The sequence below is a fragment of the Bosea sp. NBC_00550 genome (assembly GCF_026020075.1).
Lineage (GTDB): Bacteria > Pseudomonadota > Alphaproteobacteria > Rhizobiales > Beijerinckiaceae > Allobosea.
In genome coordinates, this window is sequence record NZ_CP102772.1 from 2648171 (window position 1) to 2704630 (window position 56460).

Consider the following 56460-nt stretch of genomic DNA (forward strand, 5'->3'; position numbering starts at 1 on the left):
CGCCTTTGCCATCTCGCCCTCGCGAATGAGGCGGCCGAGCGGAAGTTGCGAGGTGATCGCCTCGGCGTAGCCAGCCGGCATCGGACCATCGGCTCCGCCAAGCGCAAGGCCGGGCTCGACCATGTTAACGCGGATGCCATGGGGGGAGAGTTCGAGCGCGATGCCCTTCATCATCCATTCGAGCGCGCGCTTGGAGGCGCAATAGGCCAGCCCGTTGGTGCGCAGGATGTGAGCTGCGGCTGAGCCGATGAAGACGAAGCAGCCCTCCCGCCTCTCGCTGATCATGGCCTCGCCGAAATAGCGGGCAAGAAAGAAATTGGCGCGAACGTTTACATCGAAGACGCGGTCGAATACCTCCGGCTTGGTGTCGAACAATCCGCCGAAAGGATAGATGCCGGCATTGGCGACGACGATTTCAGGGGTTCCCATGCGCACACCGACGTCGTCGCGGAATTGCTGAATCTGCCCCATGTCGGTCAAATCACAATCGAACAATTCCGCAAGAGGAGTGTCTGCGCTCCCCGCTTCGGTCATGCGCAGATCGGTGAGCGCCAGCCTTGCTCCCAGCGCAGCAAAGTGGCGTGCGAGCTCTCGGCCATAGATGCCGGCCGCCCCCGTCACCACAACCAGCTTGTTGCGGAATTCGCCGGTGGTCATGTGGGAGCTCCAATATTGCGTATGCCAAAGATCCGATCCACGACGAACAGCGTCGCGAGCGCGAGCAACATCTGCACGGTGCTGACTGCAGCGATGGAGGGATCGAACTGGTTTTCGGTGTAGCTGAGTAGAATGACCGGGAGAGTGCTCGTCTCCGGACTCCCGAAGAAGAACGAAATCGGCAGATTGTCGAGCGAGATCAGGAAGGCAAACAGCGCGCCTGCGAAAATGCCGGGGCTCACCAGAGGTAGCGTGACATATCTGAAGGTCTGCCAACGCGAGGCGCCGAGTATCATCGCGGCTTCCTCAACATCGGCCGGCTGTGAGCGATAAACACCGATCACGGTGCGCACGATATAAGGCACGGCGACGACGCTGTGGGCAATCAGCAGGGCCAACAGCGAAAGCCCGAAGCCGAGCGTGGACAGGTAGAACAGAAGCGCAAATCCAAGCACGATCAGCGGCATGGAAATTGGCGCGACGAGAAATGTCGCGATGGCATCGGCCGCTTTCGAGCGGCTTCTTGCCAGCGCCAGGGCCGCCGGCACGCCGATCGCGGTCGCAAACAGAGTCGAGAGCACTGCGACCTTAATGCTGACAATCAACGAATTCAGAAAGGGCTCGTATTCGACCACGCGGCGAAACCAGCGCAGGGAGTAAGACTGAATTGGAAAGCCGATATAGCTTTGGGCCGAAAACGACATCCACACGACAATCGCGATGGGCGCGATCAGAAAAACGAAGAATACCAGCATGAAGGCGCGCAGCGCCCAGGCGGGCATATCTTCAGACAGGCGATGGACGAATTTTCTCATGGCTTCGTTCCGCGTCGCCGAAGAAGGCGCGCCTGAATGACGAGGCAGATCACTGCAGACATGAGCAGGACGTTGCTCATCGCCCCAGCGAGGACGAAATCACGCGTCGAATTGATTTGCTGATAGATGAGCAGCGGAAAGGTCTGCAGGCTGCCGCCACCGAGCAACAGCAGTGTAACGAAACTGCCGTTGGCCAACATGAACACGAGGATGAAGCCGGTGCCGATTCCATCCAGCGTGAGGGGAGCGGTAATCCGGAAGAACGTCGATGCACGCCCAGCACCGAGCAGGCGCGCCGATTCTTCAAGCCGGCGGTCGACACCTTGCAGCGACGAGGTAATGGCGAGAACCATGAACGGAACCAGCACCTGAACCGTCGCCAATAGCGCGATTACGGGGCCATTGAGCAGATTGAGGGGGCGCTCGATCAGGCCGAATTCCATCATGAACGCATTGGCAAAGCCCTGCCGCGCCAGCAGGACGCGCCAGCCGAAGGTTCGCATGATGATGGAGGTGAGCAGCGGCGCCACGAGGAAGAAGATGCACAGGCCATAGAGCCGCCCGGCGTGCCGCACCATGAAATAGGCGACGGGATAGCCGACCAGCAGGCAGGCGAGCGTCACGGCGAAGCTAAAGCCGAGAGTGACGCCAAGAACTTCAAGATAATAGGGATCAAAAAACAGACGCTTGTACGGCGCGAACGACCATCCCCCGTCGGCACCCACGCTGCGGATCATGTTGTCCGCGAGCGGGAACAGGAAGAAGGCCAGCATGAAGAATACGGCCGGTAGAGACCAGACGAGCGAGATAGTCGGCCCGCTCGACGAACGGCCGGTCATGGTTTTCCAGAAGCGTCGGGCTTTGCCCGACGCCAGAGTCATCGTCATAGAGCCGTCACCCTTCCTGGCGTGTCCTACGCGCGGATTTCGCGATTCCAGCGATCCAGCCATTCACGTTGCGCGATTCCCGTCTTCTCGAACGGAGGCCAGCGGGTTTCCTGCCAGGGCGTGATGCGCGAGCCCAGCGGCTCGGGATAGTCCACCTTCGAATTGCTGACGCCAAAATTCATACGCTTGGCAACCTCGGCCTGGGGGCCCGGCGAGAGCAGCGAATTGATGTATTCCCACGCCGCATCAGAGCCGTTTTTCACCTTCTGGGCGATCGACGGCTGCATGACCCCGCCCTCGGTCGGATTGACGTATCGAATCCATTTGGCGCCAGCATCGAAATGTGCCCAGGCCCGGCCATCGACGTAGACGGCCACATCAGCCTCGCCGGATTCGAGCTGAGTCAACGGATCGGATATGCCAGTCCAGAAGACGCTATTGGCCTTCATCTGCTTAATTGCCTCGAAGGCCGGCGTGACATTGTCGACGCTTCCTCCAAGCGCGTCTGCCAGGGACCAGATGAGAATCTGTGGCGTGCCCGTGTAGGCGGCACTGGGAAGCGAAGCACGCCAGCGGCCCTTGATGGTCCCCTCGACGAACTCCTTAAAGCTCTTGGGCGGCTGCTTCACGCGCTCGTGGTAGGCAAGGCCCCACGCCCCGTAAGTGAAAAGGACGCCGTTCCCTTCGACCACATCAAGGAAACGGGCCGGTACGTCAGCGAGGTTGGGGACCTTGTCCTTTGCCATCGGCTCGACGAGGCCGGTCTTCCCGGCGATCAGGGCGAGATCGACAGTGTTCATCAACACGTCGATCGGCGGCTTAGCTCGATTGGCCTCAATTTGAGCCATCCATTGCTGCGGGCCGCCGATGAGGACGTTCGCGCGGACCCCGGTCCGCTTGGTGAAGTCGGGAACCATGACGTCGCGGATGGTCTGCTCCCAGATTCCCCCGAAGGCGGTCACCGTGATCGCTTGCGACTGCGCATGAGCGCCGCCAATGCGCAGCCCGCCGGTGGCGAGGCCCACGGCTCCCGCGCCGAGTCCCCGGATCAATTTGCGACGGTTGAGGTCAAGCATCTCTCTTCTCCCTGTTGCTTTGTCGTTGTTTGGCGTCTGCGGCGGCTTGATTGCCGTCGCGCCGCAAAGGCGCATGGGCCGCCGCAAGCCTCCCGGTAACTTCGGCGGCGGCGGATTTGAGCGCGCCGATGATCTCGTCACGGTCGGCTAGGAAACGCACCGTCACAGCTCCGACAGTAAGCGCCCCGGCGATCGCGCCAGAAGGGCTGAACACGGGAGCTGAAATTCCGGTCGCTCCTGCTGCCCATTGATCAATGTTGAGCGCGATACCCTCGGCGCGAACCGTTTCAAGGTCAGCAAGAAACGTGGATTTATCGACATCCCTATGTAACTGAAGATAGTGGCTAACGGCGCCCGCCGGCGAATGTGCGAGCAGTACACGGCCACTTGCGGTGCGATGTGCAACGCGAAGCTGGCCAAGATCGGCATCGTAGCGGATCTCGCGCGGCGAGACGACCTTGGTCAGCATCCGAACGCGGTTGTCGCTCGTCAATGCGGATAAATGCGAGGTTTCCTGCAAGCAGCGCGTCAACTCGCCCATCACCGGCAATGCGAGCCGCACCATAAGTGCGAGCGGCCCGCCAATCCAGCCAAGATCATGCTGCCGCAAGGCCGGGTTGACGAGATATCGATCATAGGCGTCGCGCATTACGTAGGCACGATCAACCAGCGTCCTCAGCAGCATCAACGTGCTGCTCTTCGGCGCATCGAGCAATCTCGCGATCTCGCCCAACGACAAGCCAGCATCAGCCGTCGATAGGACCTCGAGACAGTCCAGGACGCGAACGGCCGATTTCACTTGCGAGTTCACATCCATCAACTCTATTCTACCTGCTGAACGATACTCAACGAACGGTCGAGCCGTCAACCGGCTGTATAATCGAACGGAACCGTGGAGGTGGCACGACCTGCCGTGGCCGGCGTGGTGCGCCGCCAGAAACGATCGGAGGGCGGGAGATGATCATGGCGCACGAGATGATCGAAACGCTGTGCGGAGCAGTGAGCGCCACTGCGATGATGGAGCATCTTGAGGTATTTGCTCGCCGTGTGAAATTATCGGGAACGCCTGAGGAGCTCGAAAGCTTTCGGTACCTGCAGTCGCGACTTGATACCTATGGGCTAAAAACCCATCTGATCCTTCACGATGCCTATATCAGCCTGCCGGGTGATGCTTATATTGAAGTCGATGGAAGTAGGCTTCAATGCATTACGCAATCATTCTCACGCCCCTCGCCGGCGGGCGGCGTGCATGCGCCAATCGTCTATGCAGGCGCTGGGCTACCGAAAGATTTTGCGGCTCTCGATGCGCGCGGCAAGATCGTTCTCCTCGAACATATCGCCAATCCTGGAGCGGCCCTCCGGTCTTCGAGAGCAGGCGCGGTTGGGCAGATCCATATCAGCCCACATGAACACCTCCACGAGATGTGCATTTCCTCGGTCTGGGGCAGCCCGAGCGACGAAACGATGGACCGATTGCCCAGCACGGTCGTGGTCAGCGTCAGGAAAGTTGATGGCGACGCGCTCAAGCGACGCATCGAGGCCGGCGAAACAATCGAAGCAACACTGCACGCGGAAGTAGATACCGGCTGGCGGAAAACGCCGCTATTGACGGGAGATCTGATCCGAAAAAATGCAGGGCCGGACGAGCCTTTCGTCATGTTTTCGGGCCATCATGACACTTGGCATCTTGGGGTCATGGATAACGGCACCGCGAACGCGACCATGCTTGAGATTGCCCGCCTTTTCGCGGCAAATCGCTCGCACCTTCGGCGTAGCCTCAGGCTGTGCTTTTGGTCCGGCCATTCTCACGGCCGCTATTCAGGCTCAACTTGGTACGCTGACAATTACTGGAAAGAGCTGGCGACGCGCTGCGTCGCGCATGTGAACATCGATTCGACGGGCGCATTCGGCAACACGGTGTTGACGGATGCTCTATCGTCCTCGGAACTCTTCGGGCTGGCGTCGGAAGCGATCAAGCAGCAGGGAGACCAGACGCTCGACCGCCACCGCATGAGCAGAGCGGGTGATCAATCGTTCTGGGGAATCGGGGTTCCCTCAATGTTCATGGGGATGGGCGAGCAGCCGCTCGGTACGGCTAATGTGATGGGCGCCGTACTCGGTGGCATAAATCGCAAGGCTGCCGGCTTTGGTTGGTGGTGGCACACACCTGACGATACGCTCGACAAGATCGATAAGGACCTGTTGGTCCGCGACGCACGCATTTATGTTCACGCATTGTGGCGCCTCTTGACTGATCGTATTTTGCCGCTCGACTACGCGGCTCATGCCGCGGCGCTGGCCGAGGAAATCGGAGAGATAGAAAAAGGCCTTGCCGGAGCGCTGAACCTGACGGAGCTGGCATGCTCGCTTGCGGCTATGCGGGAGGCTGCAGGAGCGCTCCGAGACCAAGCCGCAAGCAACATTTCCGATGCTGAAGCAGACCGGATCAATTCAGCAATTGTAGCGACGTCACGAGCAATGGTTCCGATGGACTATACAAGCGGTGATCGGTTTGAGCCTGACCCGGCGCTCACGCAGACGCCCTACCCTATCCTCGATCCGCTCCGTCGTCTTGCCGCCGCGGCAAGCGATTCGGGCGAAACTAGGTTCTTCGCGGTTTCGGCAAAACGCGGCCTGAACCGCCTCGTTCACGCGCTCAACCAGGCTACAACTGCGCTCCGGCGCTAGAGTTTTGGGAAGAAGCTCTGCCTAAAATCGCGCGCCAAGATTAAACGAAACATGAACGTAATGCAGCGTGCAAATGCTTAGTTGGAAGGCGAAGCGGCCCGAAACCTTCGGCACCGTATGCTCGGTATTCCACTCCGGCTGCTCACTCGATCCGCGCTGGATCCAGCGCCGCTCGAGGCATGAGCGGCTGATCATCCATACCGATTGGCCGCGCGCCGCGCGAGGGGAGCATGCCCAGGCGATCGTCAAGGCGGTCGGCCTGCCTCAGGCCCATCTCGTTCTCTATCCGCAGGAGATCAGCGGCGGCCAGCAGCGCTGTGTCGGGCTTGCGCGCATCCTCGTCGCAACTCATCATCTTCGACGAGCCGGCCTCTGGTCTCGACGTGTCCGTCCAACGGACTGTGCCGGCGCTGGTTCGCGATCTCAGGCGAGTTCGACCTCATCTATCTCTTCATCAGCCACGACCTCGCCGTTGTGCGGTCGATCTGCGACCTCGTCGTCGTGATGTATCTCGGCCGCATCGTCGAGATCGGCAGGACGGCTGACGTCCTCCACGGCCCGCGCCACCCTTATCCGCGTTCGCTTCTGGCGGCAGCGCCGCGCATCGGCGGACCGCGTGTGACAAAGAACTTCATCCTCCAGGGCGAGCCGGCCAATCCCCCCAATGTCCCCTTCGGCTGCCGCTTCCGCACCCGCTGTACCCTCACAATTCAGGTCTGTGCCGAGACCGAGACCCAGGTTGAGTTCGAACATCATCACGGCGTCGCCTGTCTCTGTTGGCGCGAGCAAACTGCGTGAGCACGCCATCTGAGGTAAGACCTGACAAAAGTGGGCCTGCCGGACAGGGGCCGTCCTGGGTGACGGCACTGGTCACGATGGTCGCTGTGCAGATGGCAACCGCCTTCCTCTCGCGCATTCCGCCCACACTGGCGCCGGCGCTTGCCGCCGAGCGTGGTTGGTCGGACGCGGTGGTCGGTTACCTCGCCAGCATGAATACGCTCGGGTCGATCTTGTTTCTTGCACTCGGCGCACCGTTCCTGCGCCGGCTTGGCTCCGTAAGATCACTGCAGTCAGGTCTAATCCTCGGGGTCGTTGGGTTGACGCTGCTGCTGCCGCCCTTCTCCGCAATGGCTGCAATGGCTTCTCTCCTAATCGGGGTTGGCTACGGCCCATCCTCCCCGGCCGGAAACGATGTTCTTCACAGAACGGCCTCTCCGCAGCGACGAGCTATGATCTTCTCGATCAAGCAGGCAGGGGTGCCCTTGGGCGGCATCATCGCTGGGCTAGTCTTACCCCCGATCGTCGCCAGCTTCGGCTGGCGGGTTTCGCTGCTTGTGTCCGGACTATTCGTTTTGGCGATTATCTTGGCCGTGCAGCCGATGCGTGCAGGTCTAGATGCCAGCCGGAATCGTGACCAGGCCTTGACGATGCGCGCACTCTTCGCGCCCGCCAACATCCTCTCGTCACTATCGGCCGTCACAGCGTCGCCCTCGCTCTTCCGCCTCGCAGCAGCGGGCGCGTGCCTCGCGATCGGCCAAGGGATCTGGTTTGCCTATCTGATGACCTTTGCGGTTTCCGTCCTCGGCTACGATCTCAAAGCCGCCGGCGCTGCCTTCGCGATCATGCAAGCCACGAGTGTCCTGGGCCGGATTCTTCTCGGCTGGGTCGCCGACCGATACGGCTCACCGCGGCGGCTTCTGGGCCTGATCGGTCTCGCGTCCGGGCTGACGTCGCTCGCCCTGGCCTTCGTCGGGCCAAGCTGGGCATTTCCTACTTTCTGTGCGTTAGCCGCGGTCGCCGGCATCAGCATATCCAGTTGGAACGGTGTTCAGCTCTCGGAGGTGGCCCGTGCCTGCCCATCCCATCTGGTGCGGGAGGCATCCGCAGGAGCTACCCTGATCATCTTTCTCGGTTATGTCGTCGCGCCGGCAGCGTTTGCCCTGCTGTTGTCGCTGACAGGGCGTTTCGACATTGGATTTCTGGTCTGCGCCTGCTCGGGGGTCCTGTGCTTCGCGATCATGCAAGGCCCAAAGCACAAATCGGGTTAAGAGCCGCTGATGCCCGTCGAGGCGATCCGGTTCTTTCGCGTCGCCCCGCCTCCCGCGCGCAAAAGCGGATCCCTGATCTGCCCCTGGCGCGAAAAGACTCAGACTTGATACGGCCTATATGAGATGTGCGCGGGTGGGGTGGCGTGCCTTGAGCGCCGGATCTTTCGTCAGGCCCTGAGGTGGTCCAGAAGCTCCTTCTTCAGCGCGCCTCGCGGCTGGATGAACAGGCTGCGATAGATGGTTTCGTGCGACACCTGATTGTGCGGCTACGCGGGCCGATGCGCGCTTGAGCCAGCCGGCAACCTGCTCGGGCGACCACTTCCGCCGCAGCTTGACGCGGAATTTTCCCAGCGGGCCAGGAAGGCTTCTTCGGTCTCGGATAGGGACGGCCTGCCTCGCAATTCGCGGAGCACGGCTCCGCCCACAGCGAGCGTGCCCGTCACGGGAATGGGCGATTTGAGTTTGGGCGGTTACCGGCTGTCCAAACAAATCCGCTCCACCAGCGCTCTTGTCAGACCGGAGCCCGGTAATCTCGAAACTTACTAAACGGTTAGGACGCCGATGAGGCCGGCGACTCTGTCGGCGGCCGTGGTTCGCGGCGCAGCTATAGGAGCATTCTCACGCCTTGAATCTGGCGAGGTTCGTTTTGGGGTGGTACCCGGGTATCCGCTTGTGTGAAGAGTTTCGGATGCCGGCCCCTGCGGGCGGGTTCGGACGTGGCTGAGGGCCGGCGGTGCTGTCACGTTAACTGGCGGCGGGCTTCATGAGGCGCATTTGGCTGCGTGACAGGCTCCGCCTTTGACAGACATTCCCGTGACAATGCCCACCAGATCAATGCGCTTTCAGCAATGCGTCTTCGGCACGCTGAAGAAATGCATGAACAGGCCCCTCCGGATGGCGGGTTAGCAGGGATTCCGGCCGGAACAGCAGGCCGCCGACCGGCAGCGTTCCATGTTCGAGCGCCAGCACTTCGTCCGCATCGTCCCGCGCGATTGCATGCAAAGCAGCAGGAACCTGGCTCGAAAGGACAACGCAGCGGTGGTAGCAGCCGACGACAAGAGACTCGGCGCGGTTCGGTAACAGCCATGAAGGGCCAACCGAAGGCCGCGCCAAAACCCGCTCGCCATGGCGAGGCGTGTTCGCCGGCTCGGCCTTCGCACCGAACAGTTGTGCAAGAGCCACCATACCATGCCCCAGCGCCAGCACCGGGCGCCCTGCCGCGAGAAGGTTGGCGAGGACCTCGCGCGCGGTGACGAGCGCCGCATCCGACAGGTCCGGGGAGACGATATAGGCTCGATCGCTCTCCGGCCGCCGCAGGCCTGCTGCCAGGGGCTGCAGGGCGACGTCGGCCCCCGCAGATCTCAGGAGGGCTTCCAAGATCTGCGCGAATGGCGCACCACCCAGGATCGTGACCGGGATCCTGGCGACTACATCCGCGCGAGCGGCGCTTCGCGGCGGCGGGGCGGGTTGGACTGTCTGCGTCGACGCAAGGTCGAGCGTGCGCAGGAGCGCACCGGCTTTCGTCACGGTCTCCCGCTCCTCGTCGATCGGGTCGGACGAATGCAAGATCGTCGCGCCGACCGTGATTTCCGCCGTCCCGCCGGCGAGCCGCATTGAGCGCAGAACGATGCCGGTGTCCAATCGGCCGTCGAATCCGAGGCGCCCGATGGCGCCGCCATACCAGCGCCGCGGGGCCGCTTCATTGGCGTCGATGAAGGCGATCGCCTCCTGGCGGGGAGCGCCGGTTAGCGTCACCGCCCATACATGAGCGCGAAAAGCGTCGATTGCATCGCGATCGAGACGCAGCTGACCCTCGACGTGATCGACCGTGTGCAGGAGATGCGAATAGGTCTCGATCTGGCGGCGCCCGAGAAGGCGGATCGAGCCGGGTTCGCACAGCCCCGCCTTGTCGTCGCGATCGATATCCGTGCACATCGTGAGCTCGGCTGCCGCCTTGGATGAATTCAGGAGTTCTAGCGCCCGTTCGGCATCCGCTACGGCATCGTCTCCACGCTGGATCGTTCCGGAGATTGGGCAGCTTTCGACCCGGCGGCCTTCGACCCGCACGAACATTTCCGGCGAGGCGCCCACCAGCGCTTCCGTCCCGAGATTGGCGAGGAACTCATAGGGGCTCGGGTTGATACGATCGAGCAGGCGGAAGAGCGCATCGGGCCCCGCCGCGAGCTCGCGCCTGAAGGTTTGCGCGAGAACCACCTCGAACAATTCCCCGGAGCGGCAGGCCTCGACTGCCCGGCGCACCATATCGGCATAGGGCAGTTCCTGCGTCGCGGCGGTTGCCGCCTGGCTTCGCAGGGGAGAGGCGCTTCCTGTGCGCGGCATGCCTTCGGTCGAGCGCGCTTCGAGGGCAAAGTCATAGGTGACAACCTTGGCCTGTCCGGTTTCAGGATGATCGGCGACGACAATCCGGTCCGGCAGGTAGAGGACCATGGCTTCGTGATCGTCCTGCGGCCGGCCGCGTCGCTCCAGCCCCAGCGTATGAAACGCCAGATCGAAACCGAAGGGGCCGAAGAGACCGAGATGTGGATCGTCAGAGCTGAGCCCTGCGACAAGGCTCCGCAGGGTTTCGAACAGGGTCTCGCCCGTCGCAAGGCGCCCCTTGACCGCACCCGAACCCGTTTCCAGATCGGCGATGCCGCCCTGCGCGAAAGCGGCGGCGATGGCCGGCAGGAGAACGCTGCCACGCTCGTTTAACGCCCGGCAAGACAGGTGATCCGCCCGTAGCGAGAGTCTGAGCGGCGGATCGACAAATCCGAGCCAGTGCGGCCGGTAGCGGCCGGGAAATGTAAAATTACAGCGCAGCAGCATACCTTGCCGCGTCCCGAGGCTGTCGATCAGCATATCGAGCCCCGTCGGCGCGGCGATCGTTTCCTCGCCCCGCGTCACAACGAGCCCGGATAGCGTGATGAAGCTGTGAATCACGTTGTTGATGTCCGGTTGTAGTCGAGATGCTGCTCAAGGCGGGCAGCCAACCTCGAAAGGCCAAAGCAGATCGCGAAGAAGAACAGGCCGGCGAAGAGATAGGCCTCCGCCGAATATCCGTTCCACTTCGGGTCGGCGACCGTGAGCTGCACAACGCCGAGCAGGTCGAAGACGCCGACCACGATGACCAGCGTCGAATCCTTCAGCATCTGGATAAAGGTGCTTACAATATTGGGCAGGGCGGCGCGCAGCGCCTGCGGGAGCACGACGAGCCTGAGGCAGCGCGCATAACCCAGCCCAAGAGACCGTGCCGCTTCCGCCTGCCCGATAGGGATGGTGCGCAACGCGCCCCGGATCACTTCGGCCATATAGGCCGCGGCGTACAGGCACAGGCCGACCACCACCCGCGTAAACAGACCGATGCCTTCACCGCCCGGCACGAAGAGCGGCAGCAGCACCACCGCCATGAACAGGATAGCAAGGAGCGGCACGCCGCGGATAACCTCGACCGTCAGGTTGGCGAGCGCGCGCCAGAGCGGGCTGTCGGCCTGCCGGCCAAGCGCCAACGCGATACCGACCGGCAGCGACACGACCATCGCGGTGGTCGACAATAGCGCGGTCACGAAGAGGCCGCCCCACTGGTCTGTCTCAATGGGAGCCAGACCGAACACGCCACCAGCCGCCAGCACGAACGCCGCCGTGATCCCGATCGCGGCTCCCGCAACCGTCACCGCGATTTGTCGGCGCATGCCGGGAAGCAGCGGCAGGGCGACCCAGCCGAACAGCAGCAGAAACCCGAGATTCAGCCGCCACCTGGAGTGAGAAGGATAGAATCCGTAGACGAATTGTGGCAGCCGCTCGCGGATAAACAGCCAACAGGCGCCGCGGCCGTCGCAGCTCGCCGCCTCACTCCAGGGGAACACCGCATCGAGCACGGCCCAGCGAAACAGCCGCGGGCCGAGGAGAATGCAGGCGCCCACGAGCGCGGCGAGCAGCAAGACGCTCCCCGGGCGCCATCGCCGCTGCGCTGATGGCGGCCGATCGGAGGTTGTCACCGACATGGGCAAGCCGGGGTCTGGGTCATACGCGCCAGTATCTGGCTTCGCTGCGATGAACTAGGCCGGAGATGCCTAGGCTGATCGCGAGATACACCGCCATCGTGATACTGATCACCTCAACAGCCTGTCCGGTTTGGTTGAGGGTGGTCTTGCCAAAAACCTGCATCAGATCGGGGAAGCCGACGGCCGCAGCCAGCGACGAGGCCTTCACGACATTGACGAACTGGTTGCCAAGGGCTGGTAGGGCGGCACGGATCGCCTGCGGCAGAACGACGAGCCGCACTGTCGCGAAGCGGCCAAGGCCGAGCGATTGAGCTGCCTCCCATTGGCCGGCAGCCACGGAGACGAAGCCGCTGCGAAAGGCCTCCCCGATGAAGGCGGCAGCATAGATTGCGAGCGCCGTGACCAATGCCGCAAATTCCGGGGGCAAGGCGAGGCCGCCGGTGACGTTGAAGCCGCGCTGAACCGGCAGGTCCCAATCGGCGAAGGCGGCCGCCGCGAACAGGAGCAGCACTCCCGCAATGGCGAGAGCGCTCCTGGCGGCCAATCGCCGGAGGAGGCCGTTCGCCAGGTGGCGTGTCGAGACAGCAATCAGGACTGATATTGCCCCGGCGGCCAGGCAAGCCGCGACAACCGCATTCAATCCCGGCGCCGCAACCACGATTCCGCGATTGTTGAATATGGCAAAGCCGCCTAGATGTAACGACTGCCTGACGGGCGGCAGCGCGCCAAACACCATGAAGTACCAAACGAACAGCTGCAGCAGCAGCGGCGTATTGCGGACGAGTTCCGTCGCGGCTATCGCCAGCGCGCGTAAGGGCCGATCCTCAGACAGACGGGCGATCGCCAGGCCGAGCCCGAGGCAGGTCGCCAGTCCGATAGCCACGGCCGACACCACGAGCGTGTTCAGCAGGCCGACGAGGAAGGCATTGGCATAGGTCTTCGTCGCATCGTACGGGATCAGGCTGAAGCTGATGTCGAAGCCGGCCGTATCCCAGAGAAAGGCGAATCCGGCATGGATGCCGCGGGCGCGAAGCGTGAAAATCGCTATGACGGCGAACACCGCGACGACGCAGGCCGTCGCGGCATAGACGCCGTATTCGATGCCATGACGACGCAAGAAGCTCTTGCCTGCGTCTCGGGAAACCGCCGCCATGGAACTAAGTCACCGCCGCTCGCCGTATTTTACTGGAACGACGGCGAGAACAGCAGTCCGCCGTCGCGCCAGAGGCGGTTCAGGCTGTTTTCACGCGGGATGACGATCGGGCCCTTCGACCCCAGATTGCGCTCGTACATCTCGCCGTAATTTCCGACGGCCTTGAGAACACGCCCGGCCCACTCCTTGTCGAGGCCAATCAGCTTGCCGAGATCACCGTCGGTGCCCAGCAGACGGCGGATTTCTGGGTCGGTCGTATTGGCCGCGAGGTCATCAACCTTTGCCGCGGTCACGCCGAGCTCCTCGCCTGCGATCAGCGCATTCAGCGTCCAACGCACGAGGTTGGCCCACTGGTCGTCGCCTTGGCGAACAACTGGGCCATTGGCCGCTTTCGAGATCGTCTCGGGCAGGATGATATGGGCGCTCGGGTCCTTCAGCTTCGCGAGGCGGGCCGAAAGCGTCGACTTGTCGGTGGTGAAGGCATCGCAGCGTTCCGCCTCATAGGCCGCGACAACTTGGTCAGCTTGCTCGAACACCACAGGCTTGTACTTCATGTTGTACTGCCGGAAGTAGTCGGCGAGATTGCGCTCGGTCGTCGTCCCGGTCTGGGTGCAGATCGTCGCGCCCTCCAGAGCGCGGGAGCTCTTGATCCCGGCCGCCTTACGGACAAGGAAGCCCTGGCCGTCGAAGAAGGTGACACCCGGGAACGACAGGCCGAGGCCGGCTTCACGCGACATGATCCAGGTCACGGAGCGGGAGAGGATATCGACTTGGCCCGACTGGAGCTGGGCAAAGCGCGCAGCCGGCGTCGCTGGGAGATATTTCACCTTTCCCGGATCGCCTAGGGCGGCGGTCGCGACAGCGCGACAGAAGTCAATGTCGAGGCCACTCCAGCGACCGGTCGCATCGGCGGCGAAGAAGCCAGGGAAGCTTTCGCCCACGCCGCAATTCAGCGTGCCCCGCGCCTTGACGGTGTCCAGTGTGCCAGCGTTCGCGGGGCTCAGCATCGGGACGACCAACATGGCCGCAGCGATGACGAGATGGCTTAATTTCATTCTGTAATCCTCCGGAACAATCACGACGCGCGAGCGCGGGTTTAAGCAGCGCAATCCAGCAACGCAAGCGTCCCTCGATGAACGCCGTGCGCTTGCGATAAGGCGTTGTCACATGGGCATTGTGGCGACGGACCTGAATGCGGATCACCATCTCGTCGAGGTGCCAGGTGTCCGCCGGTTGCGGCCGCAGCCGGCGCGGGTTGCGGGAATAGCTGCATCCAAATTTGAGTACCCATCGCTGGATCGTCTCGTACGAGATCTCGAGGCCGCGCTCAGCCAGCAACTCCTCGACATCGCGATAGCTCAAGGTGAACCGCAGATAGAGCCACACGGCGTGCCTGATAATCTCGGGCGGGAACTGGTGACGGGCGTAGGAAACCGGCCACATGCCACGATCCTCCGTGGCAGGCTCGTATCGCCCATTCCCGCGACAACGCCCGCGCCAGGCATAGTAGGCCGTCGACTCATTACCGCGTAGCCAGATCCTGACGCATGCGAGCTTGAGGCTTGCGAGGAAGTTCTCCGCGAGCTTGTCGTAGCGTGTGGCGACGCGGCGGAACTGTTTGATCTTGTTGAAGAAGCGCTCGATCAGGTTCCTGTTCCTGTAGAGGTGCCGGCTGAAGCAGATCGGGTCCTTCCGGTTGCTCTTGGGCGGGATGTTGGCCCAGGCTCCGCGTTCACCGACGAGGGCGCGCAAGGCGTTAGCGTCGTAGCCCTTGTCGGCCATCAGCATCGCGCCGGGAGCGAGATGGCCGATCAGGTCGGCGGCGCTGGCGATGTCGCTGGCTTGTCCCGCCGTCAGCTTGAGCTGGATCGGGCGCCCTTGCGCATCGACGAGGGCATGGATTTTGGTGGTGAGCCCGCCTCGCGAGCGACCGAGACAACGATCTCGACCCCCCTTTTTCCGGTCGCACCCTGTTGATGGACCCGCACGACCGAGGTGTCGATCATCTGGACGTCGCCGTCGTAAGCCTTTGTGAATTTTCTACAGAACCCACAAAGATGTTTAGCAAAGCCGCCTGTGATTTGGCGGCTTTGCGGGACGGCGTGCTATTTATGTAAATCGTCTTAGTAACACAACTTGCTATTTTTTCAGACGCCACAAAGTTTGCTTCTCAGTTTGTGCGTTTATATATTTAAGCCTTCAAATGGAATGTCACCAACACTGTGATCTCAACGCCTTTCTGCAGCGTCGCGGCTACGCGTAGGAAATTCCCGAAATGGGCGAGTCGCCGGAACGTCACCGCATCTTTCGCCGTCGGCAGGTCGAATTCCGAGCCTTCCGGCGCCCAATGCATCCCGTCCGCCGAAATCTCGATGCGCGCTTTCGGCAGCGCTCCGATCGGATCTTTCAACGCCCGAACGAAGACGACCACCTCCTTTGCCCAGCCGGCTTCGTAAGGCTCCGTCGCGCTGTCGCCGGTCCAGATCTCGTTGCGGGCGACGACGGCAGTGAGGTTTTCAGGCAGCATTAGAAATCTCCCGAAAGGCAGACGGAGTCGAGATATGCGAAAGCGCGCTTGTCAGTGTCCGTCTCAGCGAAGAAGCAGAGGTTGAGCATGCACCAAAGATTCTTCATGGCCGGAATGCGGATTGGCTCGAAAGTCGAGAGATCAAATTTACGGTCGTTCACTTGGAACCCGGTCGCCTGCATCGTAGCGAGATCGAAATCAAATCGTAAATAGTGCCAGTTTATCTTTGTCGGAATCTCGTTGTAGCAAAGCTTCTGCTCGCCGCCGGGCAGGTCTTCCCAATCGGTTGGCGCGAGGTGGTAGTGCGAGATCGTTTTGCCGACATTGCCGATCGGTAAGATTTCGGTGGTCTTGCGCTTGAACTGCCATTTCTGCAGGTGCTTGCCGTCTTGCGCGTTGAGGAAGCGTAAGTGCGGCATTACGCGCTGACCGCCTGCTCCGGCTTGATCCCCCACCTGGAGGTCGTAAAGGAACCCGAAGGAGCGGACATCCGTCTCCATCAGCTGCAGCTCGTTAGCCTCGGGCTTGAAGGTGAAATAACACTCCATCCGGATCGGGCCGGCCTTGCGGAAGGTCAGGCGCTTCAGTGTGACGTTCTGCGCGCCCGCCCTAGCCCTTGTCGCGAGCTTCAGCGCATAGGAGCCATCGACGCCGCCATGCGAGCCGAAGTCCCAGTTGGGCAGTGTCGAAAGCATCGCATGCGAGTGCTGGGCATAGCCGGGCAGCATCTGGTCGAGCGAGATCTCGTAATTGCCGACGAGCTGAGTCCAGCCGCACATGCCGCGATCGAAATCGTCGAGGCAGATGATGCGCGGCAGGGGGTCGAAACGACTGAGCTGCGGGTCGGCCTCGCGGATGGCGCGGCGCATATCTTCGAGTTGGGTCATGACTATCCTTTCACCGCGCCGGCCGTAAGCCCGGCGACGAGATGTTTCTGCATGAGGATGACGAAGGCGAGCACGGGCAGGAGCTGGATGGCGGAGGCGGCGAAGAGCACACCCCATTCCACGCCCTCGACCGCGCCGATCATCTCCGCCACGACCAGAGGCGCGGTCTTGGCCCTGGTGGTGGTGAAGATGAAAGCGAAGAGGAATTCGTTCCACGCGTAGACGATGACGAAGACCGCGACCGCGAGCATGCCCTGGGCCGCCAGCGGGAAGATCACCCGCCGGATGATCTGGAATTGCGATGCGCCGTCGATCATCGCGGATTCGTCGAGCTCGCGCGGGATCTGGTCGATGAAGGTCCGCATCACAATCGTGCCGAGCGAGACGAAGAAGGTCGCGTAAAGCAGGATCAGGATGAAATGCGTGTCGTTGAGCTTGAGCCAGTTCACCACCGGGAAGAGCGGCAGCGTGATCACGATCGGCGGTATCAACCGGATGAAGATCAGGAAGAAGGCGCTCGCTTGCAGCGTCCTGCTGGCATGGCGCGAGTAGGCGTAGCCGGCCAGCAGCGAGACCGAGACGGCGAGCACGGTCGCCCCCGTGGTCACGATGAAGCTGTTCCACAGCCCGATGAAGAAGTCGCCCCAGCGGCTCCACAGCATGGCGTAGTTCGCCAGCGTCGGCTCGAACTTGAAGCGTGAGGCGACCGAGAAGATGTCGCGGTCGGTCTTGAAGGACGACATCACGATCAGCGCGATCGGCACCAGCGACCAGGCCGCGATGACGAGGACGCCGAGGAATTTCAGCAGTGTGATGAGGGGCGAGCGCTTACGCATTCTTGCCGAACATCTCCCTGTAGAGCCCGCGCAGGTAGACCAGCGCGAGCAGGAGCGACGCAAGCACGAGCAGCCAGCCGGTGGCGGCTGCGGCGCCGAAGGAGTTGTACCGGAAGGCCTCGAGATAGAGGTAGACGGCCATCACCTCGGTGGTGCGGGCAGGGCCGCCGCCGGTCATCAGCCAGACCTCCGAGAACAGCCGGAAGGCGAAGATGTAGCGAAACAGCGCGGCGATCAGCACCGCCGGCATCAGCAGCGGCAAGGTGATACGGCGGAATGCCATCCAGCCCGAGGCGCCATCGATCGCGCCGGCCTCGTAGAGCTCGCCGGGGATGGCGAGGCGGGCGGCGTAGAGGATGACGAAGCTGAAGGGCAGGTGCAGCCAGATCGAGAGAAGGCAGACCATCAGCAGGCCGTGGCTCGGATTCACCGACCATTCGATTGGCGGCAGGCCGATGGCGCCGAGAAGCTGGCTCAACATCCCGACATCGGGCTCGAACAGGTAGCGCCACATCACCACCGCCGAGACCTCGGAGACGGCATAGGGCGCGAGCACCACAGCCAGCATCAGCGCGCGCAAGGGGATGCCGGAGGCGAAGAACAGCGCCATAAGCAGGCCGAGTAGAAGCTCGACATGGACAACGACGGTAACGACGATCACCGTGTTGACCAGCGCCCGCCAGAAATAGGGGTCGCTGAGCACCTTGGCGTAGTTGGCGAGGCCGACGAAGGTGGCCGCCTGCCCGAAGGAGGATTGGTTCAGGCTTAGCCAGAACACATAGATCGCCGGCAAGAAGATGATGCCGCCGACCATCATCTGGACCGGCGAGACCAATGCGAAGGCGGCAAGGCCCGAGCGCTGCTGCATCGCTCAAGCGATCCGATGCCGCGCGAGCATGTCGCGGTCGATCTCAATACCTAGACCCGGACCCTCCGGAACGAGGAGCTGTCCGTCGACGAGCTGACTGCCGTCGCCGACTACCGGATGCGTGAAGGAATCGCGCAGCGGGTTAGCGTATACCATGCACTCGAAGGTACGCAGCGTCTCGGCCGCCGCGGCCAGCTGAAGGCTGGCGGCGACGCAGATCGCACCGGACCAGCCGACATGCGGCGCATAGGCCGTGTTAAAGCTCGCGGCCAATTCGGCGATGCGCCAGGTCTCCGTGATGCCGCCGGAGCGCGAGACGTCCGGTTGGATCAGCCCGAGCGAGCGATCCTGCAGCATGACCAGCGCCTCGCTTGCGACGAAGTCGCTCTCGCCGGCGGCGAGCCTGATCGGCAGATGCTGGGCGAGGCGGCGATAGCCCTCGCGATCATGCGGCGCGATCGGCTCCTCGAAGAAACCATAACCTAGATCTGCCAGCGCCCGCCCGACGACCAGCGCGTCGTCGACGTCATAGGCCCAGTTGGCATCGACATAGAGCGCGATCTCGTCGCCGGCGAGCTTGCGGATGTATTTGGCCCGCGCGATCGCGTCCTTGATCGGGTGGCCGAGCTTGACCTTGATCTCGCGGAACCCCGCCTTGAGTGCAGCCGCGACCTCGCCCTCGACCGTGGCATCGTCGAGCCAGTTGATCGAGGACGCATAGGCCGGAACGTGCGTTCGGCCCATGCCGCCGAGCAGCTTGTGGATCGGTACCCCCGCCGCTTTGCCGGCGATGTCCCAGAGCGCGATGTCGATGGCCGAGATCGCCTCGACGATCTGCCCGCCGGGCTGGCCCGAGAGCGCGCCGCGCATAAGCTTCCACAGGGCGCGCCGGTCGGCCGGGTCCTTGCCGATCAGGCGGGGGATGAACGCCTCCTCGATGAAGCGGGCATAGCCGGCTGCGCCGCGCCTGCACAGCCCCTCGCCGAAGCCCGTGATGCCGTCGCTGGTCGTGACCTCGACGACGACGATCTCGATGGCGGGATAGTCGCCCTGTGAGGTGCGCTGGGCCTTGGCCAGCACGGCGCGCAGCGGATAGGCAACAATCTGCGAGATGCTGCGAGCCGGCATAACGATGCGCCCTCCCCAGGACGGTAACTTATCATATAGGCTGCACAGTTGCCAGATTGGCCGGCATCTGTCAATCATGTCGTTGGAGCTTGTGAATGACCGATCCCGCCGCGGCCCTTATCGAGGACGATCCGTTCGCCGACCTCGACGTCGTGCCGACGCGGCTCGGCGACGCCCTGATCCAGCGCATCACGCAGGCGATCCACGACGGCCGCCTCAAGCCCGGAGACGTGCTGCCCTCAGAGGCGCGCATGGCCGCCTCCTTCGGCGTCAGCAAGCCAATCGCGCGCGAAGCCATCCGCCAGCTCGCGGCCATGGGCGTCGTCCATATCCAGCAGGGCAAGCCGACGCGGGTGCAGGCGCTCGACGCCGCCCCTCTCGACCGCTTCTTCCGCTTTGCCGTGCGAGGCAGCAAGACCGGCCTCACGGAGGCCATCGAACTGCGCCGAGTGCTCGAGCCACCAGTCGCCCGTTACAGCGCCGAGCGTCGCTCCGAGGCCGATGTCGTCAGGCTGACCGAGATCCTGAAGCGGCTCGAGAACTCTTGGGCCGACGTGCCACGCTGGATCGAGGCCGATCTCGACTTCCACGAGGCCATCGCCGCCTCGGCCGGCAACACCCTGCTCGACCTGCAGATCCGGGCGCTCCGCCCGTTGAACCGGGAGATCATGGAGCTGTTCAACTCGCGCAGCACCCGCAACATCGATGACTGGCGCGAGACCTACGAGCGCCATGTCGAGGTCGTCGACGCCATTCGCGCTGGTGACGGCGAATGGGCTGAGCGAGCCATGAGCAAGCATTTCGAAGCGGCTGAAGTCGCCATCGCGGAAGTCGCGACAATCCGGGAGGAAGACAACAATGACAGCAGGGACAGGGCTGGACCGTAGGCAGGTCCTCGGAGGGTTGATCGGGCTGAGTTTCGCCGGGCTCGACAGCGCAGCCGCGCTGGCGCAGACGGCGCCGCTCAACCTCTTCGCGCATCGCGTCATGCAGACGGTCGCGACCGGCGCGCAGGGCGGCGACATCACCAAGCCCTGGTGCGACAAGAACGGCACCACGGTGCAATGGACCACCTTCGACACCGGCCCCCTGCAGGAGCGCCTGTTCCGCGAGGCGAGCCTGGGCGAGACCTCGGTCGATGTCGGATTCCTGCTCAACACCCAGGCCGTGCCGCGCGCCGCGAGCCTGTTCGAACCGCTCGACGACTTCATGAAGCGCGACCCGCTCGATGACGCCCCCGACATCTTCCCGGGCCTGATGGAGGGCATGAAGGCCGGGGGCAAGCAGGTTGCCATCCCCTTCCGGCACGCCTCCTCCGGGCTGCACTACAATGAGGAACTGTTGGCGGAGAAGGGCTTCACCAAACCGCCGGCCACGATCGAGGAAATGGTCGAGATGGCCCGCGCCTGCACCTATCGCAGGGCTGACGGGACTGCCGTCGTCGGCCTGTGCATGCCCGGCGTGACCTATCCCAACGTCATCGACATCGCCCGCGCCTGGGATGGCGACTTCATCACGCCCGACTTCAAATGCGTCGCCGACCAGCCGCCGATGTTGAACGCGATCAAGCTGCTGCGCGAGCTCTTCCAGGCCGGCGCCTTCCCGCGCAATTTCGCGACGCTCTCCACCGAGGACGTCAATGTCTGGATGCAGACGGGCCGGGCCGCGATGAGTCTGCAGAGCATGGGCCGCAACCGCATCTACAACGATCCACAGAAGTCGAAATTCCCCGGCAAAATCAAGACCATTGCCGTGCCCGCCTCGAAGGCGCTGGCAGGCAAGTACGATGCCGCCCCCGCCAAGGTCGAATTCTGGGGCCTCTGCATTCCCAAGAACTCCAAGCGCAAGGACCTGGCCTGGAGCTTCATCAAGGCGATGGCCTCGAAGCAAGCGACGCTTGGCGCAGCCCTCAACGGCAACGGCCCGGTCCGCGCCTCGACCTATGCCGACGCGAGCTTCGCCGCGACCGTGCCCTATGCCGCAGAGGAGCTGAAGGTGCTCAAGGTGGCGCGCATCCCGCTGCCGGCCTTCGACGAGGCGGCCCGCGCCGGCGACCTATTCAAGGAGGAGGCCGAGGCAGCCGTGCTCGGCATGAAGACGCCGGAGGAGGCGATGGCCTCGCTGGTCAAGCGCGTCCAGCCGCTGCTTCCGGCTTAGGAGGGCGCCATGACGAAGCTTTGCCAGCCATCGCGCCGCGCGCTACTTGCCGGGACCGCTCTCGCGCTCCCTGTTCTGGCCATGCCCGCCCTCGTTCGGGCGCAGGCCAAGTCGCTCAACATCATCAGCCACCGGGTCCACCGCAACGTCATGACCGGCGAAGGCGGCAAGGGCGGCGACATCATCGGCGATTGGTCGAGAGCGACCGGCGCCGGCGTCAACTGGTCGACCTTCGACGTAGCGCCGTTACATGAGCGCCTGCTGCGCGAGGCCAGCCTGGCCGAGACGAGTTTCGATCTCGGCTTCGTCGTCAACACCCTCGCCGTCCCCCGCGTGCTCAGCCTGATGGAACCGCTCGATGCGCTCCACAAGGCCGATCCGATCGAGGATTTCGCCGGGGTCGCGCCCGGCATGGTCAAGGCCCTGAGCGTCGGCGGTTCGATCCGCGGTATCCCGTTCCGCCATGCCACGACCGGGCTGCACGTCAACGAGGCCATCCTCGCGGAGCGCAAGCTCGCGGCGGCGCCGAAGACGATCGAGGAGATGATCGAGATCGCCAAGGCGGCGACGTTCACCAACTCCGCCGGCGTGCCGGTCAGCGGCTTTGCGATGGAAGGCGTCAGCTACGTCAACATGGTGACGCTGTCGCTTGCCTGGGACGCGCCGTTCATCAGCGAGGACCTCGAGGTCATTCCCAACGCGGTCGGCATGCTGAAGACCTTCGAGGTCTTCCGCGACCTCTACGCCGCACGCGCCCTGCCGCGCAATTTCGCAACTCTCAAGCAGGACGAGGTCATCACCCAGATGCAGGCCGGGCGGGCGGCGATGTGCCATTTCGCCTTCGGCCGGTACTTCGCCTTCAACGACCCGCAGAAGAGCCAGTTTCCCGGCAAGATCAGCGCGATCGCGCCGCCGGCCTCGCTCGATCTCGGCACTGGGGCCATCGTCGGCACGACAGAGTTCTGGTCCTTCGTCATCCCGAAGAACTCGCGCAACAAGGAGCTCGCTTGGTCGCTGGTCAAGGCGATGACCGCGAAGGAGGCGGTGATCCGGGGCGCCCTCAATGGCAACGGCCCGGTCCGGGCCTCCGCCTATGATGACCAGCGCGTCAAGGACGCGGTGCCCTACGCCGCCGCCGAGGCAAAGGTCCTGGCCGTTGCCCGCCCGCCGCTGCCTGCTTTCGACCGCGCCGTCGAGGCCGGCGATGCGCTCGCGCAGGCCGTCCAGGCGGTCGCCCTTGGCCAGATCACGCCCGAGCAGGGCGTTGCCGATCTCAAGCGCCGCGTCGAACCCATGGTGAAATCCTGATGGCTGCCACTTTGTCTCCCAACGCCAGAATCGGCTTCATCGGCATCGGCACGATGGGCCTGCCGATGGCGCTCAACGTACTGCGTGGCGGCTATCCGCTGACGGTTTTCGATCTCAGCGAGGCGGCGCTCGCCGAAGCAGAGAATGCTGGCGCCCACCGCGCTGCGACCATCGCCGAACTCGTGCGCCAGAGCGACGTTGTCATCACCATGCTGCCCGATGCTCCCGATGTCGAGGAGACGGCCCTGGGTCCTGGCGGCATCGAGGCGAATGCTGGCCCCGGCTTGATCTATGTCGACATGAGCACGATCGATCCGGTCACCAGCCGGCGCGTCGGTGCCCGCCTCGCGGCATGCGGCGTCCGGATGATCGACAGCCCGGTGGCGCGTGGCGTTGAGAACGCCCGGGCCGGCACGCTCGCGCTGATGATTGGCGGCGATCTCACCGTCTTCCAGGAAGTCGAGCCGCTGCTGCGCCGGATGGCCGACACGATCACCCATTGCGGTGAGCTCGGTAACGGCACCGCGATGAAGCTCGTCAACAACTTCCTCTCGGCCGGCATCGTCAGCGCCATCGCCGAGGCTATGACGATCGGCCTCAAGGCGGGCCTGCCGCTTGACCTCATGGTCAGGATCAGCGGCGGCACTGGCACCAACAACGCCTGGCTGCACAAGCTGATGCCGGGCAAGGCCTTTCTGGGCGATTTCTCGCCGGGCTTCATGTCGCGCCTGGCGCGCAAGGACCAGCGCCTCGCCACCAAGCTCGCTGAAGAGATTGGCGTGCCGCTCACGCTCGGCGCTGCCGTTCTCCAATTGCTCGACGAGACGACCGAGCAATACCCGCGCGACGACTTCACCAGCATCCTGCGCCTGGTCAGTGAGCGCGCCGGCGTCGAGATCCGCCTGAGCGAACAGACCGCCGCTGCCTGAAACCGAACGTTCCGAGGTAGACACTATGCACGCCATTTCTCGACGTACCCTGCTCACCGGAACCGCCGGCGCCGCTGCGCTCGCGGCCCTTCCGTCACTGGCCCAGGCCAAGACGGTGACCGCGCTCGGTCACCGCGTCCACCAGACCTGCGCCACCACCGGTCCCGGCGGCGACGCAACGGAGGCGTGGCGCAATCAGGCCGGCGCCAGCGTCAACTGGGTCACCTTCGGCGACAACAACGCCATCCACGAGCGGCTGTTGCGCGAGGTCACGCTTGGCGAGACCTCGATCGACGTCGGCTACCTGCTCAACGGCCGCGCCGTGCCGCGCAACCTCAGACTATTCGAGCCACTGGACGGGCTGATGAAGGAGGCGGCGCTGGAGTCGCCGGAGGATTTCGCACCCGGCCTGATCGCACCGCTGAAGCTCGACGGCGCCCTGCACGGCATCCCGGTGCGCCATGCGACGAACGCGCTGATCTACAACGAAGCGTTGCTGGAGGAGCGCGGCGTCACCAAGCTGCCGACGAATTTCGAGGAGCTGACGGAGCTCGCCCGCAAGCTCACCTTCAAGCGCGAGGACGGCACGCAGGTCTACGGCCTCGCCTTCACCGCCGTCTTCGCCTCGAACTTCCTCACCCTCGCCCGCTGCCTCGGCGGCGACTACATGACATCGGACGGCAAGATCGTCGCGGCCGAGCCGCCGATGGTGAAGACACTCTCTTTGCTCGCCGATTTCTACAAGGCCGGCGTGCTGCCGCGGAACTTCGCCACCGTGAACAACGAGGAAATCACGACCTGGATGCAGCAGGGCCGGGCCGCGATGACGATCAATCCCTTCGCCCGGCTCGTCACCTATAACGACCCGTCCAAGGGCAAATATGGCGGGCGCTTCAAGTCGCTGCTGCCGCCGATGGCGGCCGATCTCGCCGGCAAGGTCGCCTTCGCGCCGACGGTCGAGTTCTGGTCGCTGATGATCCCGAAGAACGCCAAGCAGAAGCCGCTGAGCTGGGAGTTCATCCGCGCGCTCTCCTCCAAGGCCGGCACGACCGCGATGGCGCTGAACGGCAACGGCCCCGTGCGCATCTCGACCTATGCCGACGAGAAGCTCAAGGCGGCGATGCCCTATGCCGCCGACGAGGCCGCCGCGCTCAAGGCTTCGCGCATCCATCTTCCTGCTTTCGACGAGCAGGCGCGCGCCCACGACATCTTCATCGAGGAAACGCAGGCCGCCGTGCTCGGCCGCAAGCCGGCGCAGCAAGCGATGGACGATGCGACCGCACGCGTGAAGCCGCTGCTCGGCTGATGACGGGCGCACTTTCGGGACGCGTCGCGCTGGTCACCGGCGCGGCGCGCGGGATCGGCCTCGCCATCGCGACGGCCCTGGCCGGCGCGGGCGCGCATGTCGTCATCCACGATCGCGACGAAGAGGCCGATGCGGTCGCCCGTCGCCTCGGCAGCGGCGCACAGGCGACACCGCTGATCGCCGATCTCGCCCAGCCGGATGCCATCGGCCTGATGCGCGCCAAACTCGATAAGCAAGCGCTCGCGCCCGACCTCCTCGTGCTCTGCGCCTCGGTCGAGATCCGCCAGACGCTTGCCGAATTGAGCGACGAGGCTCTGGCGGTGCAGAGCGAGGTCAATCTGCACGCGACGGCGCGGCTCCTGAAAGCCTTCCTCCCCAGCATGCAGGCCCGGAGCTTTGGTCGCGTCATTGCGATCGGCTCCGTGCAGGAGGCGCGCGCCAATGCCGACTGCCTTTATTACGCCGCCACCAAGGCCGCGCAGACGAACATGATCTTGAACCTCGCCCGGACGACGCGAGCCGGGGACATCACCTTCAACGTCATCCAGCCCGGCGCCATCCGCACCGATCGCAATCGCTCGATCCTGGCTCAGCCCGGCCGCGAGGAGCAGGCTCTCGCACGCATCCCGCTCGGCCGGATCGGCCTCCCCGATGATTGCGCAGGTCTGGCGCTGCTGCTCTGCTCTCCAGAGGGAAGCTATATCAACGGCGCCGAGATCGCGGTGGATGGCGGCATGCGGCTTTAGATTTTTCCAGTGCATTGACCGATTTGTCATATCGTGACTATCGATAAACGTATCAGGGCAACAACGACGAAACCCTCGTCCTGCCGCCTGGGCCTAATAACCCGGTCGGACCGTCTGGATTGCACTGTCTGAGCCCACATTCGGGATTCACGAAACGCCCGAACCCTCTCAAGTCGGTAAAACGACGTCGCGCGGCTGCGTGAGATTGACTAACTGGGATGTGGAGAAACTCGCCGACCTAGTGCGCCCGGGCGTGCCGGTGCACTTAGTGGATTAAAGCCGTGACGGGCAGAATCTGCGATAACTCGCAGGGCTCGCGCGCAGCCACGGCGCCGCCGCAGGCTGAGCCCGCAAGGGAGCGCGTGTCCTCGCCTGCCGTTCCATCGCACCCGAACAGTCGCTCGGGCCGCTTGCGAAGCCCGCTTGCGCAAGGATGGGATCAGATGGACGCCATGACGATTGGCATCGATGTGTCGAAGGATCGGTTGGATGTGGCGATTCATCCGACCGGCGAGAGCTTTATCGTCAAGCGCACGGGCGCGGGGATCGATTATCTCATCGCTCAGCTCATTGCCTTATCGCCGAAGCTAGTGGCGATCGAAACTACTGGAACTTCGAGAGGGTGGTTGCGGCTGGCCTGGCTGGCGCAGGCCTGCCGGTGTTGGTGGTCAATCCAGCGCAGGTGCGTGCCTTCGCCCAAACGCTCGGCAAACGGGCGAAGACCGATCCGATTGACGCCAACCGTGATCACTCATTTCGCCGAAGCGACCAAGCCGAAGCTGCGGCAAATGCCGGACGAGATGACAAGGCTTCTAGCCGATCTGGTCGCTCGCCGGCGCCAAATCGTCGAGATGATCGCCGCCGAAGGTCAGCGGGAACGTCGCCGAGCGATAAACGTTGATTCAGAGCATCACTCGGAAAGAGCTTCATCGGCGGCGGCCGCAAGAGCGTGCTCCTTATTCGTCGAACCATGGTCGCCGCGCGCCATAATCCAGTGCTCAAACTTTTCCGCGACAAGCTCATCGCTGGCGGAAAACCAAAGCTCCTCGCCCAAATCGCCGTCGCTCCAAAGCTAGTCACTATCCTCAACGCAATCCTGCGAGATAGACGTCCATGGCAACCAATTCCCGCTTGACCAACAAGACAGTCGCTCCGTTTCCGAAAACCCGTAAATGGTCTCAAGCGCGCTGATGGCGGACACGTGGCGACTACGATCCCGAGCGTCACGCGATCGTGACGCTCGAAGATTGAAACTAGTCCTCCGCGGGCCGTCACGGCGCGACGTGATGCAGGGCGTTCATGCCACGCAGATGCAGCCGCATCTTGATGTCTTGATTGTGGTTGCCGAAGCCGCGTCCGAAAATATTGATGCCCCCGGGCCGGCCCTCCTTGTCGTCGATGCCGATGCGCAGCCGGATCGAGTGGTGGCGATCGAGGTCGAGATCCGTCGTCGCGATATCGCTGAGTTTGCGTTCGCCGAGAAAAGTACCTTCGGCCGTGATGCGCCAGGTCGTCAAGATGCCGTATTGCGAGCCTTCGAGCTTCCACCAAGGTGGCGTATACCTGCCGCGGCGGTCGCCATAGTCACCGGGGCAGGTCCAGGTGCCGACCTTGCGCTCGTTGACCCAGAGGCTGATGTCTGAGGGCCAGTGGGCATTCGTGCCCGGCACCTCCGACGACATCTCCATCTCGAATTCCAGCGCCGTGATTGCCTGGTTCAGCACCTTGGCGTTGTTCGGGAACTTGTATTCTACATAGCCGCGGCCGAACCAGATCAGCGCGGCCTGGACCCGGCGCGGATCGAGGAACAGCTCCGGCACGTCGAGCACGCCGAGAATGCGTTCGGTCGAGCAGAACCCGCAGGGCGCCGAGACGTTCGAACTCGTATAAAGCCCAAGCGGCATTTCGACCTCGACGATGTTGCGGTCGCGGCTCGGATCGTCCGGGTCGAGATTGACGACGATTTCGGAATACCGCGCTGTGCAGATCTTTTGCTGGCCTTTCGCCGCCTTGCCAAGCGAGGTCGAGATCAGCTCGGCCTCTTCGAGCACCTGCACATTGGTCGCGATCGTCGATTGCGGCAGGCCAAGCGCCTCGGCGATCTGGTTTATGTTCTTCGGCCCCTGCCGGTTGAGCAGTTTCAGGATGCGGAGCCTGACCGGGGAGGCCAGGCCGCGCAGCACCTGATATTGCCGGTCCGCGTTGACGACGAGGAAGCCCAGATCCTGCCGGCCCTCGGCGCGCGACACCCTGCCGCCATTGCTGCGGCGTCCGCGATGCGGTGATAGCGGGCTCTCGTTCATCCTTGCGGGCGCCGTCCTGTCAGCTGTCGAGCCTGATCACATTCCACGAGGCCGGCTGCAATTCCAGAATGATGCTGTCCGATTTCGTCGAGACGCCCTTCAACGTGGCCGGCTTGACCTTGAGCGGCTCCTGCTTGCTGTTGACCGCCGTCAGATCGCTGTGCCGCAGTTCGGTCGCCTCGGTCACCTTGAGCTTGCCGAAGCCGCGCGCATCGACCGTGACGTTGAGCCCGCCTTCCAGGTCGCGGTTGAGCAGGAAGAGCGAGACGCCCTTGTCGTCGCTGACGACCGACGCCTTCAGATAGGGCGCCTCGATCGGATAGTAGAGGTCCTGCTTGCCGCGCGGATCGAAATACGAGGCCTGGTAGCTTTCGGATTTGACGATCGCCTTGAGCACGCTGCCGCGCCCCAGCCGGCTCATCTGGGCGAAGGGCCAGAAGATTGTCTGCCGCCAGGCCGGCCCGCCGGTTTCGGTCATGATCGGCGCGATCACGTTGACAAGTTGCGCAAGGCAGGCGGCCTTCACCCGGTCGGCATGGTTGAGGAGCGAGATACAGGCGCCGCCGAAGACCAGCGCGTCCTCCATCGAATAGATTTCCTCGAGGATCGGCGGCGCCACCGGCCAGCCTTCCTTGACGCGATCCGCCCTGACGCGCCGGGTGCGGTACCAGACGTTCCATTCGTCGAAGCTCAGCATGATGCGCTTGTCGGAACGGCGCCGCGCCGCGACCGCGTCCGAGATCGCGACGACCTCCTCGATGAACTGGTCCATCAGGTCGGGACTGGCGAGGAAGGCCTTGGTATCGCCGGCATAGTTGTTGAAGTAGGTGTGCAGCGAAATGAACTCGACCTGGTCGAAGGTGTGCTCCAGCACCTCGTCTTCCCAGCGGCCATAGGTCGGCATGTTGCGGCCCGACGATCCGCAGGCGGCGAGCTCAATCGACGGGTCGATCCAGCGCATCATCTTCGCCGCCTCATGGGCGACGCGCCCGTATTCCGTCGCGGTCTTGTGCTCCATCTGCCAGGGGCCGTCGACCTCGTTGCCGAGGCACCAGAACTTCACGTCGTGCGGCTTCTTCCAGCCGTGCTCGATGCGCAGATCCGACCAAGCGGTGCCGCCGGGATGGTTGCAGTATTCGACGAGATTGCGTGCTGCGTCGCCGTCGCGTGTGCCGAGATTGACGGCGAGCATGGGCTCGATCTTCGCCGCCCGGCACCAGTCCATGAACTCGTTGGTGCCGAAGTTGTTCGGCTCGGTGGTGAACCAGGCGAGATCGAGCCGGGCGGGCCGGTCCTTGGCCGGGCCCACCCCGTCCTCCCAATTGTAGCCGGAGACGAAGTTGCCGCCCGGATAACGCATGATCGTCGGGCCGAGCTCCTTGACGAGTTCGAGCACGTCATTGCGGAAGCCGCGCTTGTCGGCAGTGGGATGGCCGGGTTCGTAGATGCCGCCATAGACGCAGCGGCCCAAATGCTCGACGAAGGCGCCGAAGAGCCGCGGGTCGGTGTCGCCGATGGCGAAGGCGCGATCGCAGGTGATGCTGGCTTGTCTCATGACGTGACTCCGGGTGTAGCAACGGCTTTGCGTGGATGATCGGCACGGAAGGCCACGGCGCTGTCGGGCGTGAGCACGGCGTCGCGGAGTTGGCGGGAATAGGGATGCGTCGGCGCCGAGAGCACGGCGCGCGCCGGCCCCTGCTCGACCACCCCTCCCTTCTGCATGATGATGAGCTGGTCGCTGATGTAGTAGGCGGTGGCGAGATCGTGGGTGATGTAGAGGATCGACAGGCCGAGCTCGTCGCGCAGCCGGCCGAACAGGTTGACGATCGACATGCGCAGCGAGGCATCGACCATCGAGACCGGCTCGTCGGCGACAATCAGGCGGGGCTGGGCGACGAGCGCGCGAGCGATGGCGACGCGCTGGAGCTGGCCGCCGGAGAGTTCGTGCGGGAACCGCCCCCTGATCTCGGCCAGCGACAGCCCGACCTGCCGGAGCGCCTCGTCGGCCTGCTCCTCGGCCGCGCTCTTGCCTGAAGCGCCCCCGAAGCGTTGGGCGGTCATGAATAGATAGCGGTTGAGCTGCTTCAGCGGGTTGAACGCCTCGAACGGGTTCTGAAAGATCGGCTGGACCTCCGCCATGAAGGCGCGCCGCTCGTAAGTGCCGACGTCGCGCCCTCCGAGCCGGATCTGGCCGGAGCTCGGCGTGTGGATGCCGAGGATCATCCGCGCCAGCGTCGACTTGCCCGAGCCCGACTCGCCGATCACGGTGAAGATCTCGGGCTTGTCCATTTCGAGGGCGAAGCTCACCTTCTTCACCGCCTCGACGCGTTGCGTCGAGAACAGCCCGCCGCGCGAGAAGTTCTTGCTGACCCGGTCGAGTTCGAGCAGCGCGCTCATGCCGCCACCCCCGAATTGACCGCGTGACAGGCGACGCGATGACCGGGCAGCGTCTCGACCATGGCCGGCACGGTCGTCGTGCAGACGGGCATGGCGAGCGGGCAACGCGGGTGGAAGCGGCAGCCGGGCGGCGGGTTGGCCAGATTGGGCGGCGTGCCTTCCAAGCCCTCGCGCTGCTCGGTGTCGCCGATGCGCGGCAGACTGCCGATCAGATGGCGCGTATAGGGATGCAGCGGGCGCGCGAAGATCTCGGGCGTCTCACCATCCTCGACCAGCCGCCCGGCATACATGATGCCGAGGCGATCGGTCAGCGCCGCATGCACGCCCATGTCGTGCGTGATGAACAGCACGCTCGATCCCATTTCGCGCTGGATCGTGCGGATCATCCCCAGCACGTCCTTCTGCACGATCACGTCGAGCGCCGTCGTCGGTTCGTCGGCGATGATGAAATCCGGCTTGCAGATCGTCGCCAGAGCGATGACGACGCGCTGGCGCATGCCGCCGGAGAGCTCATGCGGATAGGCGGCGAGCACGGAAGGATCGAGCTTGACGCGATCGAGATGCGCTGCGGCCCTGGCGTCGAACTCGGCCTTGCAGCCGCCGAGATGGCGCCAAGCGAAATCGCGGAAGCTGTGCTTGATCCGCCTGAGCGGGTTCAGCACGTTCATCGAGCCTTGCATGATGTAGGAGAGGTGCCGCCAGCGGATGGCGCGCACCACCTCCGGCGGCGCCCGCGCGACCGCGTCCCAGTCCGGCAAGAAGGAAAAGCGGGCCGAGCCGCCGACCATTTCGAGCGGCGGCTTCAGCAATCCGGCGATCGTCTTGATCAGCGTCGTCTTGCCGGAGCTCGACTCACCCGCGAGGCCGTAGATCTCGTTGCGGTTCACATCGAAGGTGACGCCGTCAACCGCCCGGACCTCGCGGTTGACGCCAAAATAGTGGGTGCGGAAATGCGCCTGCAGGTCGCGGACCTGCAGCACCGGTGCCTGCCCGGCCGCGCCACTCATCGCCCGCCTCCCATCCGGGCCAGCCGGCTGCGTGGGTCGATGTACTCGTTCATCGAGACGGCGAGCAGGAAGAGGCCGACGAAGGTCATCACCACCAGCCCGACCGGAAAGGCGATCCACCACCAGATGCCGGCCACCAGCGCCGTGTGCTGGTTGGCCCAGTAAATCATCCCGCCGATGGTCGGCGTGTTGATGTCGGTGAAGCCGAGGACGGCGAGGGTGACCTCGATGCCGATCGACCAATTCATGTTGTTCATCGTGGTCGAGAACACGATGGGCAGCACATAGGGCAGATGCTCGCGCGCCAGGACCTCGTGCGTCTTCATCCCCGAGAAGATGCTGGTCTGGGTGAATTCACGGGTCTTGAGGCTGAGCGCGACCGAGCGGATCAGGCGGGCGTCATACGCCCAGCCGAGGCAGGCCATGATGGTAGCGAGCAGAGGCGTCGACATCGAATCGCGCAGCACGAAATAGAACAGGATCAGGATCGGGAAGAGCGGGATGATGATGAAGGTGTCGTTGATCGACATCAGCACCCGGTCGATCCAGCCGCCGCTGTAGCCGGCGAGCAGCCCGACGACGAGCGCGATCACCCGCGACAGCGCCGCGACCATGATGCCGAAGAAGAGCGTGTTGCGGATCGCCGCCGTCAGCTGCCAGAATACGTCCTGCCCGCGCGAGGTCGTTCCAAGCCAGTAAACAGACGATGGCGGCAGGTCGGGCGGCACGACATAGACGTCGCCCGCTGGATAGGGCGAGACGAAGGACAGCCCGGCCATTGCGAGCACGATGGCCACGAGCACGAGTCCGATCCGGAACTCGAGATTGTAGCGGATGAGATCGCGCAAGATGGCCAGCATCAGCGCAACTCCACGCGCGGGTCGATCAGCGGATAGAGCAGGTCGATGACCAGGACGCCGACCGAGACGGCGATGATCGAGACGGTGGTGACGCCGAGCACGAGCCCGTAGTCGGCGGCATAGACCGCATCAACGAGAAGGGTGCCGACGCCGGGATAGCCGAAGACCTTCTCGGTGATCACGGCGCCGTTGAAGATGCCGCCGAGCGACATGGCGAGCCCGGTCACCTGCGGCGCCAGCGCGTTGCGCATGACATAGGCGCCGAGCACACGGCGGCTGTCGAGGCCGGCGACTTCGGCATAGACGACATAGTCCTCGGTCACGATGTTCGAGACCAGCGAGCGCATGCCGAGGAACCAGCTGCCGAGACCGATCAGGATGAGCGAGAGCGCCGGCAGGATCGAATGCCGGGCGACGCTCGAGACGAAGGGCCAGTTCCAGCTCTGCTGCAGGTTCATCGCCGACCCGCCGGTGATCGGCAGCACCGGCCAGAGGAAGCCGAAGATGATGAGCAGCATCAGCGCGACGATATAGTAGGGGATCGGATGGACGCCCATGGCGACGACGCCCATCAGCTTCAGCGTGCGGTTGCGCTGGTAGTAGCCGGCGAGCCCGCCGAGCAGATTGCCCAGCACCCATGTGATCAGCGTCGAGACGATCAGCAGCCCGGCCGTCCAGGGGAGAGCCCGGCCGATCAGGGTCGAGACCGGTGTCGGGAAGGCGGAGAGGGAGGGGCCGAAATCGCCGCGCAGGACCCGGCTCCAGAAGGTGACATACTGCTCGGCCAGCGTAAGCCTGAGCCCGTAGAGCTCCTGCAGCGAGGAGCGCATCGCCGCGATCGCTTCGGGCGCGGTGCTGCCGAAGGACGTCACCGCCGCGATCGACTGCTCGACCGGGTCGATCGGCGAGGCATGAGTGATCACGAAGGCAAGGTTGACGCCGATGAAGACGACCACGACGAACTGGACCAGCCGTTTCGCGAAATAGGCAAAATAGGCGCTCATGCGATTCCGAGAGCTCCACCGGCCCAGGCGGCGCGGCGCCGCCGGTTGGCGATTGTCCTGGGAAGAAGGTCGGGCCGCCCGGCGAGGCGGCCCGGGTCGTTCAGTTTGCCGGCTTCAGCCGCACGAACATGTAGCGGGAGTTGCCCCAGTTCGTGACCGGGTTCGCGTAGGGATCGTCGGCGGTCGGGTAGCCCTTCCAGTAGGTCTGATCCATCGCGGTGAAGACGTTGTAGGCCATCAGCGGGATGATCGGCATTTCGCGGGTCATCAGCTTGACGTAGTTGCGACCGAGCTCGACGCCCTTGGGATCGTCGAAGTCGATCTTGCGGATGTCTTCGATGATCTTGTCGAGCTCCGGATGGGTCCAGCGCTGCCAGTTGCGCAGCGGCTGCGGCTTGCCGGGCTCGGCGACGAACTGGGAATGCCAGCTATCCATGAAATAGGACAGGTCCTGGTGCCCACCCCAGGTCTCGACGCTCCAGCCGATGAAGGCGTCGAAATCACCGGCCGCGCGCCGCGTCAGCAGCGTGCCCTGCGCGACGTCGATGCGCGCATCGATGCCGGCCTGCTTCCATTGCTGCACGATCATCGTGCCGGCCCGCGTCATCACCGGCCGAAGGTCGCCCTCGACCATGAGCCTGACCACGAAGGGCTTGCCGTCGGGCGTCAGCCACTGGTTGCCGAGCTTGCGGAAGCCGGCGCGCGTCAGCAGTTCGCCGGCCGCCGCGACATTGGTTTTCCACCAGCCGAGGCCGAAGGAATTGCCGATCACCGCCGGATCGGAGGGGATCTGGTCGCCCATTGACGGACGCAGCATGTCGGCGATCTGCTTCCCGACCGTGGGCTCGTAGGGCTTGACCTTGCTCGTGCCGGTATCGATCTCGAAATCCTTGAGCCAGGCCTCCATCGGCTTGTGATAGGCCTCCGGATGGATGCCGGTCGGCGGTACGGCGATAGCCGAGATGGTCGCGGCACCGCGATAGGCGGCCATCGTCACCGCCTTGATGTCGATCATCAGCGCCAGCGCCCAGCGCACGTCGCGGTTTTTCAGGTGCTCGTTCTGGGTGTTGAAGATCACCGCCGGCAGGGTCGGGTCCGGATGGCCGTAGGGGAAGCCCTTGAACCAGGCGCGCGTGCCCTTGTCCTGCTTCGCCAGCGCGAACATCCCTTCGGGAGCGATGTCGTGGATGACGTCGAGCTCATGGTTGAGCTGGGCGATGACGCGCTTGTCGGGCGGGCCGGGGTCGATATAGGCGAGGTATTTCGGCCCCGGCTTGCCATGGCGGCCGAGCGAGCTGCGCTGCCAGTCGTCGCGCAGTTGCCAGATGTACCATTTCCCGTCGGGATCGAAGGAGTGCAGCGTGTAGGCGCTAAGCGAGACCGGCTTGTTGAAGTCGAACTTCGCGGGGTCGTCCACCTTGTCGAAGACATGCTTCGGCAAGATCCAGATCGCGCCCCAGCGCACCGTGAAGTTGGTGTGGAAGCGGGAGTTCGGCTTCTTCAGCTTGAAGATCACCGTTTCCGCATCGGGCGCCTCGACGGAGGCGACATTGTTGGCCAGCACGGCCGAGAAGCGCATGCTCGCGCTCTTGACCTGGATATCGACGGTCGCCTTGACATCGGCCGAGCTGAACTCGACGCCGTCGCTCCAGAACAGGCCGCGCCGCAGCTTGACCCGCATCTCGGTGAAATCGGCGTTGTAGACCGGTTTCTCCGCGGCAAGGGAATTGTCCCAAGCGCCGTCCAGGCCCTTTTCGGGATCGATGTACCAGAGCGTATCGAGCGCCGCCTGTTGCAGCCCGTTGGACTGGCTGCCGGCGTTGATCGCCCAGATGTTGAACCAGCCGGCGTTCTTGATCGTTCCTTCCGGATTCTCAAGGATCAGGAGTTCCTTGCGCGGAATGTTCTGCGGAATGCCCTGCGCCGCCGCGGGCGACGGGGATAACGGCAGCGCCGGAATCAGCAGCGCAGCGGCAAGCAGCCAGGCGCGTAGACGCGTCATCGTAACCTCCCTGAAGACGGGGCGTTTCTCGCCCTTCGTGTCCGGGAGCTTATGCGGTGCCCAATAACAGGGCAACGACAGTTGTGATCTATATCAGAAGGTTAGGTATAAATATGATAGTCCTTTGATATTAAACATATTTTTTGGACCTATATACGTAGTTGACCTTGGAGTTAGCCCTTGAGGTGGACGGTTAGAAGCGAGGCAATTGACCGGCGACCCAGGGTACGCCCTCAGCCAAAGCGGGGGTCTTCGAAACCGGCCCCTGTGCGTGTGTCTTTATCAGGCGCTATGCGCACCAGGCCTACCTGCAGTTTGCATCGATGCTCGCTATGCCAAAGCCGCGCTCGCCATGGCATCAAACAAGACCGACGCGAATGATGCGGATGGCTTGGCCCATCTGCCGGAAGGCGGCTTTTATTGTGGGGTATCTGCACCATCAGCATATGGCATCATCTGCCATTCACCTTCGTCATCCTCAACGCGGCCGTCATTTCGGTACCGCGCGAGCTCTATGAAGCCGCCCGCGTCGATGGCGCCACCGCTCTGCAATCGCTGTGGACCATCACCATCCCCATCATCTTGCCGGCGGCAATGCTGGCGATCCTGTTCCGCTATATCTTCGCCTTCCGCATGTTCAGCGAGGCGTGGCTGGTGACCAAGGGCGGGCCAGTCCAGCTCACCGAGATACTGGGCACCTATCTCTATCGCGCCGGGTTCAGGTTCTCCGACTTTGGTGCCGCCGCGGCGACAGGCTGGCTGATGGTGGTCGGGTCGCTGGTTCTGGCGTTATTTTACCTGCGAACTATGAATCGAAAGTCATTCGCCAATGACCAGGTCGCTTAAATTCGCGCTCAGGGCCATCCTGATTTGCCTGATCGTCGTATGGTCGCTCTTTCCTGTCGCCTATATCGTCGTCAATTCCTTCAAGTTCCAACGCGACATCTTCGCTTTCCCGCCAAGAATTTTCTTTACGCCGACCTGGGGTAACTACGCCGATTTGTGGAACAACTACCCTGACTTCCTCGGCTTCGTAGCCAACAGCCTCGTCATCTCGATTCTCGCGACCCATGCTGTCGGTCTTTGCGGCCGCTTGCGCCGGCGACATCTATTCGCGCTGTCGCTCAGCGCTCTTGTCCGCATCGCCCTTCTATCTCATCGCCATCCGCCTGCTGCCGCCCCTCGTCATCACCATTCCGCTGTTCCCATGGGTCAATCGGCTCGGCCTCGCTGATAGCCACCTGATCCTCATCCTGCTCTACGCAACCTTCTGGGTGCCTGAATGTGCTGATCATGAAGGAGTTCATCGATCAGATTCCCAGGGAGCTCGACGAGTCAGCCACCGTCGACGGCGCTAGCGAGAGTCAAATTTTGCGCTACGTTATCGCGCCTCTCGCTGTCCAGGGCATGGTGGCGTGCGCGGTATTCGTCTTCGTCTTCTCGTGGAACGAGTATGTCTACGCCTTCATATTCACCATTCAGCACGCAAAGACGACGCCGCTCATCTTGAGCGAACTGATGGATCCAGTCACCGGCACCAATTACGGCGTCCTGTTCGCGGCCGCGACCGTCCAGCTCGTTCCCATCCTGATCGTCGTCATGGCGTTGCAGCGCTTCCTGGTCGCGGGCCTGACGACGGGGGCGGTCAAGGGGTGATGCTCGTTTAATCGCCGGCCTGTCGCGGGGGAGCCGACAATATCGGGCTCTGTTGCAAACTCTTTCTACGTCCGGTTTCGGATTGGGCTCCAGCCTCTTTCGGAGAGATCCCATGTTCAAAGGCCGCCATTTCGAGCCGTCTGCGATCGTGCTTTGCGTTCGCTGGTATCTGGCTTACGCACTGAGCCTACGCGACCTTCGGGAAATGATGGCGGAGCGTGGCATCAGCATTGACCACTCGACGATTCATCGCTGGGTCGTTCATTTCTCACCCTTGCTGCTTGAACGCTTCAACCGGCGCAAGCGCGCGGTGACCGGGAAATGGCATATCGACGAGACCTACATCAGGGTGCGTGGACAATGGATGTACCTCTACCGCGCCATCGACAGCGTCGGCGACACGGTGGAGTTCCATTTCAGCGAGCATCGCGACCTGCCGGCGGCCAAGGCTTTCTTCAGAAAGGCTCTGGAGCGCCATGATCGACCGGATCGCGTCGTCATCGACGGTAGCCAAACCAACCGGGCGGCGGTCGTGTCCTGTGATGCGATACATCGATTGCAGGATCGGTCACGGCGCCGGCTGAAACCGATCCAGGTCCGCCAGAGCCAATATTTGAATAACCGCATCGAGCAGGATCATCGTCGAATCAAACGTCGTGTTCGGCCGATGCTTGGTTTCAAATCTCTCGCGACCGCCAGCGTCGTCCTATCCGGCATCGAATTGGTTCACATGATGCGGAAACGGCAGGCAAGGTTTGCCTTAAACCCCTCCCCGTCCATTGCCGAGCAGTTCACAATCCTCGCAGCATAAACCAGGCCCGACATGAAACGTCTTTGACCACGCCAGAATTTGCAACGGAGCCGATCGGGGTCGTGAGTTGGCCGCCGGTGGCGCGACTGGTGAGAGGGGAGGTGCTGGCAGGGTCGGCGCTTCGAGGGACTGTTAAGAGAACGTTACAATTGCCCCCTAAGCAGTGCTCTGATGACCCAGCTTCGGATCGCGCGACAATCACCCGCTTTATGTCCAACATATCAGCTAATAGTATCTTAAAATTGCGGTCTTCGTTTCCATATGGCCAACAATTGGGTTGCAACTGCCCTTTTGATGGATATGGTCTAGTTGAATTCTGGCGGATAGGTGGACGCATTTGACATCGATCGAAGAGCTTTCAGCCGTCGAACGCACGGTCGGCGGAATCAGAGAGTTCATGCGTGCTGGCCGGCTGAAAGTCGGCGACTCCCTGCCGACCGAGGCCGAACTCGCGTCTCAATGTGGTGCCAGCCGCAACACGGTCAGAGAAGCGCTTCGGACTCTTAGGGCGTATGGCATCGTGGAGACGCGGCAGAAGGCCGGCGCCGTCATCACCGATCGGCGCCAGGACGCCGTCATGAACGTCTTTTCTTTCGCGATGGACCTGTCGGCCGGGACGTTTCGCGACATCCAGAGTTTCCGGCAGATCATCGAGACGAGCATCGGCGGTCAGCTCATCGCCAAGATCGACATCGCCATGATCGACGCGGCCGAGGCCGCCAACCACGCCATGGCGAATGCATCCGACGCCGCTTCGGCCGCGCCGCTCGATTTCGCCTTTCATCGCATCATCATCGACGCGGTCAGCAACGAGACGCTGTCCGAGATCTATCGGATGTTCAAACCGTTGATGATCAAGGCGATCGAGATGGGCAAGGCCCGCGATCTTTCTGCAGCTATCGAGGAGCATAGGCTTATTCTGCAGGCGCTGCGCGACAAGGACGCCCTCGCCTACGCCTTCCATGCGGCCTCGCATGCCCGCTTCGGGATGGAGTGCCTGAGCGAAGCGGCTGTGGTCGCGGGCTAGCTGCACGGCATAGAAGTCCGGGCTCGTGGCCCGGCAGGTTCTGGGACGGGGACTGTCAGGATGATGAAGACAATGATCGCGGCGGCGCTGGCATGCGGCGCTCTTTATGCCAGCCTGCCGGCCTCGCCGGCGCTGGCCCAGCAGTCCAACTTGACGGTGGCGGTCAACGACCTGCCCCGGACGCTCGATCCCGGCGAGACGCCCGGCAATGTCGATGTTCGCGTGTACTACAACATCTTCGACACGCTGATCCGGCGCGACTTCGCCCATCCCGCGGCCGATGGCGGGGCAAAGCTCGTTCCGGGCCTGGCGGAAAGTTGGGCCTGGACATCCCCGACGACCTTCGACGTCAAACTGCGGGACGGGGTGACGTGCCATGACGGCACACCTTTCGATGCAGACGATGTCATGACAACATTTTCGTCCGAGCGCCTCTGGGGCGCCGACAGCTACTATCCGGAGGGACGCGTCTATTTCGGCATGCTGAAGGACGTGCAGAAGCTGGATGGTCGGACGGTGCGCTTCGTCACCGCCGCGCCCGATCTTGCGCTCGAGCACCGGCTGTCCAGCTATATCTCCTTCGTGATCTGCGACAGCGCCTGGAACGCATCGCGCAAGGAGGGGGTCGGCCACAAGGTCTGGATGGCGGAAGCCGCCCGCGCGCTTCGTGCCAAGCCGATCGGCACCGGACCTTATCGCTTCGTCGACTACACCCGCAACGACAGGTTGCGGCTGCAGGCCTTCGACAAGTATTTCGAAGGCAAACCCGCCGCCGAGATGGTGACCTTCCGCTCGGTGCCGGAGGTCTCGGCTCGCGTTGCCGGCCTGATCGCCGGCGATTTCGACATCATCGTCGATCTGCCGCCCGACCAGTGGAAGAACATCGCGAAATATCCGGATCTGAAGTTGATGCCGGCGGCTTTGGAGAACACCCATGTCGTGACCTTCAACATGAACGATCCGGTGCTGGCCGACAAAAAGCTGCGCCATGCCATGAGCCTGGCGATCGATCGCAAGGCGCTGGTCGATTCACTGTGGGACGGCAAGACCTACACGCCCAACGGTCATCAACTGGAAAGCTTCGGTCCGCTCTATATCAAGGACCGCCCGGGCTATACCTTTGACCTCGAAAAGGCCAAGCAGCTCGTCAAGGAAAGCAGCTACAAGGGCCAGGAGATCGTCTACCGGCTGGTGCCGAGCGTCTATCTCTACGGGCCGGAAGCCGCGCAGAGCATGCAGGAGATGTGGCGCGCAATCGGCGTCAATGTTCGGCTTGACTTCGTCGATTCCTCCAAGGACCAACAGAAACCAGGCCAGCAGCTGACGCCGTGGTCGAACACCTTCCGGATCCCCGATCCGACCGGCTCGCTGCTGGTACTATGGGGGCCGGAATCGGACATGCAGAAGGGCCAGAAGCTCTACAAGGCCAATCCGGAGTTCAACGAGCTCGCCCGGGAGCTCTACACCTCGAATGATCAGGCCGAACGTCGCCGCATCTTCGCCCGCGCGCTCGACCTGTTCGAGGACGATATGCCGATGACGATGCTCTACAACCCGGCTCCGGCCTATGCGACGAAGAAGATCATCAACTGGATGCCCTATTCGCATTACTACATGGACCTGCGCCCGACGAACTTCTCATTCGCCAAATGATCGGCGTGCCGGCGTCGGCGACCTCCGGCGCACTGATACGATTGGGCCGCGCATCGTGCGGCCCATGCCTTCGCAATGACCGCTCCACCAAAGACATCGAGATGACATCGTGACGAAACCTTTGGTGATCGCTCATCGGGGCTATTCCGCCCGCTATCCCGAAAACACGATCGCCTCCTATGAGGCGGCGATCGCAATGGGCGCCGACATCATCGAGAGCGATGCCCGACTGTCGTCCGACAGCGTCGCCTTCTCCTGCCATGATGCGGATTTCAAGCGGCTTCTAGGCGATGTCCGCACGGTGGCGGAGATGACAGAGGCGGAACTGAAGGCAATCGTCCTTCCCGACGGCAGCCGTCCCTTGCTCCTGGAGGAGGTGCTCGAGCAGATCAGCCCGTTCCGCAAGGTGCTGATCGACGTCAAGACGCAGGACGCCGCGATCATCGACGTCGTCATCGCCGACATCCGCAAAACCGGCGCGCTCGCCGATGTCTGGGTAGGTGTGCGCGATCTCAACCAGGCCAGGCAGATCAAGGCGGCGGAGCCCAACGTTGCCGTGCTGGCCTTCCTACCGGACTACACGCGCGCCGCCGAGTTCGCCGCGGCCGGCGCCACGGCCTTCCGCGTCTGGGAAGGCCATCTCGGGCAGGCGGCCGTGCAGGCGCTGTTTCCCCGCCTGCCGGTGTGGGTCACAATGGGGCATATGGAAACGCCCTATTGTGTCGGTGATACGGATCCGGAGCGTCTTGCGAAGGTATTGGCGCTGAAGCCAAGCGGGGTCCTCATCAACGACCTGTCGTTGATGCTGCCGGCGCCTGCACGCGACTTCGACTGAGGAAATCGCGTTGGCCAGCTCTTCCATCGGCTTCAAGCTTTTGCGCGCCGTACTCACGATCTGGATCGTGACCACATTCACCTTCATGGCCCTGAACCTGTCGGGCGATCCGATCGAGGCGCTGGTTGGCGACCAGGCCTCGCCGGCGACAATCGCGGAATACAGGGCGAAGTTCGGGTTCGACCGGTCGCTGCCCGAGCAGTACCTGTCCTATCTCTGGAACATCGCGCATGGCGACTTCGGCGTCTCGCTGTCGGACCAGCGGCCGGCGCTGGACCTGATCCTCCAGGCGCTGCCCAATACGGCGCGGCTCGGGCTCACCGCCTTCGGCCTGGGCGTGACGCTGGGCGTGTTACTTGGCATCGCGGCGGCGCTGAATCGGAACTCCACGATCGACCGATTGGTAATGAGCTTCGCGGTCTTCGGCTTCAGCATACCTAGCTTTTTCCTCGGCATCATCCTCATCCTGCTCTTTGCAGTGCAGATCCGCCTGCTGCCCAGCTCGGGGGCGGATTCGCTTGCTCATCTCGTGCTGCCGGCGATCACGCTCGGTACCAATTTTGCCGGCATCTTCGCGCGCTTCACGCGTTCTTCGATGCTCGAGGTGCTCAACCAGCAATATATCACGGCGGCGCGGGCGCGCGGCATTCCCGCCTTCTCGCGCGTCCTCATCCATGCACTGCCCAATGCCGCCATCCCGATCCTGACCGTGATCGGCCTCAAGCTCGGCGACCTCGTCGCCGGCTCGATCATCGTCGAGACCGTGTTCGCCTGGCCCGGCATCGGCCGCCTGCTTGTGGGTGCGATCAATGCGCGGGATTTTGCCGTGGTGCAGGCGATTGTGATCCTGACCGCGATCACGATGGTGCTGGCCAACCTTTTGGTCGACGCAGCCTATGTCCTGGTCGATCCGCGCATGCGGGAGCAGGGCCGATGAGCGAGATGGCCGCCCCAGAAGCTCCTCCCGTCGCTCGCGCGCGACGGCGCTATCCTCCGCTGCTGGTGATCGCGGCGCTGGCGTTTCTGGCTACCATCGTGGCCGTCTTCGCGCTGGCCGACCTGCTTGCACCCTTCGACTATCGCGCCCAGGCGCTGCGCAACCGCCTCGCGCCGCCGGTCTTCCTCGGCGGTAGCTGGAGCCATCTGCTAGGCACCGACGAACTCGGCCGCGACACCTTCAGCCGCTTGCTTTTTGCCATTCGCTTCAGCCTTCTGGCCGCTTTCGGCGGCACCGTCATCGGCGCGCTGATCGGCACCACGCTCGGCTTCATCGCCGCGCATTTCCGCGGCGTAGTCGAGGAAACAATCGTGATGCTGGCGGATGTGCAGGCCTCGCTGCCGTTCATGCTGATCGCATTGTCGCTGATCGCCGTCTTCGGAAGCAGCTTTCTGCTCTTCGTCATCATCATGGGGTTCTATGGCTGGGAGACGTTCGCGCGGCTGACGCGCAGCGCCGTGCTCGCAACCATGGGCAAGGGCTATGCTGAGGCGGTCACCGCGCTCGGCGCGACGCCCGCACGCATCTACCTGAGACACGTCCTGCCTAATATTCTCGGCGTGCTGATCGTCCAGTTCTCGCTGAACTTCCCGCAGGTCATCCTTCTCGAGGCCTCGCTCAGCTTCCTCGGGCTTGGCATCCGCCCGCCGCTGACGAGCCTGGGCCAGATGCTCGGCGCGGGGCGCGCCTATCTCACCACCGCCTGGTGGATCGCCGTGATACCGGGCCTGGTGATCTTCCTGACCACCGTCTCGATCTCGATCATCGGCGACTGGCTGCGCGATCGGTTCGATCCGACCTTGCGCAACACCTGACGCCATTGGGTCCCGACACAATAGGAGTACAGGGGGAGCATGGCGTTCCATCGCTTTACCCCGACCAGCTATTCGAATGTCGTGTCCATCGATCATCGAGACGGACGCTTGCTTCTTCACCGTCGTCCCGACGGAGAAAATGCTAACGCGGCGACGACTGATGACGAAGGGCTACCGACCCGAGATTTCGATAACCGCCCCATGGTTCACTGCTCAGGAGCATTGCGGGGCATGCCTGGTTGTCGAACTGGCTCCGTTGCAAATTCTGGCGTGGTCAAAGACGTTTCATGTCGGGCCTGGTTTATGCTGCGAGGATTGTGAACTGCTCGGCAATGGACGGGGAGGGGTTTAAGGCAAACCTTGCCTGCCGTTTCCGCATCATGTGAACCAATTCGATGCCGGATAGGACGACGCTGGCGGTCGCGAGAGATTTGAAACCAAGCATCGGCCGAACACGACGTTTGATTCGACGATGATCCTGCTCGATGCGGTTATTCAAATATTGGCTCTGGCGGACCTGGATCGGTTTCAGCCGGCGCCGTGACCGATCCTGCAATCGATGTATCGCATCACAGGACACGACCGCCGCCCGGTTGGTTTGGCTACCGTCGATGACGACGCGATCCGGTCGATCATGGCGCTCCAGAGCCTTTCTGAAGAAAGCCTTGGCCGCCGGCAGGTCGCGATGCTCGCTGAAATGGAACTCCACCGTGTCGCCGACGCTGTCGATGGCGCGGTAGAGGTACATCCATTGTCCACGCACCCTGATGTAGGTCTCGTCGATATGCCATTTCCCGGTCACCGCGCGCTTGCGCCGGTTGAAGCGTTCCAGCAGCAAGGGTGAGAAATGAACGACCCAGCGATGGATCGTCGAGTGGTCAATGCTGATGCCACGCTCCGCCATCATTTCCCGAAGGTCGCGTAGGCTCAGTCCGTAAGCCAGATACCAGCGAACGCAAAGCACGATCACAGACGGCTCGAAATGGCGGCCTTTGAACAGGGATCTCTCCGAAAGAGGCTGGAGCCCAATCCGAAACCGGACGTAGAAAGAGTTTGCAACAGAGCCCATCCCGTTTCCATGGGTCTACAATGTCGGGGCCACGCTCGAAGGCTTCGCCCGGGTACGCGCATTGGCCAAAAGCGAGGCACTCGTGATCCCCGGCCCCGACCCGCAGATCATCGTGCGGTTTCCGCCGTCTCGGACGCCGCGAAGGGCTTCGTCGTCCGGCTCGATTGAGTGTCCGCCGCGACCAGTCGAGGTCGCGGCGGCGCGTCATCGCCTGCAATCAGGGCTTCTGCATCTGCAGAACGTTGGTCTCTTCGTCGTTGCGTGCGGCATAGGACACCTTGTCCTTGCGCCCTGCCCAGATCGCGTTGAGCGTGACGACGGGGATCGTCGAATAGTCCTTGATCGACATCTCCATCGCCTCGATCAGCATGGCCTTGCGCTTCTCGTCATCGACCGTGGTGATCGCGGTCTCGATTAGGGCGTCGAGCTTGGGATTGGAGTACATGGTGCGGTTATTGGCGCCCAGGCGCTTGTTGTTGTCGAGCGTGTGGACCAGCGACTGCAGGATGTAGGAAGTCTCGCCCGAGAGCGAGCCCCAGCCCGACATCTGCAGTGAATACTCGAGCCGCGCCGAGGCGGGGAAGAAGACGGCCCGCGGCGTCGCCGCCACGATCGCCTTGATGCCGATGCGGTTGAGCATGCCGCCGAGTGCGGTGCAGACCGCCGCGTCATTGGGCAGGCGGTCGGAACTGCAATGCAGGGTGATGCCGAAGCCGTTGGGATAGCCGGCCTCGGTCAGCAACTTCTTGGCTCCGTCAGGATCGAACTTGTCAGGCTTCAGAGCGGTGCTGGTCGCCCAGAGACCGTCGGGCGAAAGCTGGCCGGCGGCAATGCCCTGGCCGTGCATCACGCGATCGACGATGGCCTGGCGGTTGATCGCCATAGACATCGCCTGACGAACTCGGATGTCTTTCATCGGATTCTTGGTCATCGGCTTGCCGTCGGCATCGGTGACGAAGGGCGATTGGTCGCGACCGACTTCAGGATAGACCATGAAGTTGTAGACCGACGGCGTCTGGAAGACCGCCACGGTGGCGTTCTTCTTGAGCTGCTCAACGTCGACGGACGGGACGTAGTTGATCAGATCGACATCACCCGCCAGGAGCGCCGCAACGCGCGACTGGTCGGCGAGGATTTCCTTCATAACGATCCGCTCCCAGGGCTGCTTGCCACCCCAATAGGCATCGTGACGAGCGACGACGAGGTCGCCCTTGGGCTGCCACGACACGTATTTGTACGGCCCCGTTCCGATCGTCGCCTTGCCGGACTGGAAGTCCTCCTGCGTCGGAGTGCCGAGCGATTTCGGCAGGATGAATATCTGGGCAAGGTTGCGCGGCAGCAGCGGCGTCGGCGTACTGGTAATCAGCCGGACCTTGAGCGGCGAGATCACCTCGACCTTCGAGATTCCGGTCATGTAGAGCATCATGCCACCGGTTGGGCCCTGCGCGTTCGGCACGCGCTCGATCGTGTACTTCACGTCGTCCGCAGTGAAATCGCTGCCATCATGGAACTTGACGCCGGGGCGCAGGTCGAATTCCCAAATGTTGTCATCGATCAGCTTCCATGCGACCGCCAGCGACGGCGTCGGCGCCAGCGTCTCGTCGCGCGAGACCAGCGTGTCATAGATATTGCGTATCACCGATACGGAGTTGCCGAGCGAGCCGAAATGCGGATCGAGCGCGTCGGTGCCCGAACGCAGTCCGATCGTGAGGGTCTGCGACAGGGCAGGCGCGGGAGCAGTCAAGCCGGCCGCGAGAAGGCCGATGGCGAAAGCCGAGGCGGCAACACGTAACGACTTCATCGGAAATCCTTCCTGTTCTCGAATTGCGGTTAGGCCGGTCGTGGATCGGGAACAAAGCCGGGCGGGCACTCAGGCGGCTACCACCTCCGCCCTGCCGAAATTCTTGACGCCCATCTCGGTGAAGCATTCCGAAAGCGCATCCATGGCGCGTCCGATATCCTCGGGCGTGACGATGCCGATATTGGCGATACGGAAGGTGTTGGCGGCGGCGAGGCGGCCCGGAAAGATGATGAAGCCGCGCTTCTTCATCCCTGCATAGAGCAGGCTGAAAGAGTAGTTCGGGTCGTCTGGATCGTGGAAGGTCGAGACGATCGGCGAGGCATGGGCGTCGTCTACCAGCGTGTGGAAGCCCATCTGCCGCATGCCGTCGACGAGGCGGCGCCAGCTCGCGCGATAGCGGGCCTGACGCCCCGTCACGCCGCCCTCCTCTTCATGTTCCTTGCAGGCCTGCGCGAAGGCGAGCAGTAGATGTGTCGCCGGCGTGAAGCGGAACCCGCCAGTGCGCTCGAAATGCTGGTTCTGGTCCCACAGATCGAGGCTGAGCGAGTGACAGTTGCCCTTGCACTCTTCGAGCACGGCCTTCTTAGCGATGACGAAGGCTAGGCCTGGAGGCGCCTGCATGCCCTTGTTGGCCGAGAAGATGACGGCGTCGTAGCCGAGCTTCCTTGCGTCCAGATCGATGATGCCGAAGGAGGCGACGGCGTCGATCAGGAGGCCCTTGCCATAAGCCTTGCAGACCTGGGCTATCTCGTCGATCGGGTTGAGGATGCCGGTCGAGGTTTCGCAATGGACCACCATGACATGGGTGATCGCCGGGTCCGCCTTGATCGCATCCTCGAACTGCTTGCGAGTTGGCGGCGAGTAGGGCTGCGTGCGGAACGAGGCGTAGTTCAGCTTGAGATGCTGGCAGATGTCGACGATGCGATCTCCATAGACGCCGTTTGTGTGGACCAGCAACTTGCCGTCGCGCGGGACGAAGGTACCGATCGCGGCTTCCGTCGCGTACGTGCCGGAGCCGACCAGCGGCACCATGGTGTGGCTGCCGGCGCCGTTGGTGATCTTGATTAGGTATTTCGCGATGGCGGCTACCTTCTCGGCCATGACCTCCTCGCCGGAGGAGTAGTCATGCAGCATCGCCTGTTTCGTCGTCAGCGAGATCGAGCACGGACCCGGGGTCAGCAGCAGGGGTTCGTCAAAGATGTCGGTCATGACCAGTCTCCTTGGGTATCTCTATGGGATCGGGCAGCGGTTCTGAGAGCGGGTCGACGGCCGGCGCGCCGGCGGCAATACGCGCAGCGCGGCTCTCATGCCTTGTCAGGAAGAGAGTCGATCCGACGATGACCAGCGCGCCGGCGACGGTCCAGACATCGGGAATTTCGGTGAAGACGAGATAGCCGGCGATCGTCGAAAAAATCAGCCTGACATAGTCGATGCTGGCAAGCGACGACGCTTCCGCAATCCGAAAGCCGAGGATGTTCACGTACTGACCCACCGGGCCGAACAAGCCGATGAGCCCCAGCGCCAGCAGTTGCCCGGCGTCGGGCGTTTTCCAGACCGCGAGCCCCGGCCCGAGCGAGGCGACGGTGGTGATCAAGGCGACATAAACCATGATTGCCAGCGGGCTCTCATGCCGCGAAAGGAGCTTGGTCACGAGCAAAAGCCCCGCGCCCATCATCGCCCCGAGCAGTCCGGCGAGCGCCGCCATGTCGAACCCGGACAAGCCGGGGCGCGCGACGAGCAGCACTCCGGCAAAGCCGGCCGCCGTCGCGAGCCAGCGCGGCAGGCGCACGATCTCGCCCAGCACGATCTGTGCGAAGACCACGATGAATAGCGCCTTGGTGAAGCTAATCGTCGTCGCGGCAGCCAGCGGCAGTTGCCCGAAGCTGTAGAAGTAGCAGTACAGGCCAGCGACGCTGAAGGCGCCACGCAGGAGATGGAGCTTGAGATGTTGGGTGCGCAGGATGCCGACGCCTGCACCCGAGCGGATCACGAATGGGACGACAATCAGCATCTGGGCGGCGCTGCGCACCAACACGACCTGCTCCGTCGCCATCGTCGGCCCCAATAAGCGCGCAGCGACGACCTCAACGGTGAACAGCAGATAGGCGAGCACGACGAACGCCGCACCCTTGAGATTGACCGACATCTGCCGCCATTCCTGCGCCGCGCGCGAGTGGCGTCCGGCTTTCCCGGTCATGCCGATCATGCCGCGACACCGCCATCGTTGAGGTGGCAGGAGGCGAGATGGCCGTCGGCAACCATCTTCAACGCGGGGGTCTCGGCCTTGCAGCGCGGTCCGGCCAAGGTGCAGCGCGGATGAAAATGGCAGCCGAGAGGGGGATGGAGCGGCGACGGGATCTCGCCTTCGACGGGCTTGAACTGACGCCTTTGCCCGTCGAGCAGCGGCACCTGGTCGACCAGAGCACGGGTATAGGGGTGGCGAGGGGCCGCAAACAGCGCCTCGGTAGAGGCGCTTTCGACGACGCGGCCGAGATACATGATCACAATGCGGTCCGACAGGAATCGGACAACGTTGAGATCATGGCTGATGAACAGATAGGTCAGGCCCAGACTGTCCTTGAGATCCATGAAAAGGTTTAGGATCTGGGCTTGGATCGAGACGTCGAGCGAGGCGACGGCCTCGTCGCAGACGAGGAAGTCGGGCTTCACCGCCAGTGCACGCGCGATACAGATGCGCTGTCGCTGGCCGCCCGAGAACTGGTGCGGAAAGCGCCGCCGAAGCGATGGATCGAGCCCGACCGTCTCGAGCATCGAGGCGGCATAGTCGTCAGCCCCGGAAACCGGCACCAGCCCGTGGGCCACAGGCGCCTCTGAGATCATCTGGCCGATCCGCATGCGCGGGTTCAATGACGCATAGGGATCCTGGAAGACCATCTGGACATGGCGCGTGAAGTCGCGCCGCTTGTGAGGCGCGAGATTGGCGACGTTGCCGCCCTTGTAGAAGAGGTCACCTGCGCTCTGCTGGTGAATGCCCGCGACGACGCGCCCGAGGGTGGATTTGCCGCAGCCGCTTTCGCCGACGAGCCCGACGACCTCTCCCGGCATGATCGAGAGATCGACCCGGTCGAGCGCATGCACCCGCTCCAGAACGGGCTTGCCGCCGAGGCAGGCGGCGAGGCGCGAAGCCCAGTCCGCCTTTCGCCCGAAGCTCTTCGATACCTGCGCCAGCTCGATCACCGGGTGCATGGTGCCGCCGACCGAGCGCGCCGGCTCCAGTACATCGTCGCGTTGCTGTGACCGCGCCATGCTCATGCCGCGACGCCCCCCTGCCGGGGCAGGATGCAACGGACCATTCGTCCGGCCGCAAGCGCGACGGCCGGCGGCTCGATCGCGCAGGCGTCGATCGCCCAGGTGCAGCGGCTGAGGAAGGCGCAGCCCGCCGGCAGATCGAGCAGCGAGGGCGCCATGCCGTTGATCTGTGCCAGACGGCGACCACGCATCTGCGAGCCCGGCACCGACGCGATCAGCCCACGCGAATAGGGGTGGAGCGGACGGGTCAGCACATCGGCGACGGGCCCGTGCTCGACGATCCGGCCGGCATACATCACCGCGACATGGTCGGCGAGGCCCGACACGATCGACAAATCATGCGAGATCCAGATGACGGCTGTGCGCTCCTCGCGCGCCAGGGTCTGCATCTCCGAGAGGATCTGGCTCTGGATTGTCACGTCGAGCGCCGTGGTCGGCTCGTCGGCGATGATCAGGCCAGGCCGATGCAAGAACGCGATCGCGATGGCGACGCGCTGGCGCATGCCACCGGAGAACTGGTGCGGATATGCGTCGAGACGCTCGTCCGGTGAGGCGATGCCGACCTTGCCCAGCGCGGCCCGGGCGCGCTCGCGGGCCGCCTGCTTGCCCACGGGGTCATGGGCGAGCACGGCCTCGATCATCTGCGTGCCGATCTTGAGGACCGGATTTAGGGTCATCATCGGGTCCTGGAAGATCATCGCGATCTGCCGGCCGCGCAGCGCCCGCAGCTCGGACTGGCGCAGGCCGACCAGCTCGCGGCCGCCATAGCGGACGCTGCCGCCGACGATCCGGCCCGGCGGATCGACGAGGCCGATCAGGGAGAAGCCCGTTACAGACTTGCCTGAGCCCGACTCTCCGACGAGCCCGAGGACCTTGCCCGGCATCACGTCGAAGCTGACGCCGTTGACGGCCTTCGCCACACCCGAGCGCGTCCTGAACTCCGTCCGGAGGTCCTTCACCGAGAGAATGGGCTCCACGACGTTCCCTTCTCGGTCAGCGCTTGAGACGCGGGTTGAGGATGTCCCGCAGATGGTCGCCGACGAGGTTGATCGCGACGATCGTCAGCAGCAGCAGTACGCCGGGATACAGGCTGATCCAGTACTTGCCGCTCATCAGAAAGGCGAAGCCGTTCGAGATTAGAAGCCCGAGCGAGGGTTTCGTCACAGGCAGCCCCAACCCCAGGAACGAGAGCGTCGCTTCCAGCGAGATCGCGCTGCCGACCTGCACCGTCGCGACCACGATCAGCGGCGGGAAGCAGTTCCGCATCATGTGCCGGAACATCACCGGCCCCTTGCCGATTCCGAGGCAAATCGCCGCCTCGACATATTCTTTCGAGCGCTCGACCAGCGCTGCGCTGCGAACGGTGCGGGCGTAGTAGGCCCACTGCACGATCACGAGGGCGAGGATGATCTTGTCGACGCCCTGACCGAGCACCGCCAGCAGCACCATGGCGACGAGGATGCTCGGAAAGGACAGTTGCAGATCGACGATGCGCATCACCATCGAGTCGACCCAGCCGCCGAAATAGGCGGCCACGATGCCGACCATGGTACCGAAGCCGAGCGCGAGCACGCCGGACATCACGCCGACGAGGATCGAAGTGCGAAGCCCGTAGAGCATGGCGCTGAGCATGTCGCGGCCCTGCCCGTCCGTGCCGAGCAGGAAGGTCACCGAACCGTCGATGTTCTGCGACCCCGGCAGCTGCAGCGCATCCATCAGATCGAGCTTGGTCAGGTCGTAGGGATTGGTCGGGGCTAGGCTCTCGGCGAAGATTGCCGCCAGCAGCAGCAGGCTCAGCAGAACCGCTCCGACGATGGCGAAGGGATTTGCGACGAAATCGCGCCCTGCCTGCTGCCAGGGCGTCTCCGGCTTGCCTTCGATGCGAGCCTTCGCCGGCGTAGCAGGCGCCGGTATGGTTGCGGCCTCGCTTGCATCGAGCGGGCCGGCAATGGGCGTCGCGGGCTCCTGTGCCGCCACGATCCGGTTCATGAGGACGCTCCGCCGAGGCGGATGCGCGGATCGAGGATGGAGTAGGTAATGTCGACAATAAGGTTGATCGTGACGAACATCAGCACGATGACCATGAGGTAGGCCACGATCACCGGGCGATCGAGCGAGTTGATCGACTCGATGATCAGCTTGCCGGTGCCCGGCCAGGCGAAGATAGTCTCGGTGACGATGGCGAAGGCGATGACGGAACCGAATTCCAGCCCAAGAACCGTCACCAGTGGGATTAGGATGTTCTTGAGCGCATGCACCATGACGACGCGGCGAGGGTAGAGCCCCTTAGCGATGGCGTAGCGGACATAATCGCTTGCGAGCGCGTCACGCATGCCGGCGCGGGTCAGGCGGATTACGAGCGAGATCTTGAACAGGGCCAGGTTGAAGGCCGGCAGGACGAGATGCGCGAGTCCGTCACGCGTCAGGAAGCTCCATTTGATGCCGAGCATCGTCACGGTCTCGCCCCGTCCCGTCGAGGGCAGCCAGCCGAGATGCACGGCGAACACCATGATCAGGATGAGCCCGACCCAAAATGTCGGCATCGAGAAGCCGAGGATCGAGCCGGCCATGATCGAGCGCCCGAGCAGGCTGTCGGGGTACATGCCGGCGAGCATGCCCAGCGGAAGCCCGACCAGCACCGAAAAGATCATCGCTGTAACCGCGAGTTCCAGCGTGGCGGGAAGTCGATCGAGGATCAGGCTGATGGCGGAGATTTTGAAGACGAAGCTCTTGCCAAAATCGCCGCCGATGACGCCCTGGACGAAGCTGACATATTGTTCGATCAGCGAGCGATCGAGGCCGAGCGATTCGATGATGCGCTGACGGTCGGCCTGCGTCGCCTCCGGCGCGATCAACACATCGACTGGGTTGCCGATGGCGAAGATGCCGATGAAGACAAGCACCGACATCGCAAACAGTACGAAGGCGCTCTGCAGCAGACGGCGCGACAGGAACGCAATCATCCCGGAAAACCCTACAACCAGCGGCGGCAACCGTTTTTGTTGCAAAAAGAGTCGTACAATAATCGTGCCAACCCGCTTCCGGGCTAGGAAACCGGACTGGCTGTCGTCAAGTTGGCTCGGCTCAACTGCGCAAGCGGATCGTCCAGCTCTCTGAGGAAATTCGCGGATTGAGGGCTCAGCAGGTCGCGAAGGGGCGTTGTCACGTTAACTCCGGCATTGCGGCAAGCCGTGTAGGTGAGCGTGCATGACCCTGCCGACCATCGGCTACAAGCGCCATCGGTTCCCTCGGGCAATCATCGCCCATGCGGTGTGGCTGTATTTCCGCTTTCCCCTGAGCCTTCGCCTGGTGGAGGAGATGCTTCTGGAGCGCGGCATTTCCGTCTCCTTCGAGACGGTGCGGCGCTGGGCGATGAAGTTCGGGCGGGATTACGCCCGCCGCCTTAAGCGCAAGAGGCCGAGCCGCCGCGGCCTCTGGCATCTCGACGAGGTCGTCGTCACCATCGCCGGAAAGAAGAACTGGCTCTGGCGGGCGGTCGATCAGGACGGCTATGTCCTCGATGAGATCGTGCAGGCGCGACGTGACACCAAGGCAGGGCGGCGCCTTCTGAGGCGCCTTCTCAGGAAGCAGGGCTGTGCGCCCCGTCGGGGCCTGTTGCGGATCTTCGGCGTCGTCCTGCCTCTCCGACCCTGCCGAGGGGCTTTCGATGCGGCTGTTCGTGAGACGATCGAGACCGACCCGGCGCTCAGCCATGCGCTCCTGCCGATGCTGGCGGGCGATCTCTTGGAGACCTTCATCGAACTCGATCGGCAAGTGAAGCGGGCCGCGCGCGAAGACACGATCTGTCGGCGCTTCATGACCGTGCCGGGCGTTGGCGAGATAACCGCCCTCAGCTTCAAGGCCGCGGTGGACGATCCCGCCCGCTTCAAGAACTCTCGGACGGTCGGGGCCCATTTCGGCCTGACGCCGCGACGCTTTCAGTCTGGCGAAACGGACAATACAGGCCGGATCTCGCATGCCGGTGACGCGACGTCCGCGCGACGCTCACGCTGCCGCAAACGCCATGCTGATGCGCTCGATCGCTTGGTCGAGCCTCAAGGCTTGGGGTGTGCGGTTGATGAAGATGAAGGGCCGCCGGCGCGCCATCGTGGCGGTCGCGCGCAAGATTGCGGTCGTGCTCCATCGCATGTGGGTCGACGGTACCGACTTCCGCCTAGGATCGGAGGCTGCAGCATGACCTGATTACAGCTTTCAGCGATCCTGGCCGGGATCGTCCCACGTGGACGACGGGATGGATGAAGCCGAAAATGTCTGCTGCGCTTCAAAGCGCGTCCATAAGCGAGGCTCTCCAGACCTAATCCGATGCATGCGTGCAGCGGCTTGGCCCGACAGAAGCCACCAGCGTGACCCGCGTGAACGAGACCCCGGCACAGAGGTGCAATCCGAGCTTGACCCGACTGCCCGATTAGAGAAGCGGACATTCGCGACGAGCGCGTCGATTTGGCGCTCGATTATATGCAACGAGCCAAGCGACTGTCGCTGGAAGCGCCTCCGGATAGGCAAGGCAATTCAGGCGAGCGGATTTGTGCGCGAGGACACCCGCCTTTTGCGCCCCGTATCGGTTCGCGCCAACGACGTTGATCGCGGAGCGCCGAACCCGATCGGCAAAGCGCCTGCTATTTCCAGACGCTGGCGAACAGGCGCAGATGGTTGTCCCCGAGGATCTTGCGGATGTCTTCGTCCGCGAAGCCGCGCTTCGCGAGCTCGGCGGTGAGGCTCGGCAGGCACTCCACTCGTTCCAGCCCTTCGGCATAGACGGTCTCGCGCGAGAAGCCGCGTTGCGTATCGGCGAACTGCGCCCCGAAAGCGGCGTAACGAACCTCCGATTCCGACTCGAATTGATCGGAGCCGAGCCCGACATGATCGATGCCGACCAGATCGGCGATATAGGCGATGTGATCGACGACATTCGCGACGGTCGGACGCCCGCCGCCTACCGCCTGGCAGAACGGCGAATAGAAGGTGACGCCGATCACGCCGCCGCGCGTGGCGAGCGCGCGGATCACCTCATCCGTCGCGTTTCGGCGATGAGGGGTCAGCCCCCGCGCATTGGCGTGGGAGATAATGATCGGGGTCTCGGAATAGTTGATCGCATCGAGCGCGGTCTTCATCCCGCCATGAGCAAGGTCGACGAGCAGGCCGATGCGGTTCATTTCCATGACCGCCGCCTTGCCGAACTGGGTCAAGCCGGTGTCGTCATCCTCCAGGCAGCCGCAGCCCAGCGCATTCCGGTCGTTATGCGTGAACTGCGCGACCCGGAGCCCCAGCTTGTGGAGGTTCCACAGCAGAGTCAGGTCGCCGTCGATCTTCGGCGCAATGTTCTGCACCCCGAAGATGATGCCGAGCCTGCCCGTCCGCTTGGCGGTCTCGATTTCGGCGACTGTCTCGATCTGAATGAGCTTGTCGGCGTGCAGGCGGAAATAGACCTGGTAGCCATACATCGCGTTGAGTAGGGCGCGCAGATCGTCGACGCCCGAGGCGATGCCGCCGACGCCGATCGTCGTGTTCATGGCAGTGAGGCCGCCGGCCAGCGCCCGGTCGATATGTGAACGGCCTTCGAATTCCGGCTGCGCCAGATGCACATGCGGCAACAGCACGCCGACACCCTGCGTATCGATCAGGGTGGCGGAGGCGTGCACCTCGCTCGCCCGTTGCCGGAGGGCCGCCTCATCCATCGCCATTATCCCGTCGTTCCATCCATCACGAGGTCGCCGCGGTCCTGACGCAGTTTCTGGTCGAGATCGGAGCGGTCGGCGACCCAGCCCTGGACACGGCCGAGATGCGCCCTCAGAGCATCCTGCGCCGTGCGTGCGTCGCGACGGAGCAGCAGGACGACGATCTGCTCGTGTTCCGCCTGGTAGCGTTGCCAGCGATCGAGGCCGAAGGTCTGCTGCTTCAGCGAGAGCCAGGCCTGGCTGCGCCGGGCCGCCACCATGTAGCGGCCGATCTCCTGGAATACGGGATTGCGCGTGGCGGCATAGAGGCGCCCGTGGAACTCGGAATCGACGGCCTCGCAATCATGCCAGAGCGTCGCGCGGCGACCGGCGAGAGCGAGCGCCTCGATCTCCGCGAGTTCATGGTCGGAAGCGTTCATCACGATCAGCGAGGCGAGCACCGGCTCGCATTCGCTGCGGAACTCGACGAGCTCGCGCGGCGAGGGAACGATCTTGCCGAACTCCGCCGGCATCGCCCCGCCGCGCGCAGCCGTGGACGGGGCCGGGCCGACCACGAAGGTGCCGCGCCCGACTTGCCGCGCGATGAGGCCGCGATCGACTAGCCGCGCCAGCGCATCGCGCACCGTGTTGCGGGACAGCCCCGAGGCATCGGCGATGGCGCGCTCCGTCGGCAGCCGCTCGCCGGCCGGCAGGCTGCCGTCCCGGATCGCGGCCTCGATCGCGGCGGTGATCTGGCGCTTGTCGACGCCGGCCGAGTTCAGCGTCGCCCAGATTCCCGGGATGGCAGGTCCATCGGTCACCGTCATGCTGCCCCATTTTGCACCAATTGGCCCAAAGTGACGTCAAGTCTAGACTGAAAATCGGTTCTTGCAAGCTGGTTCGAGCCGTGCAGAATTAGAATGGTCTAAATGGTTCAGCCTGGAATGCCGATGTCTGGTGGCGCGAATTCGGTCGAGGTGGCAATTGTCGGTGGCGGCATCATGGGCGCAGCGACGGCGCTGCGGCTCGCCCAGCGCGGCATCAAGGTCGCGCTCTTCGAGCGCGGGGCCATTGCTTCGGAACAGTCGAGTCGCGCCTGGGGCTTCATCCGACAGCAGGGCCGCCACGAGGCCGAGGTGCCGCTCGCGGCGGAGGCCAACGGCCTCTGGACCGAATTGACTTCGCTGCACGGCCAACCCGCTACCGGCTTCACCCGCGGCGGCATTCTCGTGCCGGCCGAGACGGAAGCGGATGAGGAGCG

At 63.4% G+C, this 56460-nt stretch carries 52 protein-coding genes and 8 pseudogenes (2 of these 60 only partly in view); 25 read left to right on the top strand and 35 right to left on the bottom strand.

Going from position 1 to position 56460, the window contains the following annotated elements:
* The 5 genes in view from NWE53_RS12655 to NWE53_RS12675 are tightly spaced (at most 26 nt apart) and all read right to left on the bottom strand, a layout consistent with a single transcriptional unit that may run on beyond the window.
* A protein-coding gene (locus NWE53_RS12655) for an SDR family NAD(P)-dependent oxidoreductase (protein ID WP_265054617.1) crosses the window boundary here: on the bottom strand, positions 1–657 show its 5' portion. The gene continues 99 nt to the left of window position 1, outside the view; 657 of the gene's 756 nt are visible here — the first part of the coding sequence; its start codon is at positions 655–657; the stop codon falls past the left edge of the window.
* On the bottom strand, positions 654–1472 hold the full coding sequence (locus tag NWE53_RS12660; RefSeq protein ID WP_265054618.1) for an ABC transporter permease: 819 nt from the start codon (positions 1470–1472) through the stop codon (positions 654–656). The genes NWE53_RS12655 and NWE53_RS12660 overlap by 4 nt, the downstream gene beginning before the upstream one ends.
* Positions 1469–2359, bottom strand: a complete 891-nt coding sequence (locus NWE53_RS12665) for an ABC transporter permease (protein WP_265054619.1) — start codon at positions 2357–2359, stop codon at positions 1469–1471. The genes NWE53_RS12660 and NWE53_RS12665 overlap by 4 nt, the downstream gene beginning before the upstream one ends.
* 26 nt (positions 2360–2385) lie before the next feature.
* Complete coding sequence (locus NWE53_RS12670; protein WP_265054620.1) at positions 2386–3435, bottom strand: extracellular solute-binding protein; 1050 nt, start codon at positions 3433–3435, stop codon at positions 2386–2388.
* Positions 3428–4252 (bottom strand): IclR family transcriptional regulator, encoded by an 825-nt coding sequence (locus NWE53_RS12675; RefSeq protein WP_265054621.1) that lies wholly within the window; start codon positions 4250–4252, stop codon positions 3428–3430. The genes NWE53_RS12670 and NWE53_RS12675 overlap by 8 nt, the downstream gene beginning before the upstream one ends.
* A 146-nt stretch (positions 4253–4398) precedes the next feature.
* Between NWE53_RS12675 and NWE53_RS12680 the strand changes: the two genes are divergently transcribed.
* A complete protein-coding gene (locus NWE53_RS12680; protein ID WP_265054622.1) occupies positions 4399–6123 on the top strand; it encodes a M28 family peptidase in 1725 nt (574 codons plus the stop codon).
* Positions 6124–6265: 142 nt separating this feature from the next.
* Here NWE53_RS12680 and NWE53_RS12685 read toward each other — a convergent pair whose 3' ends face one another.
* Positions 6266–6478 carry a hypothetical protein gene (locus NWE53_RS12685; protein ID WP_265054623.1) on the bottom strand — a complete coding sequence of 71 codons (213 nt, stop codon included), beginning with the start codon at positions 6476–6478 and terminating at the stop codon, positions 6266–6268.
* Between the two features lie 149 nt (positions 6479–6627).
* Between NWE53_RS12685 and NWE53_RS30015 the strand changes: the two genes are divergently transcribed.
* Both NWE53_RS30015 and NWE53_RS12695 read left to right on the top strand, forming a co-directional pair.
* Complete coding sequence (locus tag NWE53_RS30015) at positions 6628–6921, top strand: oligopeptide/dipeptide ABC transporter ATP-binding protein (protein ID WP_442865025.1); 294 nt, start codon at positions 6628–6630, stop codon at positions 6919–6921.
* Between the two features lie 59 nt (positions 6922–6980).
* Positions 6981–8171 (top strand): MFS transporter, encoded by a 1191-nt coding sequence (locus NWE53_RS12695; RefSeq protein WP_265054625.1) that lies wholly within the window; start codon positions 6981–6983, stop codon positions 8169–8171.
* A 170-nt stretch (positions 8172–8341) separates the two neighbouring features.
* On the opposite strand, the pseudogene NWE53_RS12700 reads toward NWE53_RS12695, so the two are convergent.
* The 12 genes and pseudogenes from NWE53_RS12700 to NWE53_RS12755 all read right to left on the bottom strand — a co-directional run.
* Positions 8342–8504, bottom strand: a pseudogene (locus tag NWE53_RS12700) (IS30 family transposase); the annotation flags it as partial.
* Positions 8505–9002: 498 nt separating this feature from the next.
* Complete coding sequence (locus tag NWE53_RS12705; protein ID WP_265054626.1) at positions 9003–11111, bottom strand: chorismate-binding protein; 2109 nt, start codon at positions 11109–11111, stop codon at positions 9003–9005.
* On the bottom strand, positions 11108–12109 hold the full coding sequence (locus NWE53_RS12710; protein ID WP_265054627.1) for an amino acid ABC transporter permease: 1002 nt from the start codon (positions 12107–12109) through the stop codon (positions 11108–11110). The genes NWE53_RS12705 and NWE53_RS12710 overlap by 4 nt, the downstream gene beginning before the upstream one ends.
* A gap of 82 nt (positions 12110–12191) precedes the next feature.
* On the bottom strand, positions 12192–13325 hold the full coding sequence (locus tag NWE53_RS12715) for an amino acid ABC transporter permease (RefSeq protein WP_265054628.1): 1134 nt from the start codon (positions 13323–13325) through the stop codon (positions 12192–12194).
* Positions 13326–13354: 29 nt separating this feature from the next.
* A complete protein-coding gene (locus NWE53_RS12720; protein ID WP_265054900.1) occupies positions 13355–14380 on the bottom strand; it encodes an amino acid ABC transporter substrate-binding protein in 1026 nt (341 codons plus the stop codon).
* A 136-nt stretch (positions 14381–14516) separates the two neighbouring features.
* Positions 14517–14768 (bottom strand): annotated as a pseudogene (locus tag NWE53_RS12725) (IS6 family transposase); the annotation flags it as partial.
* A 90-nt stretch (positions 14769–14858) separates the two neighbouring features.
* Positions 14859–15358 (bottom strand): annotated as a pseudogene (locus NWE53_RS12730) (IS5 family transposase); the annotation flags it as partial.
* A 158-nt stretch (positions 15359–15516) separates the two neighbouring features.
* Complete coding sequence (locus NWE53_RS12735) at positions 15517–15852, bottom strand: hypothetical protein (RefSeq protein ID WP_265054629.1); 336 nt, start codon at positions 15850–15852, stop codon at positions 15517–15519.
* The gene (locus NWE53_RS12740; protein ID WP_265054630.1) at positions 15852–16721 is read right to left on the bottom strand and encodes a DUF6772 family protein; all 870 of its coding nucleotides are present in this window, start codon (positions 16719–16721) and stop codon (positions 15852–15854) included. Before NWE53_RS12740 ends, NWE53_RS12735 begins: the two co-directional genes overlap by 1 nt.
* A gap of 20 nt (positions 16722–16741) precedes the next feature.
* Entirely contained in the window at positions 16742–17575 is an 834-nt protein-coding gene (locus tag NWE53_RS12745; RefSeq protein ID WP_265054631.1) for a carbohydrate ABC transporter permease, read from the bottom strand.
* Positions 17568–18443, bottom strand: coding sequence for a carbohydrate ABC transporter permease (locus NWE53_RS12750; protein WP_265054632.1), 876 nt, complete (start codon positions 18441–18443; stop codon positions 17568–17570). Before NWE53_RS12750 ends, NWE53_RS12745 begins: the two co-directional genes overlap by 8 nt.
* A gap of 3 nt (positions 18444–18446) precedes the next feature.
* On the bottom strand, positions 18447–19571 hold the full coding sequence (locus NWE53_RS12755; protein WP_265054633.1) for a mandelate racemase/muconate lactonizing enzyme family protein: 1125 nt from the start codon (positions 19569–19571) through the stop codon (positions 18447–18449).
* 95 nt (positions 19572–19666) lie between these two features.
* Here NWE53_RS12755 and NWE53_RS12760 point away from each other — a divergent pair, with 95 nt between their 5' ends.
* The 8 genes and pseudogenes from NWE53_RS12760 to NWE53_RS12795 all read left to right on the top strand — a co-directional run bounded on the left by NWE53_RS12760 (position 19667) and on the right by NWE53_RS12795 (position 27152).
* The gene (locus NWE53_RS12760; protein ID WP_265054634.1) at positions 19667–20458 is read left to right on the top strand and encodes a FadR/GntR family transcriptional regulator; all 792 of its coding nucleotides are present in this window, start codon (positions 19667–19669) and stop codon (positions 20456–20458) included.
* Complete coding sequence (locus tag NWE53_RS12765) at positions 20430–21728, top strand: ABC transporter substrate-binding protein (protein WP_265054635.1); 1299 nt, start codon at positions 20430–20432, stop codon at positions 21726–21728. Before NWE53_RS12760 ends, NWE53_RS12765 begins: the two co-directional genes overlap by 29 nt.
* A 9-nt stretch (positions 21729–21737) precedes the next feature.
* On the top strand, positions 21738–23036 hold the full coding sequence (locus tag NWE53_RS12770; RefSeq protein ID WP_265054636.1) for an extracellular solute-binding protein: 1299 nt from the start codon (positions 21738–21740) through the stop codon (positions 23034–23036).
* Entirely contained in the window at positions 23036–23965 is a 930-nt protein-coding gene (locus tag NWE53_RS12775; RefSeq protein WP_265054637.1) for an NAD(P)-dependent oxidoreductase, read from the top strand. The genes NWE53_RS12770 and NWE53_RS12775 overlap by 1 nt, the downstream gene beginning before the upstream one ends.
* 25 nt (positions 23966–23990) lie before the next feature.
* On the top strand, positions 23991–25271 hold the full coding sequence (locus NWE53_RS12780; RefSeq protein WP_265054638.1) for an ABC transporter substrate-binding protein: 1281 nt from the start codon (positions 23991–23993) through the stop codon (positions 25269–25271).
* Positions 25271–26017 (top strand): SDR family NAD(P)-dependent oxidoreductase, encoded by a 747-nt coding sequence (locus NWE53_RS12785; RefSeq protein WP_265054639.1) that lies wholly within the window; start codon positions 25271–25273, stop codon positions 26015–26017. Before NWE53_RS12780 ends, NWE53_RS12785 begins: the two co-directional genes overlap by 1 nt.
* 53 nt (positions 26018–26070) lie before the next feature.
* Positions 26071–26294: pseudogene (locus tag NWE53_RS12790) on the top strand (L,D-transpeptidase); the annotation flags it as partial.
* Positions 26295–26460: 166 nt separating this feature from the next.
* Positions 26461–27152: pseudogene (locus NWE53_RS12795) on the top strand (IS110 family transposase).
* Positions 27153–27288: 136 nt separating this feature from the next.
* Here the strand turns inward: NWE53_RS12795 and NWE53_RS12800 are convergent.
* From NWE53_RS12800 to NWE53_RS12830, 7 genes are all read right to left on the bottom strand, one after another.
* Positions 27289–28320 carry an ArsR/SmtB family transcription factor gene (locus NWE53_RS12800; protein ID WP_265054640.1) on the bottom strand — a complete coding sequence of 344 codons (1032 nt, stop codon included), beginning with the start codon at positions 28318–28320 and terminating at the stop codon, positions 27289–27291.
* A 19-nt stretch (positions 28321–28339) separates the two neighbouring features.
* Positions 28340–29875, bottom strand: a complete 1536-nt coding sequence (arfA, locus tag NWE53_RS12805; protein ID WP_265054641.1) for an arabinosylfuranosidase ArfA — start codon at positions 29873–29875, stop codon at positions 28340–28342.
* On the bottom strand, positions 29872–30717 hold the full coding sequence (locus NWE53_RS12810) for an ABC transporter ATP-binding protein (RefSeq protein WP_265054642.1): 846 nt from the start codon (positions 30715–30717) through the stop codon (positions 29872–29874). The genes arfA and NWE53_RS12810 overlap by 4 nt, the downstream gene beginning before the upstream one ends.
* The gene (locus tag NWE53_RS12815; RefSeq protein ID WP_265054643.1) at positions 30714–31724 is read right to left on the bottom strand and encodes an ABC transporter ATP-binding protein; all 1011 of its coding nucleotides are present in this window, start codon (positions 31722–31724) and stop codon (positions 30714–30716) included. The genes NWE53_RS12810 and NWE53_RS12815 overlap by 4 nt, the downstream gene beginning before the upstream one ends.
* The gene (locus NWE53_RS12820; RefSeq protein WP_265054644.1) at positions 31721–32584 is read right to left on the bottom strand and encodes an ABC transporter permease; all 864 of its coding nucleotides are present in this window, start codon (positions 32582–32584) and stop codon (positions 31721–31723) included. Before NWE53_RS12820 ends, NWE53_RS12815 begins: the two co-directional genes overlap by 4 nt.
* Positions 32584–33588 carry an ABC transporter permease gene (locus tag NWE53_RS12825; protein ID WP_265054645.1) on the bottom strand — a complete coding sequence of 335 codons (1005 nt, stop codon included), beginning with the start codon at positions 33586–33588 and terminating at the stop codon, positions 32584–32586. The genes NWE53_RS12820 and NWE53_RS12825 overlap by 1 nt, the downstream gene beginning before the upstream one ends.
* 100 nt (positions 33589–33688) lie before the next feature.
* Positions 33689–35590, bottom strand: coding sequence for an ABC transporter substrate-binding protein (locus tag NWE53_RS12830; RefSeq protein WP_265054646.1), 1902 nt, complete (start codon positions 35588–35590; stop codon positions 33689–33691).
* Between the two features lie 230 nt (positions 35591–35820).
* Between NWE53_RS12830 and NWE53_RS12835 the strand changes: the two are divergent.
* From NWE53_RS12835 to NWE53_RS12880, 11 genes and pseudogenes are all read left to right on the top strand, one after another.
* A pseudogene (locus NWE53_RS12835) lies at positions 35821–36011 on the top strand (IS110 family transposase); the annotation flags it as partial.
* Positions 36011–36436: a carbohydrate ABC transporter permease gene (locus NWE53_RS12840; protein ID WP_265054647.1), complete on the top strand. Its 426-nt coding sequence runs from the start codon at positions 36011–36013 to the stop codon at positions 36434–36436. The pseudogene NWE53_RS12835 and the gene NWE53_RS12840, both read left to right, overlap by 1 nt.
* A complete protein-coding gene (locus NWE53_RS12845) occupies positions 36420–36824 on the top strand; it encodes an ABC transporter permease family protein (RefSeq protein ID WP_265054648.1) in 405 nt (134 codons plus the stop codon). Before NWE53_RS12840 ends, NWE53_RS12845 begins: the two co-directional genes overlap by 17 nt.
* A 59-nt stretch (positions 36825–36883) precedes the next feature.
* On the top strand, positions 36884–37246 hold the full coding sequence (locus NWE53_RS12850; protein WP_265054649.1) for a carbohydrate ABC transporter permease: 363 nt from the start codon (positions 36884–36886) through the stop codon (positions 37244–37246).
* 112 nt (positions 37247–37358) lie between these two features.
* Complete coding sequence (locus tag NWE53_RS12855) at positions 37359–38057, top strand: IS6 family transposase (RefSeq protein ID WP_265054650.1); 699 nt, start codon at positions 37359–37361, stop codon at positions 38055–38057.
* A gap of 337 nt (positions 38058–38394) precedes the next feature.
* Positions 38395–38610 (top strand): annotated as a pseudogene (locus tag NWE53_RS30020) (FadR/GntR family transcriptional regulator); the annotation flags it as partial.
* Between the two features lie 24 nt (positions 38611–38634).
* On the top strand, positions 38635–39084 hold the full coding sequence (locus NWE53_RS12860) for an FCD domain-containing protein (RefSeq protein WP_265054651.1): 450 nt from the start codon (positions 38635–38637) through the stop codon (positions 39082–39084).
* A 60-nt stretch (positions 39085–39144) separates the two neighbouring features.
* Positions 39145–40737: an ABC transporter substrate-binding protein gene (locus tag NWE53_RS12865; protein WP_265054652.1), complete on the top strand. Its 1593-nt coding sequence runs from the start codon at positions 39145–39147 to the stop codon at positions 40735–40737.
* Positions 40738–40846: 109 nt separating this feature from the next.
* Positions 40847–41572, top strand: coding sequence for a glycerophosphodiester phosphodiesterase (locus tag NWE53_RS12870; protein WP_265054653.1), 726 nt, complete (start codon positions 40847–40849; stop codon positions 41570–41572).
* A 10-nt stretch (positions 41573–41582) separates the two neighbouring features.
* The gene (locus NWE53_RS12875) at positions 41583–42509 is read left to right on the top strand and encodes an ABC transporter permease (protein ID WP_265054654.1); all 927 of its coding nucleotides are present in this window, start codon (positions 41583–41585) and stop codon (positions 42507–42509) included.
* Between the two features lie 5 nt (positions 42510–42514).
* Positions 42515–43384: an ABC transporter permease gene (locus tag NWE53_RS12880; protein ID WP_442865026.1), complete on the top strand. Its 870-nt coding sequence runs from the start codon at positions 42515–42517 to the stop codon at positions 43382–43384.
* Between the two features lie 301 nt (positions 43385–43685).
* On the opposite strand, the gene NWE53_RS12885 is transcribed toward NWE53_RS12880, so the two are convergent.
* The 8 genes from NWE53_RS12885 to NWE53_RS12920 all read right to left on the bottom strand — a co-directional run bounded on the left by NWE53_RS12885 (position 43686) and on the right by NWE53_RS12920 (position 52487).
* On the bottom strand, positions 43686–44384 hold the full coding sequence (locus NWE53_RS12885; RefSeq protein WP_265054901.1) for an IS6 family transposase: 699 nt from the start codon (positions 44382–44384) through the stop codon (positions 43686–43688).
* 286 nt (positions 44385–44670) lie between these two features.
* The gene (locus NWE53_RS12890) at positions 44671–46254 is read right to left on the bottom strand and encodes an ABC transporter substrate-binding protein (RefSeq protein WP_265054656.1); all 1584 of its coding nucleotides are present in this window, start codon (positions 46252–46254) and stop codon (positions 44671–44673) included.
* A gap of 69 nt (positions 46255–46323) precedes the next feature.
* Positions 46324–47463: a 2-aminoethylphosphonate--pyruvate transaminase gene (locus NWE53_RS12895; RefSeq protein WP_265054657.1), complete on the bottom strand. Its 1140-nt coding sequence runs from the start codon at positions 47461–47463 to the stop codon at positions 46324–46326.
* Positions 47447–48451, bottom strand: a complete 1005-nt coding sequence (locus tag NWE53_RS12900) for a DMT family transporter (protein ID WP_265054658.1) — start codon at positions 48449–48451, stop codon at positions 47447–47449. The genes NWE53_RS12895 and NWE53_RS12900 overlap by 17 nt, the downstream gene beginning before the upstream one ends.
* Before the next feature lie 5 nt (positions 48452–48456).
* The gene (locus NWE53_RS12905; protein ID WP_265054902.1) at positions 48457–49461 is read right to left on the bottom strand and encodes an ABC transporter ATP-binding protein; all 1005 of its coding nucleotides are present in this window, start codon (positions 49459–49461) and stop codon (positions 48457–48459) included.
* A gap of 62 nt (positions 49462–49523) precedes the next feature.
* Positions 49524–50501 carry an ABC transporter ATP-binding protein gene (locus tag NWE53_RS12910; RefSeq protein ID WP_265054659.1) on the bottom strand — a complete coding sequence of 326 codons (978 nt, stop codon included), beginning with the start codon at positions 50499–50501 and terminating at the stop codon, positions 49524–49526.
* Positions 50502–50517: 16 nt separating this feature from the next.
* Positions 50518–51513, bottom strand: coding sequence for an ABC transporter permease (locus NWE53_RS12915; protein ID WP_265054660.1), 996 nt, complete (start codon positions 51511–51513; stop codon positions 50518–50520).
* Positions 51510–52487: an ABC transporter permease gene (locus tag NWE53_RS12920; RefSeq protein WP_265054661.1), complete on the bottom strand. Its 978-nt coding sequence runs from the start codon at positions 52485–52487 to the stop codon at positions 51510–51512. Before NWE53_RS12920 ends, NWE53_RS12915 begins: the two co-directional genes overlap by 4 nt.
* A gap of 244 nt (positions 52488–52731) precedes the next feature.
* On the opposite strand from NWE53_RS12920, the pseudogene NWE53_RS12925 reads away from it, so the two are divergent.
* Positions 52732–53133 (top strand): annotated as a pseudogene (locus NWE53_RS12925) (IS6 family transposase); the annotation flags it as partial.
* Between the two features lie 6 nt (positions 53134–53139).
* Positions 53140–53727 (top strand): transposase, encoded by a 588-nt coding sequence (locus NWE53_RS12930; RefSeq protein WP_442865027.1) that lies wholly within the window; start codon positions 53140–53142, stop codon positions 53725–53727.
* Between the two features lie 434 nt (positions 53728–54161).
* Here NWE53_RS12930 and NWE53_RS12935 read toward each other — a convergent pair whose 3' ends face one another.
* Together NWE53_RS12935 and NWE53_RS12940 are read right to left on the bottom strand one after the other, a co-directional pair.
* Positions 54162–55220, bottom strand: coding sequence for a dipeptidase (locus tag NWE53_RS12935; protein ID WP_265054662.1), 1059 nt, complete (start codon positions 55218–55220; stop codon positions 54162–54164).
* Positions 55221–55225: 5 nt separating this feature from the next.
* A complete protein-coding gene (locus tag NWE53_RS12940; RefSeq protein WP_265054663.1) occupies positions 55226–56026 on the bottom strand; it encodes a FadR/GntR family transcriptional regulator in 801 nt (266 codons plus the stop codon).
* A gap of 102 nt (positions 56027–56128) precedes the next feature.
* On the opposite strand from NWE53_RS12940, the gene NWE53_RS12945 reads away from it, so the two are divergent.
* On the top strand, positions 56129–56460 hold the start of the coding sequence (locus NWE53_RS12945) for an NAD(P)/FAD-dependent oxidoreductase (protein WP_265054664.1). It continues 985 nt past the right edge of the window; only the first 332 of its 1317 coding nucleotides appear in the window; the start codon lies at positions 56129–56131; its stop codon lies off the right edge, out of view.

What these genes read in the sequence shown, in the direction of transcription:
- NWE53_RS12660 (WP_265054618.1), bottom strand. Translation starts at nt 1,472, where the DNA reads ATGAGAAAATTCGTCCATCGCCTGTCTGAAGATATGCCCGCCTGGGCG.
- NWE53_RS12665 (WP_265054619.1), bottom strand. Translation starts at nt 2,359, where the DNA reads ATGACGATGACTCTGGCGTCGGGCAAAGCCCGACGCTTCTGGAAAACC.
- NWE53_RS12670 (WP_265054620.1), bottom strand. Translation starts at nt 3,435, where the DNA reads ATGCTTGACCTCAACCGTCGCAAATTGATCCGGGGACTCGGCGCGGGA.
- NWE53_RS12675 (WP_265054621.1), bottom strand. Translation starts at nt 4,252, where the DNA reads ATGGATGTGAACTCGCAAGTGAAATCGGCCGTTCGCGTCCTGGACTGT.
- NWE53_RS12680 (WP_265054622.1), top strand. Translation starts at nt 4,399, where the DNA reads ATGGCGCACGAGATGATCGAAACGCTGTGCGGAGCAGTGAGCGCCACT.
- NWE53_RS12685 (WP_265054623.1), bottom strand. Translation starts at nt 6,478, where the DNA reads ATGATGAGTTGCGACGAGGATGCGCGCAAGCCCGACACAGCGCTGCTG.
- NWE53_RS30015 (WP_442865025.1), top strand. Translation starts at nt 6,628, where the DNA reads ATGTATCTCGGCCGCATCGTCGAGATCGGCAGGACGGCTGACGTCCTC.
- NWE53_RS12715 (WP_265054628.1), bottom strand. Translation starts at nt 13,325, where the DNA reads ATGGCGGCGGTTTCCCGAGACGCAGGCAAGAGCTTCTTGCGTCGTCAT.
- NWE53_RS12720 (WP_265054900.1), bottom strand. Translation starts at nt 14,380, where the DNA reads ATGAAATTAAGCCATCTCGTCATCGCTGCGGCCATGTTGGTCGTCCCG.
- NWE53_RS12735 (WP_265054629.1), bottom strand. Translation starts at nt 15,852, where the DNA reads ATGCTGCCTGAAAACCTCACTGCCGTCGTCGCCCGCAACGAGATCTGG.
- NWE53_RS12740 (WP_265054630.1), bottom strand. Translation starts at nt 16,721, where the DNA reads ATGCGCCGCGCCATCCGCGAGGCCGACCCGCAGCTCAGTCGTTTCGAC.
- NWE53_RS12745 (WP_265054631.1), bottom strand. Translation starts at nt 17,575, where the DNA reads ATGCGTAAGCGCTCGCCCCTCATCACACTGCTGAAATTCCTCGGCGTC.
- NWE53_RS12750 (WP_265054632.1), bottom strand. Translation starts at nt 18,443, where the DNA reads ATGCAGCAGCGCTCGGGCCTTGCCGCCTTCGCATTGGTCTCGCCGGTC.
- NWE53_RS12755 (WP_265054633.1), bottom strand. Translation starts at nt 19,571, where the DNA reads ATGCCGGCTCGCAGCATCTCGCAGATTGTTGCCTATCCGCTGCGCGCC.
- NWE53_RS12760 (WP_265054634.1), top strand. Translation starts at nt 19,667, where the DNA reads ATGACCGATCCCGCCGCGGCCCTTATCGAGGACGATCCGTTCGCCGAC.
- NWE53_RS12765 (WP_265054635.1), top strand. Translation starts at nt 20,430, where the DNA reads ATGACAGCAGGGACAGGGCTGGACCGTAGGCAGGTCCTCGGAGGGTTG.
- NWE53_RS12770 (WP_265054636.1), top strand. Translation starts at nt 21,738, where the DNA reads ATGACGAAGCTTTGCCAGCCATCGCGCCGCGCGCTACTTGCCGGGACC.
- NWE53_RS12775 (WP_265054637.1), top strand. Translation starts at nt 23,036, where the DNA reads ATGGCTGCCACTTTGTCTCCCAACGCCAGAATCGGCTTCATCGGCATC.
- NWE53_RS12780 (WP_265054638.1), top strand. Translation starts at nt 23,991, where the DNA reads ATGCACGCCATTTCTCGACGTACCCTGCTCACCGGAACCGCCGGCGCC.
- NWE53_RS12785 (WP_265054639.1), top strand. Translation starts at nt 25,271, where the DNA reads ATGACGGGCGCACTTTCGGGACGCGTCGCGCTGGTCACCGGCGCGGCG.
- NWE53_RS12800 (WP_265054640.1), bottom strand. Translation starts at nt 28,320, where the DNA reads ATGAACGAGAGCCCGCTATCACCGCATCGCGGACGCCGCAGCAATGGC.
- arfA (WP_265054641.1), bottom strand. Translation starts at nt 29,875, where the DNA reads ATGAGACAAGCCAGCATCACCTGCGATCGCGCCTTCGCCATCGGCGAC.
- NWE53_RS12810 (WP_265054642.1), bottom strand. Translation starts at nt 30,717, where the DNA reads ATGAGCGCGCTGCTCGAACTCGACCGGGTCAGCAAGAACTTCTCGCGC.
- NWE53_RS12815 (WP_265054643.1), bottom strand. Translation starts at nt 31,724, where the DNA reads ATGAGTGGCGCGGCCGGGCAGGCACCGGTGCTGCAGGTCCGCGACCTG.
- NWE53_RS12820 (WP_265054644.1), bottom strand. Translation starts at nt 32,584, where the DNA reads ATGCTGGCCATCTTGCGCGATCTCATCCGCTACAATCTCGAGTTCCGG.
- NWE53_RS12825 (WP_265054645.1), bottom strand. Translation starts at nt 33,588, where the DNA reads ATGAGCGCCTATTTTGCCTATTTCGCGAAACGGCTGGTCCAGTTCGTC.
- NWE53_RS12830 (WP_265054646.1), bottom strand. Translation starts at nt 35,590, where the DNA reads ATGACGCGTCTACGCGCCTGGCTGCTTGCCGCTGCGCTGCTGATTCCG.
- NWE53_RS12845 (WP_265054648.1), top strand. Translation starts at nt 36,420, where the DNA reads ATGACCAGGTCGCTTAAATTCGCGCTCAGGGCCATCCTGATTTGCCTG.
- NWE53_RS12850 (WP_265054649.1), top strand. Translation starts at nt 36,884, where the DNA reads ATGAAGGAGTTCATCGATCAGATTCCCAGGGAGCTCGACGAGTCAGCC.
- NWE53_RS12855 (WP_265054650.1), top strand. Translation starts at nt 37,359, where the DNA reads ATGTTCAAAGGCCGCCATTTCGAGCCGTCTGCGATCGTGCTTTGCGTT.
- NWE53_RS12860 (WP_265054651.1), top strand. Translation starts at nt 38,635, where the DNA reads ATGAACGTCTTTTCTTTCGCGATGGACCTGTCGGCCGGGACGTTTCGC.
- NWE53_RS12865 (WP_265054652.1), top strand. Translation starts at nt 39,145, where the DNA reads ATGATGAAGACAATGATCGCGGCGGCGCTGGCATGCGGCGCTCTTTAT.
- NWE53_RS12880 (WP_442865026.1), top strand. Translation starts at nt 42,515, where the DNA reads ATGGCCGCCCCAGAAGCTCCTCCCGTCGCTCGCGCGCGACGGCGCTAT.
- NWE53_RS12890 (WP_265054656.1), bottom strand. Translation starts at nt 46,254, where the DNA reads ATGAAGTCGTTACGTGTTGCCGCCTCGGCTTTCGCCATCGGCCTTCTC.
- NWE53_RS12895 (WP_265054657.1), bottom strand. Translation starts at nt 47,463, where the DNA reads ATGACCGACATCTTTGACGAACCCCTGCTGCTGACCCCGGGTCCGTGC.
- NWE53_RS12900 (WP_265054658.1), bottom strand. Translation starts at nt 48,451, where the DNA reads ATGACCGGGAAAGCCGGACGCCACTCGCGCGCGGCGCAGGAATGGCGG.
- NWE53_RS12905 (WP_265054902.1), bottom strand. Translation starts at nt 49,461, where the DNA reads ATGCACCCGGTGATCGAGCTGGCGCAGGTATCGAAGAGCTTCGGGCGA.
- NWE53_RS12915 (WP_265054660.1), bottom strand. Translation starts at nt 51,513, where the DNA reads ATGAACCGGATCGTGGCGGCACAGGAGCCCGCGACGCCCATTGCCGGC.
- NWE53_RS12920 (WP_265054661.1), bottom strand. Translation starts at nt 52,487, where the DNA reads ATGATTGCGTTCCTGTCGCGCCGTCTGCTGCAGAGCGCCTTCGTACTG.
- NWE53_RS12935 (WP_265054662.1), bottom strand. Translation starts at nt 55,220, where the DNA reads ATGGATGAGGCGGCCCTCCGGCAACGGGCGAGCGAGGTGCACGCCTCC.
- NWE53_RS12940 (WP_265054663.1), bottom strand. Translation starts at nt 56,026, where the DNA reads ATGACGGTGACCGATGGACCTGCCATCCCGGGAATCTGGGCGACGCTG.